Consider the following 57,671-nt stretch of genomic DNA (forward strand, 5'->3'; position numbering starts at 1 on the left):
CATCACACTATAAAAGAAAACCCCGTTTTTGACTCCTTTTGAGCAATTTCGGGGTTTGTTTCTTCTAATATAATACCTATTTTTATGAAAAACAATAGATTGAGGTATTATGAATATGCCTACCAAAACTGGATTTCCTCGCTTAATAATTAACTAAATATGATAAAATTTGAGAAGTGGCAACATATCAATTAAGTATTAAACAATTTTGCAAAAACAGGAAGCTAAAATTTCAAAAAAAAGACAATTACTTGACATCATAAAAAAAGGCTTCACTGAAGATTTCAGCAAAGCCTTTTTCATAATTAACAATTGTAATTTTTTAATAAGCATTAACGATTGCTTCTTTTTTCCAATTTTTAACTGAAGCAATTTTATTATTTGAGTAATCTACTTCACTTAGTGTTGCAAATCCTTTATCACTCGCATCAGTCCAGAAAAACCATTTTCCGACTTTTTTACCATTTTGATATTCTGCAATGGCTATTTTATTACCGTTTTCATCATATGAAACCCAAGTACCTTCCAGTTTCCCGTTTTTAAAGAAACCAACCTGTTGCACTTGACCATTTTCATAAAAATAAGTTGCTTTTACTTTTTTTCCAAATGGCTCTAAAACTGGTTTTGTATCTTGTGCAAAAATAACGCCTGTGAATAATACTGCTACTAAAATGATAAACTTTTTCATATCTCTATTTTTTTAATTATTTATTTACTATATATCAAAATTATGAACAATATTTACATTAAAAAAACATTTTGGTAACAATTTCATAACATAACTAAAAACTTAACATTAGAATTAAAAAAGAAGTTTTTTCTTATAAAAAATACCGTTTATTGGCAATATTTACCACCCAAAACGCATTAACCTGGAAAATAAAAAATAGTAGCCCGAAAAAAAAGGCTATATAATAAGTACAATTTGAATAAAATTAATAATTAGTCCTAAATTTGCAGCGCAATAAAAAGCAAAAAAATCTAAAAATTACAACATGTATAGAAGTCATAACTGTGGCGAATTAAACGCCTCACACATAAACTCAGAAGTAACACTTGCGGGTTGGGTTCAAAAATCTCGTGATAAAGGATTCATGAATTGGGTAGATTTAAGAGACCGTTATGGAATAACACAATTAATTTTTGACGAAAGTCGTACAGAAAAATCAGTTTTTGAATTAGCTAAGACTTTAGGGCGTGAATTTGTGATCCAAGTTAAAGGAACTGTAATTGAGCGTGAAGCTAAAAACAAAAATATTCCAACAGGAGATATTGAAATATTAGTATCCGAGTTAAATATATTGAACAGTGCTTTGACGCCACCTTTTACAATTGAAGACGAAACAGACGGAGGTGAAGACATTCGAATGAAATATCGTTACCTTGATATTAGAAGAAATCCAGTAAAAAATAGCTTGTTGTTCCGTCACAAAGTTGCGATGGAAGTACGTAAATATTTATCTGATTTGGAATTCTGCGAAGTAGAAACACCTTATTTGATTAAATCGACTCCGGAAGGAGCTCGTGATTTCGTGGTACCTAGCCGTATGAACGAAGGCCAGTTTTATGCTTTACCACAATCGCCACAAACCTTCAAACAATTGTTGATGGTAGGTGGAATGGATAAATATTTCCAGATTGTAAAATGTTTCCGCGATGAGGATTTGCGTGCCGACCGCCAGCCTGAGTTTACACAAATTGACTGCGAAATGGCATTTGTGGAACAGGAAGATGTTTTAAATATTTTTGAAGGATTGACACGTCATTTGTTAAAAGAATTAAAAGGAATTGAAGTAGATAAATTTCCACGTATGACTTACGAGCATGCGATGAAAACCTACGGAAATGATAAGCCGGATATTCGTTTTGGGATGGAGTTTGGTGAATTGAATGCCTTTGCTCAACACAAAGAATTTTCTGTTTTCAATACAGCCGAATTAGTTGTAGGTATAGCTGTTCCTGGAGCTGGCAACTATACCAGAAAAGAAATAGATGCATTAATTGACTGGGTAAAACGTCCTCAAGTGGGTGCCAGTGGAATGGTGTATGTAAAATACAACGAAGACGGTACTTTAAAATCGTCGGTGGATAAATTCTACGATCAGGAAGATTTGACTAATTGGGCAAAAGCAACCGGAGCTAAAGCTGGTGACATGATTTTTGTACTTTCAGGTCCTGCAAATAAAACAAGAGCACAATTAAGTGCTTTACGTATGGAGTTAGCTACTAGATTAGGATTGCGTAATCCTGAAGTTTTTGCTCCATTATGGGTTGTGGATTTCCCATTATTGGAGTTTGACGAAGAAAGTGGTCGTTATCATGCAATGCACCATCCGTTTACTTCTCCAAAGCCGGAAGATATTGCATTATTAGAAACAAATCCGGGAGAAGTTCGTGCCAATGCTTATGATATGGTGTTGAACGGAAACGAAATTGGAGGTGGTTCTATTCGTATTCACGATAAAGAAACACAACAATTGATGTTTAAATATTTAGGTTTCTCTGAAGAAGAAGCAAAAGCGCAATTCGGATTCCTAATGGATGCATTCCAGTTTGGAGCGCCACCACATGGAGGTTTGGCTTTTGGATTAGACAGATTAGTGGCTATTTTAGGTGGCCAGGAAACTATTCGTGATTTCATTGCGTTTCCTAAAAACAACTCTGGAAGAGACGTGATGATTGATGCTCCTTCGGCTATTGACACCGCTCAATTACAGGAGTTACACATACAATTAGATTTATAATAAAAGTCTTCCTAAAAGCCTTGAATACACTGTAAATCAATTATTTTAATAAAAATATTGCTATTAATCGTTTTCGTATACTTTTAAACATTACATTTGTGATATTATAAATTATTATTACAATTACAATGCGTACAGGTAAAGTTAAATTTTTCAATGAATCAAAAGGTTACGGATTCATTACAGACGAAGAAACAGGAAAAGACATTTTTGTTCATGCTTCAGGAATCAACGCGGAAGAATTACGCGAAGGTGACAGAGTGAGTTACGAAGAAGAAGAAGGAAGAAAAGGAAAAGTTGCTGCTAAAGTTGCAGTAATCTAAACAAAATAGTTTTTTGTTACGAATGCTTAAAAGCGTCCCGATTGTTTCGGGACGCTTTTTTTTTGTGCTAATTCTTAAAAATTTATAAAATTTTAAGAAATACATAATTAGCTTATTTATAATGATTAAAAACTACAAAAAAATCTCTAAAAAGCCATAACTAATTATTGTATTAAACTTGTGATTTATAACATTGACAACTATCTTTGTGACTTATTTTAGCGAAATTTTATTATTATGCAAACAGAACAATTCAATTATTTACCAATTTTAATGCAAGCATTACTTGCCATTGGCTTTGTAGTTGCAACTATCTTGATTTCAGGCAAACTTGGTCCTAAAAGAAAATCTGATATAAAAGATAAAAATTTTGAGTGTGGAATTGAGTCTATCGGGAATGCCCGTATTCCTTTTTCGGTAAAATATTTCCTTGTTGCTATTTTGTTTGTTTTGTTTGATGTTGAGGTGATTTTCCTTTATCCATGGGCTATTAATTTCAAAGAATTAGGCTTGGAAGGAATGTTCAAAATGTTAATTTTCATGGCTTTACTTTTAGTTGGTTTTTTCTATATCATCAAAAAGAAAGCTTTAGAATGGGAATAAATCTCCTAACCCCTAAAGGGGAAAAGAAGTTTGAAATTAAAAAATATTTTAAATATAAGTTGTGAACTCATAACTCATAACTCATAATTTTTATAAAATGAGTAATTCAAAAGTAAATATGGTTGCCCCTCCGGAAGGTGTTGTTGGAGAAGGTTTTTTTGCAACAAAATTGAATGATGTTGTAGGTTTGGCTCGTGCTAATTCACTTTGGCCTTTACCTTTTGCAACTTCTTGTTGTGGTATTGAATTTATGGCTACTATGGCCTCTCATTATGATTTAGCGCGTTTTGGTTCTGAACGTGTAAGTTTTTCTCCTCGCCAGGCTGATATGTTATTAGTAATGGGGACTATTTCTAAAAAAATGGCTCCTATTTTACGTCAGGTTTATGAGCAAATGTCAGAACCAAGATGGGTAATTGCTGTGGGAGCTTGTGCTTCATCAGGAGGTGTTTTTGATACCTATTCTGTACTACAGGGAATTGACAAAGTGATTCCGGTTGATGTTTATGTGCCTGGTTGTCCGCCAAGACCGGAACAAATTGTAGATGGTGTGATGAAATTGCAAGAATTGGTTAAATCAGAATCTGTAAGAAGAAGAAGTTCACCGGAGTACCAAGAATTATTAGCTTCTTATAATATCAAATAAAAATGGCATTAGAAAATACAGCTATTCAAGAAAAATTAACAGAAACCTTCACAGGCGATGTTTTTAATTTTCAACAGGAAAGAGATATTTTTTCTTTTGAAATCAATGCTAAAAACAACACAGCTATCATTTTATTCTTAAAAAACGATCCTGAATTACGTTTTCACTTTTTAACCGATTTGTGTGGAATTCATTATCCTGATAATCCGGTTGAAAAACAATTTGCTGTAGTTTATCATATGCACAATTGGTATGAAAACAAGCGAATCCGAATCAAAGCTTTTCTTAATGGTGAAAACCCGGAAATAAAAACAGTTTCTAATGTTTTCCTAACCGCTAACTGGATGGAAAGAGAAACCTATGATTTCTTTGGGGTAAACTTTATTGGACATCCACAATTGAAACGTATTTTGAATATGGATGAAATGGTTTCTTTTCCAATGCGTAAAGAATTTCCAATGGAAGACGGAGGAAGAACGGATAAAGACGACCGTTTCTTTGGTAGAACAGTAGATAATTGCTAAAAAAACAATATATAATTTTTCACATTCTATAAATGTCAGAACTATTATTACCACCAGAGCATCGCTATGCTAAAATTATAAAAGAGCGCCAAAATGAAGACGGGAGCGAGCTTTCTATCTTAAATTTAGGCCCTACTCACCCTGCTACTCACGGTATTTTTCAAAATATCCTGTTGATGGACGGAGAGCGTATTTTGGATGCTGAACCAACTATTGGTTACATTCACCGTGCGTTTGAAAAAATTGCCGAAAATCGCCCTTTCTATCAAATTACACCACTTACGGATCGTATGAATTATTGCTCCTCTCCTATTAATAATATGGGTTGGTGGATGACTTTGGAAAAATTGTTAAATATTGAAGTTCCTAAACGTGCGCAATATTTAAGAGTTATCGTAATGGAATTGGCACGTATTACCGATCACCTGATTTGTAATTCGATTTTAGGAGTTGATACAGGAGCTTATTCTGGTTTCCTATATGTTTTCCAATTCAGAGAAAAAGTATATGAAATCTACGAAGAAATATGTGGTGCCCGTTTGACTACTAACATGGGTAGAATAGGTGGTTTTGAAAGAGACTGGTCACCAAAAGCATTTGAATTATTAAATACATTTTTGGAAGAATTTCCGGTTGCCTGGAAAGAATTTGAAAACTTATTCGAAAGAAACAGAATTTTCATTGACAGAACGGTTAATGTAGGTGCAATTTCAGCTGAAAAAGCGATGGCTTACGGTTTTACAGGACCTAATTTACGTGCTGCTGGTGTTGACTATGATGTTCGTGTAGCACAACCATACAGCTCTTACGAAGATTTTGATTTCAAAATCCCGGTTGGAAAATCAGGAGATACTTATGACCGTTTTTGTGTTCGAAATGCAGAAGTTTGGGAGAGTTTAAGTATTATTCGTCAGGCATTAGATAAAATGCCGGAAGGAAATGAATACCATGCCGATGTGCCAGATTATTATTTGCCTCCTAAAGAGGATGTTTACCACAATATGGAATCTTTAATCTACCATTTCAAAATTGTGATGGGAGAAGTTCCGGTACCGGTTGCCGAAATTTACCATCCTGTAGAAGGAGGAAATGGAGAAATCGGGTTTTATTTGGTAACAGACGGAAGCAGAACACCATACAGACTTCACTTTAGAAGACCTTGTTTTATATACTACCAAGCTTATCCGGAAATGATCAAAGGAGCATTATTATCTGATGCTATTGTTATTTTATCCAGTTTAAATGTAATTGCCGGAGAATTAGACGCATAAATTATGGAACGCACACATCACAAACAAGAAATAAATATGACTGAAACTTTGATAACTCGCATTAATGAGTTAATCAGTCATTATCCTGCAGACAAGAAAAAGTCGGCTTTATTACCTGTGCTACATGAGGTTCAAGATGCACATGATAACTGGCTAAGTGTTGAATTGATGGATAAAGTAGCCGAGATTTTAGAAATTCTACCTATCGAAGTATATGAAGTAGCCACTTTTTACACCATGTTCAACCTAAAACCAATTGGGAAATACATGTTTGAATTTTGTCAAACTTCTTGCTGTTGTTTAAGAGGAACAGAAGATTTGATGGATTATACCTGTGAAAAATTAGGCGTAGGCATTGGCGAAACAACTCCTGATGGCTTATTTGAAGTTAGAGGTGTAGAATGCTTAGGTGCTTGTGGGTATGCTCCTATGATGCAGTTGGGTGATTTTTACAAAGAGCATTTGACAAAAGAAAAAATCGATCAGTTAATTGCTGATTGTCGAGATAACAAAATAATATTACACGATAAATAAGATGTCACAAAAAATATTATTAGACAAAATCAACGTTCCAGGAATTAAAACCTACGAAGTTTACCGTCAACACGGTGGATATGCTTCAGTAGAAAAAGCCCTGAAATCGATGACACCTGATGAAGTAGTGGAAGAAGTGAAGAAATCAGGACTTAGAGGTCGTGGTGGTGCAGGTTTCCCTGCCGGAATGAAATGGAGTTTTATCGATAAAAAATCAGGAAAACCAAGACATTTGGTTTGCAATGCCGACGAATCAGAACCGGGAACTTTCAAAGACCGTTATTTAATGGAATTCATTCCTCACTTATTGATTGAAGGGATGATTACTTCCAGTTTTGCTTTAGGAGCTAACCGTTCGTATATCTACATTCGCGGCGAATACATGTGGGTTTTTAAAATATTAGAAAGAGCCATTGCTGAAGCAAAAGCAGCTGGGTGGTTAGGGAAAAATATTTTAGGAACAGGTTATGACTTAGAATTACACATTCACTGTGGAGCTGGAGCATATATCTGTGGAGAAGAAACTGCTTTGATTGAATCTTTGGAAGGAAAAAGAGGAAATCCAAGAATTAAACCACCATTTCCTGCTGTTTCAGGACTTTGGGCTAACCCAACAGTGGTAAACAATGTTGAAACTATCGCAGCAGTGCCTTGGATTGTAAACAATTCAGGTGATGATTATGCTAAAATAGGTGTTGGTCGTTCTACAGGAACTAAATTAATTTCTGCTTCAGGAAATATTAAAAATCCTGGTGTTTACGAGATTGAGTTAGGTTTGTCAGTTGACGAATTCATGAATTCTGATGAATATTTGGGAGGAATGAGTTCAAACCGACCTTTGAAAGCCTTAGTTCCGGGAGGTTCTTCGGTGCCTATCTTACCAGCTGATTTAATTTTTAAAACAGCTAATGGTGAAGACCGTTTGATGACTTATGAATCTTTAAGTGACGGAGGTTTCGCAACGGGTTCGATGTTAGGTTCAGGAGGATTTATTGTGTATGATGATACCGCTTGTATTGTACGTAATACATGGAATTTCTCTCGTTTTTATCACCATGAATCTTGTGGACAATGTACACCTTGTCGTGAAGGAACAGGTTGGTTAGAAAAAGTTTTATGGCGTATTGAAAATGGTCAGGGACGTGAAGAAGACATTGATTTGTTATGGAGTATCCAAAGCAAGATTGAAGGAAACACCATCTGTCCTTTGGGAGATGCCGCATCATGGCCTGTAGCAGCAGCTATTCGTCATTTTAGAGAGGAATTTGAATACCATGTTCGTTTCCCGGAAAGAATTAAAAACAGAGATCATTTTGTAAACGAACCATTTGAGAAAGTAAGACATTTGGTAGCGAAACAAACAGTATAAAGTTGATAGTTGATAGTTGATAGCGATAAGCAGCAAACTAACAACACATAAACAACAACTATAAAAATATGAAAGTAACAATAGACGGTCAAGAAATTGAAGTAGCACCGGGAACCACAATCCTGCAGGCTGCCCGTATGATAGGTGGAGAATCAGTTCCACCAGCCATGTGCTATTATTCTAAACTGGAAAAAACGGGAGGTAAATGCCGTTGCTGCTTAGTAGAAGTTGCTAAAGGTAGCGATGCCGACCCAAGACCAATGCCTAAATTGATGGCATCCTGTGTAACCGGATGTATGGATGGGATGGAAGTGAATAGTAAAAATTCGGAGCGTGTACGTGAAGCGCGTCAATCAGTAACTGAATTTTTATTAATCAATCACCCATTAGATTGTCCTATTTGCGATCAGGCAGGAGAATGTGATTTACAGGATTTAAGTTTTGAACACGGTAAATCTAAAACCCGTTTTATCGAAGAAAAAAGAACTTTTGAGCCTGAAGATATAGGTCCGAATATTCAATTGCACATGAACCGTTGTATTTTGTGTCAGCGTTGTGTTGCAGTTGCTGATCAGTTAACTGATAATCGTGTTCATGGAGTTCTAGACCGTGGAGATCATGCTAATATTTCGACTTGTATTTCTAAAGCAATTGACAATGAGTTTTCAGGAAACATGATTGATGTATGTCCTGTGGGAGCTTTAACAGATAAAACATTCCGTTTTAAATCGAGAGTTTGGTTTAACAAACCTTTTAATGCGCACAGAGAATGTACTACACCTGGATGTTGTGGAAAAACAACCGTTTGGATGTTTGGAAATGAAATTCAGAGAGTTACCGGAAGAAAAGACCAATACCACGAAGTAGAAGGTTTTATATGTAATACTTGTCGTTTCGACAAAAAAGAAGTCTCTGACTGGGTGATTGAAGGACCAAGAAAATTTGATAAAGATTCGGTTATCAATCAAAACAACTATACCCGCGAAATGGACACTGTTCATATCGCTACTGAAGAAGGTATCTTGAAAGGAAGAGCCCAAGACCGTAAAAAAATCAGTATGACGGCCATTCCTTTAAACAAAGAAGAGCAAGAAGAATTTAACAATGGTAATCTATAAAAAATGGACAGTACAATTATTATAGAAAAAAGCATTATCATCTTAGTAGTCTTTGCCATTACCATGGTTATGGCTATGTATTCTACACTTGCTGAACGTAAAATTGCTGCCTGGTTGCAAGACCGTATTGGTCCTAACAGAGCCGGAAAAGGCGGAATTTTACAACCATTGGCAGATGGTATGAAATTATTTGCTAAAGAAGAATTTGAACCGAATACTCCTAATAGATTTTTATTCTACGTAGGGCCAGCAATCGCCATGAGTACGGCTTTAATGACCAGTGCTGTAATTCCATGGGGCGATCATTTTCATTTATTTGGAAGAGATATTATTTTGCAGGCTTCGGATATTGACAATGCGATGTTGTACATTTTTGCTATCCTTTCTATTGGTGTATACGGAATCATGATTGGAGGATGGGCATCAAATAACAAATTCTCTTTGATGGGTGCTGTTCGTGCAGGATCTCAAATGGTTTCTTACGAAATTGCCATGGGATTATCCATCATTGCTTTATTGATGATGACAGGTTCATTAAGTTTGAGAGAAATTAGCCTACAACAGGAAGGTTTACACTGGAATGTGTTTTACCAACCACTTTCTTTTCTAATCTTTTTGATTTGTTCTTTTGCAGAGACCAACAGAACGCCTTTTGACTTAGCGGAATGTGAAAGTGAATTAATTGGAGGTTATCACACAGAATATTCTTCAATGAAAATGGGATTTTACTTATTTGCTGAATATGCAAGTATGTTTATCTCATCAACCATTTTGGCTGTATTATTCTTTGGAGGTTATAATTACCCAGGAATGAGTTGGGCAGTTGAAAACTGGGGAGTTAATATTGCTAATGTAATTGGAATTGGAGTTTTATTTGCAAAAATCTGTTTCTTCATTTTCTTTTACATGTGGGTTCGATGGACAATTCCTAGATTCAGATACGATCAATTGATGCATTTGGGATGGAGAATCTTAATTCCGTTGTCTATTTTGAATATCATGATTACGGGAGTTGTAATTTTAAGACACGAATTACTAGCATTTCTGGGATTTTAATTAGCTAAGATGGCTAGCCCTGATTGAAGCGGCATCCTTTTATAAAGCGATAGCGAAATAAAAGATACAGCGGAAAGCAGGAAAAGCTTCAAATAAAAATAAAAAAGATGTCAATAGAAACCATATCCTTATCGGGAAGAAAAATGCAAGTCTCTAACAAAGAGATGAGCTTTTTAGAGCGTTTATATCTTGTTGCGATTGTAAAAGGATTAATTATTACACTAAAACACTTGTTTTCGAGAAAGGTTACGATTCAGTATCCGGAACAAGAAAGAACAAGAAGTACGGTTTATCGTGGTCAACACATGTTGAAGCGTGACGAACAAGGTCGTGAGAATTGTACGGCTTGTGGATTATGTGCTTTATCATGTCCGGCAGAAGCGATCACAATGAAAGCTGCGGAACGTAAAGCCAATGAAAAACATTTGTACCGTGAGGAAAAATACGCGGAGATTTATGAAATCAATATGTTGCGTTGTATTTTTTGCGGACTTTGTGAAGAGGCTTGTCCTAAAGATGCAATTTATTTGACTACTTCAAAAGTATTAGTTCCTTCAAGCTATGACAGAGAAGATTTTATTTTTGGAAAAGACAAATTAGTGATGCCTTTAGAAATGGCTATCAAGAATACTCAACTTAAAAATGCTAACTAAATGATACATATTCCTGATTTTGCTCACGCAACAACCATACAAATTGTATTTTGTGTACTAGCCTTTATCACGGTGATTACCGCTTTTTTAGCTATTTTTAGTAGAACTCCTATTCATAGTGCGCTTTATTTAGTGATTTGCTTTTTCTCTATAGCAGGGCATTATTTATTATTAAACGCACAGTTTTTGGCTATTGTTCATATAATAGTCTATTCTGGTGCAATTATGATTTTATTCTTATTCACACTGATGTTGATGAATTTGAATAAACAAAATGAAGTTCATAAACCTCGTATTACGAGACTTGGCGCGATTGTTTCTTTTTGCTTAATCTGCATTGTTTTGATTTTAGTATTTATTAATTCAAAACCTATCGAAGGTGAATACATTGCTACCGGTGAAGATTTCCAATCTATAAAAGTTTTAGGAAATGTGTTGTTGAATGAATACATGGTTCCTTTTGAATTTGCTTCTATCCTATTGTTAATAGCAATGATTGGAGTAGTATTATTGTCTAAAAAAGAAAAAACGGATAAATAAAATGACTAATATTTTAAATGAAATAGGCATTGAAAATTATATTTTCCTTTCTGTAATACTTTTTTGTATTGGAGTATTTGGAGTATTATACAGAAGAAATGCTATTATCGTATTTATGTCGATTGAGATCATGCTGAATGCTGTAAACTTATTGTTTGTAGCTTTTTCAACTTATCATCAGGATGCACAAGGACAAGTTTTTGTATTCTTCTCTATGGCCGTAGCTGCTGCGGAAGTTGCTGTAGGTCTGGCTATTCTGGTTTCGATTTTTAGAAATTTAGGTTCGATTGATATTAATAATTTAAAAAACTTAAAAGGATAAACGATAATGAATACGAATTTAGCTTTACTCTTATTATTAGCTCCTCTTTTAGGGTTTTTATTTAATATTTTCTTTGGAAAAAATATTGGCAAAACAGCTTCAGGTGTTGTAGGAACGCTTACTGTAGTTTTATCGTTTGCGCTTACACTTTGTTTCTTTTCAAAAATAAACATCGATCAACAACCTATTAACATTAAAGTATTTGATTGGATTCAGATTAGTAATTTCAGAGTAGATTTTGGTTTCCTTTTAGATCAATTATCTGTATTGTGGTTGCTTTTTGTTACAGGTATTGGTTCGCTGATTCACCTCTACTCTATCAGCTACATGCATGATGATGAAAATATGCATAAGTTTTTTGCTTATTTAAACTTGTTCATCTTCTTCATGATTACATTAGTCGTAGGAAGCAACTTATTAGTATTATTCATAGGTTGGGAAGGTGTTGGACTTTGTTCTTACCTGCTTATTGGATTTTGGCATAAAAATCAGGAATACAACGATGCTGCTAAAAAAGCTTTCATCATGAACCGTATTGGGGATTTAGGATTATTAATTGGTATATTTATCATCGGTTCTTTATTCTCGACTTTAGATTATACTACTTTAAAAACAGCCATTGCTTCTTCAAGTAATTTAGATTTATCTATGATTTCTTTGGCAGCATTTGCATTGTTTATTGGAGCTTGTGGTAAATCAGCTCAAATCCCATTGTATACTTGGTTGCCTGATGCAATGGCAGGACCTACTCCGGTTTCGGCATTGATTCACGCGGCGACAATGGTAACAGCAGGTATCTTTATGATTACCAGGTTGAATTTTATTTTTGATTTAGCGCCGGAAGTTCAAAACTTCATTGCGATTATTGGAGCGGTAACTTCATTAGTAGCTGCTACAATTGCTTTAGTACAAACGGATATCAAGAAAGTTTTAGCTTATTCAACAGTATCTCAATTGGGATTAATGTTCTTAGCATTAGGGTTTGGTGCTTATGAAGTAGCTGTATTCCACGTAATCACACATGCTTTCTTCAAAGCTTGTTTATTCTTGGGTTCTGGATCAGTAATACATGCTTTACACGGAGAACAAGACATGCGCAGAATGGGTGGTTTGAAAAAAGTGATGGGAATTACTTTTATTACCTTTTTAATTTCTTCTTTGGCTATTTCAGGAATTCCTCCGTTTTCAGGGTTTTTCTCCAAAGATGAAATCTTAATGACTGCTTATCAAAATGACATAGCTCTTTGGGTGATTGCTTCGCTAGCTTCGTTAATGACTGCTTTTTATATGTTCCGATTGTTGTATTTAACCTTCTTTAATGATTTTAGAGGAACAGAAAAACAAAAAAGTCATTTACATGAAAGTCCGACTTTAATAACTTTTCCATTGATTGTTTTGGCAATTTTAGCAGCGGTTGGAGGTTTAATTAGCATGCCTACGAATAGTTGGTTAAATGGCTACTTAGCACCTTTATTTTCAAAAGAAGCGCACGAAGCGCATCATTTTGGAACACAGGAATACACTTTAATGGGAATTGCTGTTTTGGGTGGATTAATCGGAATTGCAATTGCTTTCGTAAAATACATCAAGCAAAAACAAGTTCCTGCTGAAGATACTGAGATTACGGGTATTGCTAAAGTGCTTTACAATAAATATTATGTAGATGAGATTTACGACGCGATCTTTGTTAATAGTATCAATGTATTATCAAGATTCTTTAGAGATTATGTAGAAACTGGAATATCTGCATTTGTGTTTGGATTAGGAAAAGTAACCAATGAATTGAGTTACCAAGGAAAGAGATTTCAAACAGGAAGTATCGGTTTCTACCTGTTTGTATTTGTTTTGGGACTTTGCAGTATTGTAACTTATTTATTTTTAGCTCAATAATTTTTTATCATGAACGTATCACTACTATTAATTATACTTCTTGTTGGCGCATTTGCTACTTATTTTGCTGGCGATAAATTAGCTTCAAAAGTGGCTTTGTTATTCAGCTTAGTTGCTTTTGGATTTTCAATTGCCTTATTGAATGCTTATAATGCAGGTGAAAATATTAGTTTCTTTAAATTATGGATTAATAAACCTGATATAACTTTTACTTTATCGGCTGACGGTTTATCATTAATTATGTTATTGTTAACTACTGCTTTAACACCATTAATTATTTATTCCTCTTTTGGTAACGAATATAAAAATGCCAAATCATTTTATGCTTTGATATTGTTTATGTCGTTTGCAATGACTGGAACTTTCTTAGCTTCTGATGGACTTTTGTATTATATTTTCTGGGAATTATCGTTGATTCCTATTTATTTTATTGCTTTAATTTGGGGGAATGGAGATACCGAAGAACGTAAAAAGGCGGTGGTGAAATTCTTTATTTACACTCTTGCCGGTTCTTTATTTATGCTAATTGCATTTGTGTATTTGTACCTAATGACCGGAAGTTTCTTAGTTGAAAATTTGTATAAAGCTGGATTAAGCAGAACAGAACAATTCTGGATTTTCTGGGCTTTCTTCCTGGCTTATGCTATTAAAATTCCAATTATTCCATTTCATAGCTGGCAGGCTCAGGTGTATCAAAAAGCACCAACAGTGGGAACAATGTTACTTTCGGGTATCATGTTGAAAATGGGATTGTATAGTGTCATTCGTTGGCAAATTCCGACAACTCCAATTGCTTCAAAGACATACTTACCAATTCTTATTGGATTTGGAATCGCTGGTGTTATCTATGGTTCAATTGTAGCTTTACGCCAAAAAGATTTGAAAAAATTATTGGCTTATTCTTCATTAGCTCACGTAGGATTGATTGCTGCCGGTTGTTACACCTTAAATACTGATGGATTAAGAGGTGCTGTTTTACAAATGCTGGCTCACGGATTTGTAGTTGTTGGTTTGTTCTTTGCTGCTGAAATCATTTACAGAAGATTTGAAACAAGAACTATTGCTGATATGGGAGGAATTCGTTCTCAAGCTCCAAAATTTGCTTCATTATTTATGATTTTAGTTTTGGCTTCTGTAGCATTACCAACAACATTTAACTTTGTGGGTGAGTTCACGGTTCTATACAGTTTGTATCAAATTAATTTATGGTATGCTTTATTAGGAGGAACAACTATTATCTTAGGAGCTTATTATATGCTTAAAATGTACCAACAAGTTATGCTAGGAGAAACCAACGCAAAAGTATTCCCTGATGTGAGTTTGCATGAAACTGTCGTTTTAGTAATCATCATTGCCGTAATTTTCATTTTTGGCTTGTACCCAAAACCAATTAATGATTTGATTACTCCTTCATTAGATCAAATAATAAGAGTTTTATATAAAATACAATAGGTACCGACTATTTTTAATATCAGGTGTATATCCTGAATCACAAGAAAATATATGAATACATTAATAGCTATAATAGGGTTAGGTGTTTTAAGCCTTATATTTGAAATTTTTGAAGCTAGGAAAGCGATTGTTCCGGTTGTAGTGCTTGGATTATTGGCAATACTTGGATTAGACATATCCGAATATAATGCGCCGGTGGCTTTTTACTATAATAATATGATTGTTGTAGGGAAATATTCTGCTGCTTTTTCTGCATTGTTTATCATACTCACTATTTTTTTAGTGACTTTGGGTCATAAATTTTATGAAAATCGTCAGTCCAAACTTTCTGATTTCATTGCAATCAAAATTTTTATGCTTGCAGGTGCTGTTGCTATGGTTTCCTTCGGAAATTTAGCGATGTTCTTTTTGGGAATTGAAGTGTTATCTATTGCTCTTTATATTTTAGCTTCTAGTAATCGTACCAGTATCAAAAGTAATGAGGCAGGTTTAAAGTATTTCCTGATGGGATCTTTTGCTTCAGGGATTATTCTTTTTGGAATCTGTTTGATTTACGGAGCTATGGGAAGTTTTGATATTATTGAAATCAGTGAATTATCTCATTCAGCCGAATTGCCTATTTGGTTCCCTATTGGAATTGTATTATTGTTCATTGGTATGCTTTTCAAAATTGCTGCTGTACCTTTCCATTTCTGGGCACCGGATGTTTACGAAGGTTCCCCAGCTTTAACTACTGCTTTGATGAGTACTTTGGCTAAAGTGGTGGCTGTAGCTACTTTGTATAAATTGGTTAAAACGATGAATGCCGATATTTCTCCTGCGTTCCAGTTAGTGATTATTATTGTTTCTATGGCCTCTATGACTGTAGGTAACATTATGGCTTTACGCCAAATAAACGTAAAACGTATGTTAGCGTTTTCAGGTATTTCACACGCCGGATTTATGTTGATGACTTTGTTGAGCGCTGAAAAATCAGCAGGAACTTTGTTGTATTATACTTCGGCTTATGCATTAGCCGGAATTGCTGCTTTTACAGTGATTCTTTATGTTTGTAAAACAAGAGAGAATGAAGATATTACTAACTTTCATGGTTTAGGAAAAAACAATCCATTGATGGCTGCTGTTTTAACGGCTTCATTATTGTCAATGGCTGGAATTCCAATTTTTGGAGGATTCTTCGCTAAATTGTTTTTATTTACTCAAACAATCCAGGCAGGCTTCATTGCCTTGGTTATAGTAGCAGTAATTAATTCAATCATCAGTGTGGGGTATTATTTCAAATTAATCTTAGCCATGTACACCAAAGAACCTAATGAGGCAGCAATTCCAACTTCGAAAATTTATTATGTAGTAGCTATAATAGCAATTGCTTTAAATATTGCACTAGGTTTCTTCCCTTCTGTTGTTTTAGACTTGTTGTAATCAATCATTGAAAATATACTTTAAGCCATCAAGATTCGTTTTGATGGCTTTTTTATTTTTAAAAGATTCTATCTTCTTGAGTTCCTAATAAAAACTTAAAAATGAATAACTTCAAAACACAATTAGTAAATTTGTATATACAAATAAATTTAAGTAATGGAAAACAAGCTTAAAATACAAATCTGGTCTGACATCATGTGTCCATTTTGTTATATCGGGAAAAGAAGACTCGAAAATGCATTAGATCAGTTTGGACATAAAGATATTATAGAAATAGAATGGAAAAGCTTTCAATTAGATCCTTATTTTGTTGCTAGTGAAGACGATAATTTAGCTGATCATCTTGCAGATAAATATCAAAAAGATAGAGAATGGGCTAATGAAGCCTTAGCATCTACCACTCAGAACGCAGCCAGCGTAGGTTTAGAATTTCACTTTGAAAAGGCAATTATGGCCAATTCTTTAAATGCACATCGTTTATTGCATTTGGCTAAAAAACAACAATTAGGTTCTGAGCTAAAAGAATTACTTTTTAAGGCTTATTTTACCGATGGTAAAGATGTTAATGACGAAGAAACACTTCAAAAACTAGGACAGCAAGCTGGACTTGATTCTGAAAGTATCACTTTGGCTCTAAATTCAAATGCCTTTACTGATGAAGTACAGCAAGATATTTTGAGTGCCCAGCAAATAGGTATTCAAGGCGTTCCTTTTTTTGTTTTTGATAATAAATATGCGGTTTCAGGAGCGCAACATACAGAAACTTTCGTCAAAACTTTAGAAAAGGTATGGGAAGAAGGACAATTTGAGCCAAAAATTACTATCTTGAATACTGAAAGTGCCAACAGTTGTGGCATTGATGGTTGTAATTAAATCAATTAAAATGAGCGATAATAAAGCTATAAAAAATATTAGATGGGGCATCATAGGCTGTGGTGATGTGACCGAGAAGAAAAGTGGTCCAGCCTACCAAAAAACGGAAGGTTTTGAGATTGTTGCCGTGATGCGACGTGATGCCGATAAAGCAGCCGATTATGCTAAAAGACATGGTATTAAAAAACATTATTCGGATGCAGATGAATTAATTAATGATCCGGAAGTGGATGCAGTCTATATTGCTACGCCTCCTGATTCACACAAATTATATGGATTGAAAGTGGCTAAGGCGGGTAAAATTTGTTGTATAGAAAAACCATTGGCTCCAAGTTACGAGGATAGTAAAGCAATTTACGAAGCATTTGAATCTAAAAACATTCCACTATTTACAGCTTATTACCGACGATCTTTGCCAAGATTTAGGCAAATTAAAAAATGGTTAGATGCAAATAGTATTGGTCATATCCGACATATTAACTGGCATTTGAGTAAACCGGCTTCGGATCAGGATTTATCCGGATTGTACAATTGGCGCACCGATGCTAACGTAGCTAAAGGGGGATACTTTGATGATTTAGCCAGTCACGGCTTGGATTTATTTAATTATCTTTTAGGTGATATTAAAGATGTTTCTGGTATCAGTATCAACCAACAAAATTTATATTCAGCCAAGGATGCTTTAGTTGCCTGTTGGCTACATGAAGATGGTATAACTGGCACCGGTAGCTGGAATTTTGGTTGCGCAACAAGAGAAGATAAAGTAATTATTTATGGAAGTCATGGAACCATCGAATTTTCAATTTTCGATGAAAATCCCGTAATACTCTCCAACGAGAATGGAATATTGCCGTTATTTATAGAACATCCTGAAAATGTTCAACTACATCATGTTCAGGATATGAAAGAACAGCTAATAGGCACTGGAACTCATCCATCGAATGGAAAAACTGCAACGCATACCAGCTGGATAATGGATCGTATCATCGGCAACGTATAAAACAAAAAAAGTCCCTAACCACAGGGACTTTCTTTTTTTAACTACACAAACTAATTAATTACTAACAAATAGCAAATTCTAACCGAATAATATGATAACATATTTCGTGCCAAAAATTATTTTTAGACCTATTTTATTTAAAACTACAAAGATTTTTTTGTTTTTACAGAGAATGGAACCGACATAAGAGTAGCCGAATCATCTAAAACCAAAATTTCATACTTTTCTATCTTCGTTTTAGATTCTTCTACTAAATAATAAACTCCTTCTCTAAAATTATTAAAATCATAGCTCCTAACTAACTTCCCATCAGCAATCACATTTTCGGAATAAATTAACGTTTCATCAGCATCATAAATACTAAGCCTTACTTGGTCTTTATCCTCTAAACCAAAAGAAATCATTTTTTCTTGTCTAAATTTATTATGTAATGAAATAGTAACTGCAACTGCATACACATTCATAGCCAATAAGACTATTCCTAATACTAAACTAATTTTAAAAATCTTTTTCATAATACCATGTTTTTAGATTTATAATTATTTCATAGTATAAAGTTAGAATAAGCCCAGCTATCAAAAAGATAGTACATTTTCCAATTAATATGTTATTTTACCCTTTGTCGAAAAATCAAAAACAAATACAGTTAATATTACATATTTTTTAGTTAAATTAGTACAACTTAACCAACTCTAACTAAAATGAAACCGAATGCACCAACACTCAAAATAATCGAGCCTTCATTTGGAAGTTCGTTTACATTGACCAAATACAACATTAATTACAATTCCAATTTTTGGCATTATCATCCGGAAATTGAGTTAATATTTGTAAACGGTGGAACAGGTAAACGCCAAGTAGGAAGTCATATCTCGTATTACAATAACGGCGATTTAACTTTAATTGGTAGCAATTTGCCACATTGCGGATTTACCGATGAACTTACCGGAAATAAAAACGAAATTGTTATCCAAATGAAACCCGAGTTTCTGGGAGAAAATTTCTTTGATATTCCTGAAATGCGAAACATTAAAAACTTGTTTAGCCAAGCAAAATCAGGGATAACTTTTGGCGGAAAAACCAAAAGGAAAATTGGAAAAAAAATCGGAAAAATGGAAGAACAAACTCCATTTGAAAGACTACTTAGTATTATAGAAATCTTAAACGAACTTGAATTAGCCACTGAAGATGCGACCGTATTAAACGCTGAAGGTTTCAGAATGGAAATGCAGGTTCAGGACAACGAAAGAATTAATTTAATATTTAACTATGTAAAAGATAATTTTAAAGAACACATAAGTCTGGAAGATATTGCCGAAAAAGTAAGCATGACTGTACCTTCATTTTGTCGTTACTTTAAAAAAATAACCCATAAAACTTTTACTAAATTCGTAAATGATTACCGATTAGTTCATGCCTGTAAATTACTGGCCGAAAAACCCATCAGTATCACCGAGATTGCTTTTGAAAGTGGTTTTAATAACTTTAGTCATTTCAACAAATCTTTTAAAGAATTCACCGGAAAAAACGCTTCAGATTATCGTCATGAATTAAAGTCGGTTTTTGAATGAAACATAAAAAAAGGCTCCCAAAGGAACCTTCTTCACTACTAACCAATCTTAATTATTTAACGGCAACCGTTTTATAAACTACTGAATAAGGATCTGACATGATAGTTGCAGTTTCATTAACTACAAGTATTTCATATTTCTCCACTTTTGTTTTAGACTCTGCAACCAGGTAATATACCCCGTCAGCCAAAGGATTTAAATCATAAGTCTTCACAATTTTCTCTGAAGATTTCAACGGATTTAAATTTAAAGTATAAACGTTCTCAGTATGCAACAATTTATCATTTGAATCATACATTGAAACTTCAGCTTTATTCACATCATTCAGTGCAAAAGTTACCATCTTTTTAGAACTGATTCTTTCGGCTTTAGCCGTTTTATGACCAGTTGCATGTGTATTCATAGCTAATAAAACAACTACTAATACGAAACTAAGTTTTAAAATCTTTTTCATAACTAGAAATTTTAGATTTATATTTCTTTTAATGGTTCAAAGATAGTATGCCAGCATAGAATTAAACTACAGTAGCTTTTCATATTTCTATGCTAAATTACCTTTAACGAAAACGTTTTAGTCAAAAAAAGATAATTTCAAACATAAAAAGGTTAATATAGCATAGTTTTTCTACAAAAACTACACTTTATTATCTTTTCAAAAAAAACAAAATAAGAGGAGAAACATTAAAAAAATTAACTTCCGAATTCCATCAGCAAAAAACTCTATTGCGTAATTTTGTACCATGTATGCTTTAGTCGATTGTAATAATTTCTATGCGTCCTGCGAACGTGTTTTCCAACCGGAACTCAACGGCAAACCCATTGCGGTTTTATCTAACAACGATGGCTGTGTTATTTCCAGAAGTTATGAAGCTAAAGAAGAAGGAGTTCCAATGGGCGCACCGGCATTCCAAATTAAAGACTTGATAAAAGAAAAGAACATTAAAATCTTTTCTTCCAATTATCCACTCTATGGCGATTTAAGCCGTCGTGTAATGGCAATACTAAATCAATTTACGCCTAATATAGAAATTTACAGTATCGACGAAGCTTTCCTGAATTTTGACGGACTCAACGTTAAAAATTACCATAATTATGGACTGCAAATGAAACAACGCGTTCAAAAATGGCTTGGAATTCCGATTTGCGTTGGCTTTGCAGAAACTAAAGCCTTATCGAAAGTTGCTAATAAAATTGCCAAAAAATTTCAAGAAAGAACAAAGGGTGTTTATATCATTGATTCAGAAGAAAAACGCATTAAAGCCTTAAAATGGACTAAAATTGAAGATGTTTGGGGCATTGGATACCGAATAACCAAAAAGGCCAAAATGCGCAACATCAATACGGCTTTTGACTTTATTCAGCCACAACACGAAGCCTGGATAAAAAATACCATGGGCGTAACAGGTCTACGTTTAAAAGCCGAACTGGAAGGAAAATCAGTTTTAGATTTAGAGCCTATCGTGGAGCAAAAGAAAAGCATTGCCATTACCCGAAGTTTCCCCAAACAAATCGCTGATTTTGATTTATTAAGGGAACGAATCACTACTTTTGCCTCAGTTTGTGCCGAAAAATTACGCAAACAAAAATCCTGTTGTCACACCATAATCGTAATGCTCGTAGTGGATAAACACTCTGTAATTAGCGCACAATATTACTTCAACAAAGCCATAACACTACCATACGCGTCCAATTCGACATTAACTATTGCCAACGTTGCTGTAGATTTATTCAAACAATTACATCAGGGAAATGAAGGTTTAAAATTCAAAAAAGCAGGAGTGATTGTTAGCGAAATCATTAGTGAAAACCAGAAACAATTTCAATTGTTTGAAGAAGAAAACCCAAAGCATTTAGCACTAATGAAAACGATGGATCGTCTCAACGCTAAAATTGGCGATACCAAAGTGAAACTGGCCAGCCAAAACCTGAAACTCACCTGGGATATGAACCAGAATCATTTATCACACAAATACACCACTAATTTCAAAGAGATTCTCGAAATACGATGTCTATAAAGAAAAACCAAAAACTCAGCTTTTACAAACCGGATTTTGAAAGCGAATTGCGAATTCCTTTCATTCCTGATGGTGTTTCGGCAGGATTTCCTTCGCCGGCAGCTGATTTCATGGAGAATAATATCGATTTGAATAAAGAGTTAAGCGAAAATCCTCTGGCTACCTTTTATATTAAAGTAAAAGGCAATTCGATGATTGATGCCGGTATCGAAGATAAAGATGTTTTAGTTGTGGATCGTAGCATTGAACCGCAGGACAACAAAATTGCCATTTGCTATATTGATGGTGAATTTACCGTAAAACGCATCAAACTGGAAAAAGACTGCCTCTACCTGATGCCCGAAAACAGTAGTTACACTCCGATAAAAGTCACCGAAGAAAACCAACTCATCATTTGGGGAATTGTGACTTATGTGATAAAAAAAATGTGAATCTTTGCTGGTTTAACCGTAAAGACATCAAGGATTAGTTTCTTCTAATTTTATTTCGTTCGATAACCACGACCAAGTTGTTGCTTTTTAAGCACTATAATTTTTGATCCTTTTTTAATTAAACAACCCTAAAATAAATGCTTGCAAAATACGTTTTACATTCTTGTTTAAAAAAAATAGAAAAGAAAATGAAAAAATTATTTTTTGCAGCTATGGCTGTTTTAGCATTTGGTTTTGCCAATGCACAATCGCAGGTTTCTAAAGGAAGTTGGTTAATTGAAGCAAACACTGGTTTTGGCGAGAAAGTTGGAAACACTTCAATCGGTTTATGGTCAGAAGACGGGCAAACAGACTATAACATTGGTGCTGAAGCAGGATATTTTGTTGATGATAAATTAGCCTTAAAATTTGGATTAGGATTTGGAGAAACTTCTTTTTACGATGATGCTTTTGGCGAATATTACTCTGCAAGTAGCTTTGCTTACAAATTAGGATTGAAGTATTATGCCGCAGGTAAATTCCCTTTAGAAATTTCTTATAACGGAGTGAATTATGAAGATTTCGATGAAAACCCTTCCTATTTAGGTTTACAGGGAGGTTATGCTATTTTCTTAAACAAAAACGTTTCAATCGAGCCGGGGATTCGTTATAATGTATCATTAAACGATGATTTTTATGATGATGTTTTTCAATTAAACATCGGATTTGCATTGCACTTCTAATATAAAATTAGTTTTCAATATAAAAACCTTCTGCTAAGAGAAGGTTTTTTTACACTTTGTCTCGTCCTGAAATAAGTTTACATATTTATACTTAATCCTAAAAAGACTTATATCGACAATTTTAAAATTTAGGAGGTGCAGGCAAAGGAACAAATCCGGTTTCTCCGGCAATCTTAGGAAAAGCCTGTTGGATCCATCGTTCTTTAGCTTCTTCAATCATTGCCTTGTCGGTAGCTACAAAATTCCAATAAATAAAACGTTCTTCAGGAAAAGCTTCGCCTCCAAAAATATAAACGCTTGTATTTTCTCCCATTTCAAATTCACAGAGCGTACTTTCTTTGGCAACTAAAATTTGTTTTGGCTCAAAAACAGTGTCTTCGCTTTTAATGCTTCCTTCGAGGATATACAGCGCACTTTCTCCAAATAAATCCTTGCCAATATTCACTTTCTGAGCCTTTGTATTCTTAATTTCAATAAAATATAACGGACTGTAAGCAGGCACCCCTGATTTTCTCCCGAAAGCTTCTCCGGCAATCAATTTAAACGAAAGACCATTTTCTGTCCAATGCGGAATTTCATTCTCTTCTATATGTACAAAAGAAGGTTCCATTTTTTCCAATTCTTTTGGCAACGCCACCCAGATTTGAAAACCATGAAGCATTTTCTCTGAACTACGCAAATATTCAGGGGTTCTTTCAGAATGGACAATACCTTTCCCGGCAGTCATCCAGTTTACGGCTCCCGGTTTTATTTCAATCTCACTCCCCAGACTGTCGCGGTGCATGATACTTCCTTCAAAAAGATAAGTCAACGTGGAAAGCCCAATATGCGGATGCGGTCCTACATCCAGATTCTGATAATTCGATAAATGTGTCGGTCCCATGTGATCGAGAAAGACAAACGGCCCGACAGCCCTTTTTTGACGAAACGGCAGCAAACGACCTACAAGAAAATTACCGATATCGGCTGCACGTTCTTCGATTATTTGTTCAATATTTGACATAATTAAATAATTTTTCCATCTTTAAATAAAACTTCAAAAAATCCGGGAACAGTTTCCTCACGATTCCAATCACGCTGTAATTCACAAAGCAGTTGGTTTACCGAAATGAGTTGGCTACCTGCCTGTTCTATTCTTCGCAATGCAATGGTATGCGCTTCAGATGAAGTCCCACCTACAGCATCAGCAACAGGATAAACCTCAAAACCTTCTCTTAAAGCATCAAGGGCGGGGAACGTTAAACAGGCTTCTGTCCAAAGTGCCGCCATGATTAGTTTTTTCCTTCCTGTAGCCTTGACAGCTTCATAAAATTCTTTATCTTCCCAAGCATTAATACTGGTGCGGTCGTAAGACACCGTATCAGCTAAAACTTCTTTTAAAGGAGCAATCGTATCCTGATTTCTACCCGTTTGAACATTTACAGTTGATAGAATTACAGGTATATTAAACACTTTTGCCGTTTTGGCCAAACGTACAATTTGCTCCACTAAATGGGTTTGATCCATCGATTTGATTGAGGATACCTGAATGGGTTGATAGTCAATAATAATAAGTGCTGCATTTTCAGGACTTAGCAAATGATCATTTTTGGGGTCTCGAATGGGTGATATACTGCTCATAGTAATGGTGTAAGGTTAAATTGATTAATTATAAGAAATTGAATCCGTGAAAACCAGCATCAACAATGCGTTTCCATTCAGCATGTCTTTTGATGTAGGCAAACACTAACGGACAAAGCGGGATGAGTTTGTAATTATTATCCTCAATATAAGCCAATGTTTTCTCAATTACAGCAGTAGCTGCACCTTTCCCTTCCAATTCAGGTCCAACTTCGGTATGGATTAAAGAGATAACATTGGAGTGTTCTTTGTAAACAATAAAGGCTTTATGTCCTTCAACAGTAATTTCAAACTGCTGTTCTGCAACATTTTTGACAAGAGGAATATTTTCGAATTCTGGTTTCATACTTAGATTATTAAACGGTTATTTGATAAAAACGACAAGCTAATTGGTGCTTATCCTCATATATCTTATTTTTTGTTTAACAAATTTACGATTCTCAAAAAGGAAACATCTTAATCTATATTAAGAAGGTAAAACAAATCACATTTGATCGTAATCCAACTAAACCACTCTGCACTGAAGGTGCAGAGGTTTGCTTTACGAGGGACTGAAAGTCCCTCGTTTTATTTCATTCGAGAATGAAATTTGAATTATCGTCACTATCTTTTTTTCTATGATGTTCTAAATATTCATTTACCATCTCATCTGTAATATTTCCTGTACTCCAAACTCCATAACCGCTTGCCCAAAAATGTTGCCCCCAATATTTTGCTCGAAGTTCTGGAAATTCCATCTGAAGCTTTCTTGAAGTTCGTCCTTTTAAATTTTTCAAAATAGTGCTAACATTCTGCTTTGGAGCATATTCTATATGCATATGAACATGATCTGAACTGACAACTCCTTTCAAAATTTCAATCCCTTCTGCTTCACATATCTGTATCAAAAGTTCACGACAGCACTTTTGGACATCTCCTTTCAAAACTTTAAAACGATATTTCGTAACCCAAACAATGTGACAGGTTAATCTGCTTACCGTGTGCGAACCTTTTCTTAAATCTGTACTCATAAACTAAAGATAAAGATTTTTTCGCATTACTAAAGTACTGCAATAAATTGCAGGGTTTTAAACCCGAATCTGAGACCAATAAAAAATGCGGAGTCAAACGAATTCGACTCCACATTTTCACATTTAAAACTATTATTTTCTTTTACCAGAACTTCACGTATAAAGCAGCGATAATTAATAATGTAATAATGATTAATACTGTTGTTTGAGGTTTTACCTTGAACATTTCAGTATCCAATTCAAAAGCTTTAGGATTTACTTTTGGCCCTGCAAAACTGATTCCAATCATCAGTAACATCGTAAACATGAACGATAATCCCATACAGATGTGGAATGGAATTTCATACAATCCTTTTCCGTTTGAATAAGCCGTGTATAAGAAAGTTTCGTTTCCAAATAATGCTGGTGCATATTCATTAAACAATACTGACAATAAGAATCCTGCTAACACCCCAACAATTGCAGCTGTTCCTGTTGTTCTCTTCCAGAACATACCTAAAAAGAACATCGCAAATACTCCTGGACTAATGAATCCTGTATATTTTTGGATATAGGTAAATCCTCCTACTCCACCAATTCCTAGTACGTCATTCCAAGTAAATAATACTGCCAAAACCATTGAAGCAAAAACAGCATAACGACCAATGTTTACCTGAGCTCTGTCTGAAGCTCCTTTTTGAATGTATTTTTTATGAACATCTAAAGTATAGATTGTAGAAATACTGTTTACTTTACCTGCCAATGAAGCTACAATTGCAGCAGTCAAAGCCGCAACTGATAATCCTTTTAATCCTGTAGGCAAGAAAGTCAACATCGCCGAGTAAGCTCCGTCTTTTCCTCCTACTAATTGTGGTAAATGACCTCCTTGGTATAAAACATAAGCTGCAATACCTGGCAACATTACAATTACAGGCATTAATAATTTTAATAAACCTGCAAACAAAATACCTGTACGAGCAGTTGTTAAATCAGCTCCAAGCGCTCTTTGTGTAATGTATTGGTTACATCCCCAGTAGTTCAGGTTGATAATCCAGATACCAGCTAAATAAGATAGCATACCCGGGAAAGTAAGGTATTTGTCAATTTCTAACTGTGTAGATGTAGCCGTAGGTCTAGGAATAATCATTTTGAAATGCTCCGGAGCTTCCTGCATCAATACGTTGAAACCCGCAATAGCATCTTTACCAACTCCAAAATATTCTCCTACGGTTGTTAAAGCGATATAAGAAGTAACCAAACCTCCAATAATCAATACTGCCACCTGAATAACGTCAGTATAAGCAACTACTTTCATACCTCCAAGAGAGATAATCAAAGCAAAAATTGCTAATCCTAACATGATTGCGTGAAGGTATTCACCTCCTGCTAATCCGTTAATAGCTACAGCCCCTAAGTATAAAATAGAAGTCAAGTTTACAAAAACATACAAGAACAACCAGAAAACCGCCATGATCAAAGCCGTGGTTTCGTTGTAACGAGTTGTTAAGAATTGCGGCATGGTATAAATCTTGTTTTTCAAATAAACAGGAATAAACCAAATTGCAATAATAATCAAAGCGATAGCAGCTACCCATTCGTAAGCAGCAACTGCAATACCTAAGAAGAATCCTTCCCCACTCATTCCGATAAACTGCTCAGCTGAAATGTTAGAAGCAATAAGCGAAGCTCCAATAGCCCACCAGGTTAAAGTTCCTTCGGCTAAGAAATACGCCTTAGCATCGTGTTCGTTTTTTTCGCGCTTGCGGTAGATGATATATCCGTAAATGGATACTATTAAAAAGTAGATTATAAATACTGCATAATCTGCAAATTCGAGACTTGAGCTCATAAATTATTATTTAAAATTATTAATTGGTAAACTATTTATTCCAGAAAATTTTAGCTTCTTATTTTTTGTTCCCATTTCCAGGCACTTTCCATCGCTTCTTCTAGTGTAGATTGAGTTTTCCAACCCAATACATCATTAGCTTTGTCAGTATTGGCATAAGCCTCAGTAACATCTCCATCTCTTCTTTCTACAATACGATAGGCTAATTTTTGTCCACTAACTTTTTCAAAAGCATTGATTACCTCTAAAACAGAACTTCCTACCCCTGTTCCAAGGTTAAAAGTTTCTACTTTATCCTGATTCTTTTTATTCAATAAACGTTGTAAAGCTATAACGTGTGCTTTAGCCAAATCCACTACATGAATGTAATCACGAATACAAGTCCCGTCCGGAGTTGGATAATCATTTCCATAAACCAATAATTCTTTACGCAACCCAATTCCTGTTTGTGTAATAAATGGCACTAAATTTTGTGGAATTCCTAGAGGCAATTCACCAATTTCGGCTGAAGGATGCGCCCCAATTGGGTTAAAATAGCGCAATAAAATAGCGTTAATCCCACTTACTTTAGCTACATCGGTAATAATTTCTTCTCCAATTTGTTTAGTGTTTCCATAAGGAGACATAGCTGGTTGTACTTCTGAACCTTCATTGATAGGCATTGTCTTGGCCTGACCATAAACCGTACAAGAAGAGCTGAAAATAAAATTAGCATTTTCCTTTTTCTCCAATTCCTGCAATATATATACAAGGGCACTAATGTTGTTCTCGTAATACAACAATGGATTCCCTACGCTTTCGCCAACTGCTTTTGAAGCTGCAAAATGAATTACTCCATTTACATCAGCATGTTTTTTGAAAAAATCCTGAACAGCTCCTTTTTCTCTTAAATCCAGTTTTTCAAAAAGTGGTTTTTTACCCGTAATCGCTTCAATTCCTTGCAAAACATCTTCAGATGAATTGGATAAATTATCAACCACAACCACCTCAAAACCTTCATTTTGCAATTCGACTACCGTATGCGAACCTATGAAACCTAAACCTCCCGTTACTAGTATTTTCATATAATTAAATTTTTATTTTTCAGTTCTACAAGATAAGATTATTTATTTTGTTTGTAATGCACCTCTGATAAATTTCGCAACATTTCGGCACTTTTCTCCGGAGTAATATCTCTTTGAGATTCTCCCATCATTTCATAACCTACCATGAATTTTTTCACGGAAGCCGAACGCAACAATGGTGGATAGAAATGCATGTGAAATTGCCATTCCGGATGTTCTTCACCATCTGTTGGAGCCTGATGAATTCCAGATGAATAAGGGAAAGATGTTTCGAAAAGATTATCATACTTTGTTGTTAGTTTTTTCAAAACTTCAGCAAAAGCAGCAACCTCATCCTCTGTAAAATCAGTGATTTTAGTAATATGACGTTTACTGATAATCATCGTTTCAAAAGGCCAAATAGCCCAGAAAGGAACAATCGCAGCAAAATGATCGTTTTCTACTACAATGCGCTCTTTTACTTTCAGCTCTTCGTTTAGATAATCCTGCAACAAATTAGTTCCATTTTTATCAAAATAAGCTTTTAAATTATCCTGTGTTTTTTGAACCTGCGTTGGCAAAGAAGACTGCGCCCAGATTTGTCCGTGTGGATGCGGGTTACTACATCCCATTACGCTTCCTTTATTTTCAAAAATCTGAACGTGATTGATATAATCTACACTTCCTAAAGTAGTGTATTCTTTTTGCCAGGTATGAATAATATTTACAATACCATCCACATCCATTTCCGGCAAAGTCAAATCATGTCTTGGCGAAAAGCAAACTACCCTTGAAATTCCTCTTTCCGGTTGTGCTTTAAAAAAACTTCCTTCGGCATTTCCGACAAAAGCTATTGCTTCCTGTTTTAAAGCAGCAAAGTCATTTTCGAAAACAAAACTGCTTTCGTAAGGCGGATTTACTTCGCCATTAGCACGAACATTACCAGCGCATAAATAACATTCCGGATCATACTGAGGCAATGCAACCGTATTTATAGCTTCTTTTTGTCCCTGCCAAGGTCTTTTAGCGCGGTGTGGTGAAACTAAAACCCATTCGTTAATCAAAGGGTTATATCTTCTATGCGGATCTTCATTAATATCAAACTGTCTCATAGTATTATTTAGTGTATAGTGATGTTCCGTTACTTACTTTCACGTCGTAAATTTTCAATTCGATTCCGAAAGCTTCGGTATATAATTTTGAGAATTTATCTTTAATTTCCTGTTCGTGTCCTTTTTTAACTAAGTTGATGGTACAACCTCCAAAACCACCTCCCATTAATCGGGAACCGATAACTGCAGCTTCTTCTTTGGCTAAATCAACTAATAAATCCAACTCTTCGCAGCTTACCTCGTAGTCTTTAGACAAACCATCGTGAGTAGCAAACATCAATTCGCCCAAGAATTCAATTTTTCCGTTATCCAAAGCCTCACAAGCCTGAATCACACGGTTGATTTCTTTTACAACAAAAAGAGAACGTCTATAAACGTCATGACTCATTTTGTCTTTCAAGTCAATAATGGTTTGCTCGGTACAATCTCTAAAACTTTTTATTTCAGGAAAATTCGCTTTTACAATAGCAATTCCTTCTTCACATTGCTGTCTTCTTTCGTTGTAAGCCGAAGTCATTAGCGAATGTTTCACATTTGAATCAAACAAAATCAACGAATAATCAGCAAAGTTGGCATCGTGATACGTATATTCTAAAGTACGGCAATCAATCTTGATCACTTTGTCTTCCTGTCCCATAACGCTGGAAAACTGATCCATAATTCCGCATTTGATTCCCACCCAATGTTCTGATTTTTGACCTAACAAAGCAATATCAATAGGTTTGATATTCAAATTAAACAAATCGTTCATCCCGAATAAGAAACCACATTCTAAAGCCGCAGACGAAGACAATCCGGAACCAACAGGAATATTACTGCTAAACACACAGTTTACCCCTTCAAACTGGAATCCGTTAATTTTTAATTGATTGATAATTCCTCTGATGTAGTTCGTCCATTCGTTTTTATCCAAACTTACCTCAGCCGTAACATCAATTTCAAACTCGTCATTCAGGTCTAAAGCTACTACTCTGGAAGTATTGGTATTGTTTTTTGCAAAAGCAAAGCAAATAATCTTATCGATAGCCGCGGGCAAAACATAACCGTCGTTATAATCAATATGTTCTCCAATAATATTAATCCTTCCCGGAGAAAGCACTATTTTATCTGGCTCATTACCAAAGATTTCTTTAAAAGAAGCCGCCGTTTTGTTAATTAAAATATCATTCATTAGTTAAAAATTGGTATAGTGTTACTATTATTTTGATAAAACCTCATTACAGAGCTTCAAATTTATAAGTAGTTTTTTGAGTGTAAATATCTCCTTTTTTCAAAACCGAACTTGGAAAATTAGCATGATTTGGAGCGTCAGGGAAATTTTGAGTTTCAAAACAAATTCCACTTAAAGCATGATAGCTTGCATTTTCTTTTCCTTTTAAATCAGGACCACAATTTCCGCCCACATAAATATGAACTCCCGGCTGATCGGTATAAACGTCCATTTTTAAATTCGTTTTTGGACTAAACAGAGTCGCTTTTACTTCATCATTGTTTTCAACTACAAAAGTATTATCGATATTTTGAGGACATTTTTTGGCTGTTCTGTAATCAAAAACCGTATTAGCCACCTCCAGAATATTCCCGGTTGGGATACAATCTTCTCTGGTTTCTACCACTTTTTGTGCATGTACCACCAAATCCTGATCAGCAACATCCGATTGATGTCCGTCCAAATTGAAATAACTGTGGTGCGTTAAGTTGATAACTGTATCTTCGGTAGTTGTTGCTTTGTAATCCAGAATCAATTCGTTTTCTTCCGTCAAAGTGTAGGTCAAACTTACTGATAATTCGCCCGGATAATTTTCTTCTCCGGCAGCACTAACATAACTTAAGGTAATTGATGGGTTTTCGCCAGTCGTAACTAATTCTACTGTCCAGTTTTTTTGACTAAAGTTGTCAATTCCACCGTGTAAAGAATTAACACCATTGTTAATGGCTAATTGATACGATTTTCCGTTTAATTCAAATTTTCCTTCACTAATTCTACCTGCATAACGCCCTACAGTAGCTCCTATATAAGGCTTACCATCTAATTGAAAAGACTTTTCATATCCTTCAACAGTATCAAACCCTAAAACCACATCAATTAATTGATTATTTTTGGCGGGTATTTTTAAGGAAGTCAATGTAGCTCCAAAAGGGATTACTTTTGCTACTGCTCCTTTTGAATTAGTTAATTCGTAAAATTCAGCAGAATTATTTTCAGATATAGACATAAATATGGTTTATTTTTATTAATTGGTTGAGAACGCAAAAATAGAAATAAACCACATATAAACTATACCACTACCTACCAGTTTTTAAAATATAGCCACTAGATAAAAAACGAAGCATAAATAAAATCCAATATTCTTTCGAATTTCAGATACTCTATTCATGCTTCGATACTTAAAAAAATTAAAGAACCTAGATATATAAATCGATAAATATTTATTTTTATATTGTTTGGTTTATTGTGTTTTTTATTCGAATTCTAATCATCGCAATTAATGCTTTTGAGTCCCAGGTTGCACAAGATTTATACCGCTGGCACTTCTTGGCACAGCCAAAGGTAAACGAATCCATTTTTCATTTAGCCAAATTTTTCCTTCAAGATTATAACTCCAAGCAACACTCATGGTATTCTCATCTATCAAATTATATTTAATAGGTGAATCTTTTCCACTTAAACGAGGGTGTAGCACATTCTCTATGATGTGCTCCACTAAAGTACTGTCTGACTCTATTTCGTAAGATCCATATTGTACGATTATTGTTTCATTGGGCAAAGTTGCAAACGTATAATAAGTACCATCAGCATTAATTACTTTGTAGTCCCCTGTTAGTATTCTTATTGATTCCCCATTTGTCAGTTTTCTTTCGTCTATTAAGCGCCAAATACCCACAATTGATTTTGAAATAGGAATATGATTTTGTTCTGTCTGTGCTGATAATTTTACAGAAAAAACAACAATTAATAATACAAGAATGTGCTTCATAATAAGTTTTTTTGGTTATTCTAATAAAATTAAATAGAACAGTTGTAGCAATTTCCAAACAAAGCCACTAAAAAAAGCATAAATGAAATGTTCCATTTATGCTTTTATTACAAATTCTTATTTAAGATTAATTACTTGGCATTCCATCCGTTTTCATCCCTTGTAAAATTAAAGCATTCATCATATATAGAAAATCACTTCCGTCATCCTCATGTGCACCATTGACACCATAAGGCCAAAAATGGGTATTATCTCCTTTTACTACTGCTGTAGGATCATTTGTCATCATCTGCAAAATTTCATTAGCTCTAGTACCATCCCATGTTCCACCAGTCATTAATTCCCAATATTTAGTATGCGTTCCAACTCCTACTGAATGAGCCATTTCATGCATGGCTGTTCCTGCTTTTTGATAACCTACATTGGAACCCATGTTAATCCATCCTGCAAAATTGGCATCTGCTGTCGGAGTGCCCGGAGAATAATTTACGGTAACATGTTTCACTATAGATGTAAAATTATTATAATAAGTTGTAGCCAAATCAAAAGCTGCTTTTATTCTGGTAACAGTAGCTGCATCTGCTCCATTTTGGTTAAACGAATAAGTAAAATTACCTTTTCTAATAGTACTTATTGCAAACTCTTGACCATACAAAGTCTTTTGGGAAGTAATTGCATAAGGTCTAACATAATATATTGTTTCAGGTGTTAATCCTGTAATACGTTGCTTAAACTTACTTTCAATACTTGTCCTTTTTATTTTACTATTAGCAACTGTAGGTTCTCTCGAAGTACCGTAAACCACACCAATTTCTTGAATCGTTAAATCACCATGTTCTTTTAACTCTACATCCAAAAATATATCTTGAGCACCAGCTACTTTAACTCTTCCAAAGACCAATAGAGGAGAAGCTATATCTGTCGTTTTAAAAGAAACCTGATTACCATAAGCAATACCTTTTTTATTTACTGCATATGCACGTGCATAATAAACTGTCTCACCATCCAAGTTTTTAAGACTACTTTTAAAGTCACCCGAACCCATTACTAAATTCGCTTTACTTTTTGAATCTTCATATTCAGGATCTATTTGTTTACTGTAACATATACCTCTTTCGGTAACACTTGTACCGCCATTATTTTCAATTTTACCCCAGATAACGGCCTCGGTTGACAAAATACTTTCGGCTTCATTTGTAGATATTGTTGCTAAAACCCCCAGATTATTATTATTTTCTTCTGATACTGGATCCACTGAAGAACTTCCTGAAGAGCAAGCACAAACTACTAGAAATAATAACAATAATACATTAATACCTTTTTTCATAATGTTAATTTTTAATTTATAAATTCCATTTATCCATCCATTTCAAAACAGGCCTTTTATCTTCAAACTCTATTGGAAGCCATACATAAGTCCCATCTATAGGTTTTTTAGGATTCCAACGATCAGCCATAAAAATGAATTGTTCATTTTTACCTTGTATAGGCAAGATATATGTTCCTTGAGATTTAAAGGTCAATAATGCTCCCTCTCCTACGCACGGATTCCCCATAGCTTCCCAAGGTCCCCATATTGATTTTGATCTAAAAGAACGAGCTGCATTAGGATCCCAGCCTGTACATCCCGAAGTAATCATATAATATACACCTCCTGTTTTAAAAATAGTTGGAGCCTCATTATGACCACCTGGTTCTAGTCTAACCCATTTTCCGGTAAAACCTAAATAATCATTCGTTAATTCAGCAATATGAAGTGTCAAATTTTCTTCAGAAGAATAGATCAAATAAGCTTTTTGATCATCATCAACATAAACCGTCATATCTCTTGACATCTGCCCATTTACATAATCTTTACGAACAAACATTCCATTTTTTATTTGACTCATCCATTCAGGAGTCCACCACTTTAACTGACTTTCGTCAACATTTGCGGTTTTATATTGGTCTTCAAAATTCAACGGCCAAACCCCTTTATTAGGACGATAAGATTTTAAAAACTTGAATGGCCCTTTAGGGGTATCACTAACAGCTACAGCAGCTTTTGCAGCTTCATAACCTTTTCCCTTCAACTCCAGATGAAACCACATGATATACTTTCCTGTTTTTTCATTAAAAACAACTTTAGGACGTTCAATAACACATCCTTTTGTAATTTCAGAATTCAAATCGGTTTCAACTTTTAGGACAATCCCTTCATTTCTCCAATGGTATAAATCAGTTGAAGAATAACAACGAACACCCATTAAAGCAGTATTACCTTGACTTCCGGATGTTTTATGTTCACCATACCAATAATAGACGCCTTTCTTAAATAAAATTCCTCCACCATGCGCATTTATATGTATTCCATCAGTATCTAACCATTCCTTTCCCGGAATAAAAACTTTGTTCTGACTAAAAACTGCAGCAGTTGTCAGACTAAAAAAGAATATTACTAAACAAACTTGTTTCATTTGACTATCTTTTTTGGTAAACTCTTACGTAATCGATAATATATTTAGAAGGAAAACTTTCCGAATTGAAACTTCCACCCTGATCTCCACCTACAGCCAAATTGAGTAATAAATAATGAGGTTGTCTAAAAGGTAAAATCATTTGATTTTTCCCTTGCATTGTATCGCTAATAATTGTTTCATTCAAAAGCTGATTATCGACATACAATCTGATAAAATTAGCATCCCAATCCATTCTCCATATATGAAATTTATCCGCCCAATTGTCCTTTTTAAAATCACTTAATAATTGAGAAAAACTATCCCATTCAGTATCCACCTTATCTGATTTCCAAGCTACATTAGCCAAAATTTTCCCTTTATAATATTCCATAATGTCAATTTCTCCATTTGCAGGCCAGTTTCCTTTTACTCCTAATGTCCAAAATGCCGGCCACATTCCTTTACCAACAGGTATTTTCGCCCTCATTTCAAATCGTCCATATTTCCAAGAATGTTTACCACGTGTAATTAAACAGGAAGATGTAACTTTTATAGAATCTCTTTTTTTGTTCCAATCCTTGTGACTTTTAGAAATAAAATCAGGATTAACTTTGTGCTCTTTTTTTGCTTCAATAATTAAAAACCCATTTTGACAATAAGCATTTTCTTTTTGATACCATTGTTCTTCGTGGTTTCGAACAAAACCGGTTTCATAATTCCAGTTATTCTCATTGGGAGAGCCATTAACTGAAAACTCATCGCTCCAAACTAACTTATATCCTGAATATATTTGAGGTTGTTTTTCTAAAGAAAAAAAACAATAAACAGCAATTATTACTATCCCTAATCCTAAAAAATTTAACAATGACGACTTCATATCCCAAACTTTATCATATTAATCTACTTTATTACCACTAAAGAAGCACTCAACTACAGCAGTATGTTTTAAAATTCCAAAACAGACATACCACTTAAAATAAATTACGAACTTAATTGCCAACTCATTACAACTTTATCTTTTAAAACCTTGTGCTTTCATAATTTATCTAACATATTAATATGTGATAAATAATCATTACTCCATTTTATTGATCCCACTTATTAACTTCAGAAAAACCAACATTAAAAAAGTGTGTTTTTTCATTTGACATTTAAAATGATAATAACAAAAATCATAAGCCTCATAAAAACACTATTTATAAATGATATTATTTCGATTAAACATTGAATTTACAGCAGCTACCCAACATATAAAAAAGGAAATATTTACTAAAAAAATAGCCTAAATCTTGTTAAAACAAAATATTACTAAAAATAAATCCAACACACTAATTATGCCTATAGTACAATTAAAAAAAGTAATACTAAAAAAACAATTGATTTTATCTATATCAATCCCCTACATTCTAATCAAATACAATAAAAGCTGTTGACTAAAATAGCATAAAGCTTCTCGTAGAAATGACATTAATGATCTTTGTTTTATTTATCAAAGATGTTTCCAAAAACATTACCCTTAAATTTTTGAATATCACTTCTACGATTAGCTCTTTGCTATACAATCAATTACAAATCAGATCGTAACAATATAATATTATCCATAAAAAGAATTGGACTACCACCTCCACCTGCGTTTGCCGTTTTCTTGTAACCCATTCTAATTATTACTGATTTAGGTGTAGTAACCGTAAATACCAAACTATGTGTCTTCCAAACATTAAGTGCTGTTGAATAAGAATCATAGATAGGCAAACCATCCATTTCATACCCCATCAAACTAGATGCCCCAGTAGCAGTTTGAGAAACCAAAGAATTCCAAACCAAAGTGTACTTCCCTATTGGTAATGTTATTACTTGTTGTGCATATAATTCAACAGGAGATGGCAACCAATGCTCTTTAACAGCTAAAAGCCCACTTCCCCCAGTCTGAGTTATTTGAGGAGTAGTTCCAAATACATTACCCGCTGTATTATAAGTAGAATTATACAATACTGGAGCTAATTTTTTATATTCAATTGGCTTATTTGATGCTACACCATTTGTAGTAAGATTAGTCCCTGGTGGAGTATTTGTTGACCAACCCGGAACCGCATAAATACCATCAACAACTCCAACAAATGCTGCTGTAGGCCCCAAAGGATTTGTTTCGAAACCAGCATTAACAACATATAGACTTGTTACATCTACCTGGGGAGCAAATAAACTTTCAGGTGTAAAGAAACTGTCTATTGCCCCTTCCTCTGGTAGATAAACTGTTTTATATTTAACATTAGTACCCGCTTTAAAATCTGAAATTTTAAAATCACTTTGGTTTATAGGCATTATTAATTCCTTCTCTGAATCGTCTGTTGCAGTATACTTTAGAATAGAATAAGATGATTTAGCTGTTAAATCATTTAAAGCTGCAAGGTTTCCATCTAGATTAACTCCACTATTAATACCTACAGCTATATTTCTATTCATAATAGCTGCAGTTAAAGAGGCCTCATAGCGTTCACCATAAACATTACCAATGACATAAACTGGAACAGATTTATTTCCTAATTTATCGTAGGTACGTACTTCAAAATTGTATATATTTTCATCAAGATCATTAATAACAACATCTAACTCATCAATTCCTGATGTTCTGGTGATGGGCACTACTACTGAATCTTTGTGTGTATTCCAAAAAACACGTACTTCACTTACCTTAGGGTCAGAAATGATTAGTCCTTTTATATTTACTCTATTTCTTCCTCCATAAACATGTAACGAATCAATTTTTCCTGTATAGGATACTTCACCATCTTTGATAAAATCTTTATAGGTATCATCAATACTACTACAAGACCATAATCCTGCTGTTATAAGCAACAAGATTATGGATGGGAAAATATATTTTTCTATTTTGTTCATAACAATAGTTTTTGACATTAAACATTAATTAGCTCCATAAACCTGAATTTCAGCAATAGCCATAGATCCAATACCTCCCCAGTTTTTAAGAGATTTTATTCTCAAATATCGAATAGGAGGTGCTGTTGCATCAAAATCCCAACTGAATCCTGCTGCGGCAATATTGTAATCTTCAGACGTTTGCTCTCCAAATGGGAGACCTGAAGGTTTCACAGCATTGTAGGTTCCTAATTTTATCCAAGATTCATCTAGATTTCCATCTGGATTAGGACTTGCTGAACCCCAAATCTCAAATTCTTTCAAATTCCCTGTATAATAAAAGGTTCTTCCATTATAATATTCAGGGTAATCCCAAATTACAATACGACTCATCCTTTTGAGGACACCGGTATCAATAGTCACGACATGCTGTCCCGCTACCGCACCTTGTGTTAAAAAACATCTTGGCCAATCCCATTGATTACCATCCCACATTCCTGAAGGTACAGCTGAAGTATGTGATGGAGTATCTCCAGGTAAAGGAAAATGTTTATACCCTGATTTAGGAATGGTAAACTCTTCTAATGGAGTTAAATTAGCAAATATGGTATCAGTTGTATTTAACCATCTATCCCTAACGGTAATCGCAAATTCCTGCTCAACTGGCTGAAAACCTCTCACTGTTCTATTAATGAGATCAGTAGAAGTATAAATACTTCGAGGATTAACAACCCAATCTCCCTTAATATCTTTTTGCATTACAAGAATAGAAAGATTTGCACGTGTTAAATTATTACCTGTAACATAAATACCACCAAAAGCAGCACCAGTTTGAAGACTTCTGTACACATCCCAGATTGGCGATTCTAAAGGTTTAATTTTTACAACAACTGGTTTAGATGCAGTTTCACTTCTATTCACAGCATACACTTTTACATCATGTTCTTCTGTATCGGCAAAACCATCAACTGTAAGCGTATTATTATAATAGGAAGATTTTACTTCCATTTTACGTCCAGAAGCAAGTGTATATTCAGCTTTGATATATAATAAATCCTGATCCGAAGGCAAAGTATAGGTTAATTTAGCTTTACCTGGTAAATTTTCAACAGTTACATTCTCAACTTGTCCGGGTGGTGTTGAGTTATGTTCTAAAGGCTCTAAATTATTTTGTTCGCAACTAACAACTAACAGCGTTATCATTGTTGCAAAAATGCTTCTATGTACTATTTTCCAATTCATAATTATCTATTTAATATTACCAACCTAAATTTTGAACTAAGTTTGGATTTTGAATTAATGCACTTTCTGGTATTGGCCAAAAATAATCTCGTGGAGCAACAAACTGTTGATTGGTCACAGTCAATTCCTGATAATAAGAAGTTTGATCAGTACCTTTAATATTCCATCCTGTAATTGGCGCATTTAAATTTTGAGCAGCTAACTTCCATCTTTTTAAATCCCAAAAACGATGTCCTTCAAATGCTAATTCAATTAATCGCTCCTGACGAATAATATCTCTAAGACCTGCTTGAGTAGAAGGTTTTGAGGGCATTGAAGAAAAATTAGCCCATGAATCCACTACACCTGCTAATCCGGCTCTTTCTCTTATACGGTCTAAATAATCATAAACCGTTGCAGAAGGCCCTTCAGATTCATTTAAAGCTTCAGCATACATTAAATATAAATCAGCTAGACGAAATTCCGGCCAGGCATAGCCTTTATAAAATGAACCTCCAGTAGTATAAGTAATTTGATTCCAATCTACTAATTTCTTCACAAAATATCCGGTAACATTCATATGAAATGAGTGTGAAGCTCCTGCTGGTTCCCCAAACTTAGCTTTTAATGACCAAACATTTCCAGCAGTATTATCGACATCTGATTTAGAAGGGCTATCATATTTGTACCAAACCCCTCCATCAAAACCTAAATCTGCATAAAAACGAGGCTCTCTGTCAAAATTAATTCTGGCAGTAACAACACCTTCTTTGATATGAAAGCGTTCTGCATTTGTAGCTGCTCTCAACTGAACATCATTTGAAAAATTTAAAGTCTTATCTTCATTAATTGGCACGCCATTTTTAGTATAAAACATTCTGGCAATTTTTAATGGAGGAGACATGATTTTTCTGGCGTCATTATGGTTATGTGCAGGATCTAAAGGAGGCATGGCTAACCTCTGGATATCGGAAGTCTGACTATTCGAATTACCCCAAATTATTTCCGAATTCCATCTTTCACAAACTGCCTGACGAATACTCATTTGAGTCATTGTTTCGGCTGAAAGAGTAAATGGAGATTGTGGAAAAACATATAAACTTTTACCGTTTGCTTCGGCTGACTCAATAGCCGCTAGAGCTGCATCAGACGCTAATTTCCATTTATTTACATCATAAGTAGCGTTAAATAATGGAGTCCCATCCTTATTCACTAAAGTTGCAAAATCATTATTTCCATTAAACAATGGACTGGCTGCCATAAGCAACAATTTAGCTTTTACACTTAAAGCAATCGTCTTTGTAATTCTACCCGCTTCAGTTGTTGGAACTATATCATTGTCCTCAGGCAATTTTGCAGTAGCTGTATCTAACAAATCTGCTATATATGAAACGCATACATCTACAGGCTCTCTTCTTACATTAATCTCATTCTCTGGCGCATCGATTGGAATATTAGTTCTCATAAGCGGAATTGGCCCATACATTCTTAGTAAATAAAAATGATAATATGCTTTCAAAAACTCCACTTCTCCTATCCATCTCTGTCTCTCTGTAGCGGTAATATCAGGAACTTTTGATTCATCTGTAAGATTTTCTAAGAAGATATTACAATGACGTATCCCTATAAACAATTTGTAATTATCCCCAGGTCCTCCTCCGGAATAATTTCCATCCCATACGTTGAAATAAGGATTTGCTCTTCTTTGACTGCCTCTTGCAATTTCAAATACATCACTGGCAATAGATGTTTTATAAGGAATCCACATTTCGTCACCTCCAAGAAAACCTGGATTATGGTAAATACTTCCATCTTTAGGAAGATAGGAATAACAAGTAAACAAATATTTCTCTGCTTCATTTCTTAATTTAAAAGCATTTTCAATAGTTGCAACATTATCTGGTATAACATCTAGGAAATCACTTGAACATGCACTTACGGACAATAAGGCAATAAATGATGATGCTACTGGAACAATAGATTTTTTCAATCTATATAGTATGGTTTTATTTTCTTTCATGATTAATATTTTTTATGCCTTTATCATTTTTCACATATTACAAATCAAGTAATATTCCAAAATTGTAAGTTACCTGGATAGGATATCCTAACCCATTTCCTCCCATTTCAGGATCCCACAACTTAAAACTACTGAAAACCACCGGGTTCATAGTATTAGCATACATTCTCAAACTAGAAATTTTAAATTTTTCTAAAAACGTCTTAGGAACATTATAACCTAACTCAATACTTTTAAGCCTTAAAAATGCCCCATTTCTCATCCACCAGGTAGAAGTTTGATTGTTATTTTCTATAAAGGTATCACTCAACCTTGGCCAAAAAGCATATAAATCTTGATTATCTTCTGACCAGTGGTCTTCGGCAATTACTTTCAACAATCCGTTTTGAGCTCCACCATTAATAACAAAAGGAGAGATATTTTGTGAATTAATAAAGAATGATGAACGAGCAGAACCTTGGAAAAACAAGCTAAAATCTAAATTTTTATATCCTAATGTTCCTCCAAAACCATAAATAATTTCTGGAGAAGTTGGATGGCCAATAGGCACTCTATCAAGTGAAGAAATGACTCCATCTCCATTCACATCTTTGTATTTGATATCTCCTCCACCATAAACCCCAAACTGTCTTGGTGAGTTAGCCGCTTCCTGATCATCAACAAATAATCTTTCAGCAATGTATCCATAAGTTTGAGAAATTGAATTTCCTTTTCGATACAAATAACTTAATTCGGGCGGATAATAATTTTCATCATATTTTAAAATTTTACTGGTTGAATATGTTAGATTCCCTCTTAAATTTGTAAACCAATTATTACCAAAGTGCTTATTGTAGTCAATGGACATATCCATACCTTTACTCTCAGCCGAACCAAAATTGGTCGCAGGTGTTACAGAAAGGCCTAAAGTAGAACCGATATTTGAACGGGTTTGTAAAATATTAGAACGGGTTTGTTTAAATGCATCAATAACTATATTAATAGAATTGAACAACTTCAAATCCATACCTATATTGATTTGTTTGGAACGTTCCCAACTAATCTTATCGTTAGCATATCTTGAAATAGAAATACCATCACGGTAATAACCATTTAAATCTCCAAAACTGGCTCCGTAAGTTCCATTATTCAAACTAACATTAGACAAATAAAAGAATCTATCATTTACATTTCCTATCTGATCATTACCAACCCATCCATAACTGGCTCTGAATTTTAAATTACTTATTACATCAACTAAGGGCTCGAAAAATTTCTCATTGGAAACTACATATCCTACAGCTAAGGAAGGAAAGAAACCATATCTATTGTTTTTAGCAAAACGCTCTGAACCATTATATCCAAAGTTAAACTCCGCTAAATACCTTCTATCATAACCATAAGTAAAACGACCTGAAAGACCAAAGTTTCTACTTGGCAAAGATGCTTGGAGACTTCCTGGATTCCCTGACTCAACATTTTGAAGGATATTAATTAACATACCACCCACATCATGCTTGTCATTAAAAGTTCTGTTATAATTAATCGATGTTTGAAGATAAATTTCTGAGCTTAGGTTTTTAGTACCTTCACTATAATTTAAATATTCTGTCCCAGGGGTTCCTATAGAACCTTCTCCTCCAGGATTCAACAAGTTTAAGGTTATGTCGTCATTATCAGGATTAATAGTTGCATTATAGAAAAAGGGATTGTACTGTCTTGAAAGACTATAAAATGAATATCTTCTAATATAGGTCATCGCTCTTGCATTTAATCCCTGAGTAATCGATTTAAGATCCTGCTTCAATTCTAACTGAGTTTGAATTGTAGAAGCTTTACTCACTTGATAGCCTCTTACCATTTCGGCGTATGGATTCGTTAACAGAGTAGTACTTCCATAACCAGCAACTGCACCACCAAATAAAGGATGCTCTATATAAGGTAATAAACTTGAAGGATAAACAGCTGGAAAGGCTACCGGATTAGACCAAATAGCTCTATTAAACAATGCCGTTCCTCCACCAACAGGACCTGTATAATCATCAAACTGACTATAAAATCTAATAATACCTTCAGTAGTTGGAGTCAACTTAATATTTACATTAGATCTAAAAGAATAATTTCTTAATTTAATATTATTATTAAAATTATTTAAACCATCCACTTTCAAAACTCCATTATCAATATTATAAGTACTAGCAACATAATATTGCGTTTTGTCACTACCTCCACTTACACTTAAATTATATCCTTGATTGAATGTATAATCTTTTATCAATTGATCAATCCAGTTATTGTTAGGATATAAAATAGGATCAGCACCTGCAGCCGTTCTGTCTATCTTTATCTGCGAATATGGCAAGACGCCTATTGGATTTCGGGTCAAGACAGCTTCATTTGCCAAATTCATATAAGTGATATTATCAGCAAAATTGAAATTTCGAGTATTAGTTGAAAGCTTATTCTCTTGTCGAAATCTAAGTTTTAACTTTCCTGCTTTACCCGATTTAGTAGTAATCAACACTACTCCATTAGCACCACGAGCTCCATAAATAGCTGCGGCTGATGCATCCTTTAATACAGAAAAATTCTCTATATCATCAGGTTGTAAACGCGCCATATCCGTAGTAGTAGATTCAACTCCATCAATCAATATTAATGGATTAACTTTTCCGGATCCGAAAGACCCTAAACCACGGATAAAGAAATCTGAATTATCTGCTCCCGGTTCACCACTTCTTTGATAGGCAATCATACCTGATACTCTACCCGCCATCATTGTTGTAAGGTTACTAGTAGGTCCTTTTATTTCACCTACTGGTATAGATGTTATCGCACTTACTAAACTTGTTTTCTTTTGAGTTCCGTAACCCACAACCACAACTTCATCTAATCCCTCTGAACTAGGTTTTAACTGCACTTTAAATTCTGAACGGGTCCCTATTTGTAATTCAACCGTTTGATACCCTACAGAACTTACAACCAAAACTTTTGAATCTGCAGCTAACTTCAAAGTAAATTTACCATCAAAATCTGTAATTGTTCCTATCTTAGAATCAAGAATAGAAACTGTAGCACCTGGTAGTGGCATACCATTTTCGTCATTAATCTGACCACTAATCGTTTTTTGTTGTTGTACTGTTTTAAGTCCCTTGTCACTCACATAATCTAAAGTATATGCCTGCACTTGATAAAAAGATGCTAACACACAAAAAAGAGTCAGCTTTTTTCTTAAATCAAACCCATATACACGATCAGGAGCTTTTTTCATCCTAATAAAATTTGTCATGTTTCGTTGTAATTTTTGGTAAGTTATTAATTAGTTAGTTGAACATATTGTAACACAAAAAACTCTATCTAAAGTCAATTTAAACTATTCTTAAGAAAAGATTTGTAAGTGTTAACAAATAATTCACATTACAAATCTATCTGAACAAAGAGACACTAGAGGGGGGAATTTCAACATTAAAAAGGGGACAAATCAGTAAAATCAACAAAAAGAAGCATACCATATTAAAACAACAAAAAAAATAGACAAAAAAAACACATGTTACAATAATTACCCCAATATACTACTACAACCACAACGCATAATTAACGGATCTTTATTTAAAAAAGACATTTTAATAACCGAATAGAACAAATAAAATTTAACTCTATTTTAATATAAGTATTTTAAGAAAACTGGTTAATATAAAAAAGCATAAATAGAAATTCAAAAACCCAAAAAAAAAGCAACAAAACTATTCTAAATCTAACCCCAACTATACAAAACAATTCTTTTATCAATTTAATAAAAAAGCCCGACACAAAGTCGAGCTTATCAAAATCTAAAATTAAAATATCGGAACTAAGCACTTAAAAAACCCTATACACAAAGTATGATTTTTCCGAATTAATCTACAAATCGAACCATTTCAGATGCTGCTAACAGAAAAGCCCCAACACCAAAATCAGCTGTTGAATTTTTATCCACCACTTGACCCGGAATAGCTTTTTCGCCAATTGGTTGTACGTAACCCAAAGCACCATTATCCTGAAGTGCAAAATGAGTTAAATAATTCCATGATTTTTGGACCACAGGCAAATACGTAGCTTTGTCTAAAAAGCCATTATTGATACCCCATAAAAAGCCATAAGTATAGAAAGCTGTTCCACTAGTCTCCGGCCCAGGAGCATGTTCCGGATCTAACAGACTACGAGTCCAATAACCTTCTTTTTGTTGGGCTGCAGCCAATGACTTAGCCATATCTTTAAAACGATTGATATATTCCTCTCTGTATTTTGATTTTTTCGGCAAATCCTGAATAATCTTAGCATATCCCGCAAAAATCCAGCCATCACCGCGTGCCCAAAAATCTTTCTTACCATTCACACTTTTATGTTTAGGATATACATATTTAGCATCTCGGAAATACAACTTTGCCTCATCGTCATACATAATACTATTAGCATAAGTCAAATATTGATGTAATTTTTCTAAATACAACTCATTTCCTGTAACCTTATACAGCTTTGTCATTACCGGCATAACCATATACAAACCATCTACCCACCACCAATAATCATTTGCAGAAGTACTCATCTCGTACTCCATTACTTCGCGAGCACGGGCAATTTTATAAGCATCCTTTTTTCCTGTGAAATTGTATAAATCAATATAGGTTTGAAAACAAATTTGCCAATCGCCAAACAACACATGCTTGTCATTTTCGCCATAATTATATTTCCATTCCGATTTATCTGTAGATTTAGCCCCCATCCACTGGTTTTTTTCCGCCCAGGCTAAGGAATAATCCAAATACTTTTTGTTTTTAGTCACTTTGTATGCTTCCATATTTCCTGTATGATAGGCCGCTATATTCCAAAATGCATTTCCTAAATCAGGATGGGTATTTCGCCAATGAGTATTTACTTTATCAATTAATGCAATTACTTGCTTTTTTGATTCACTGATTCCTGTTTCCTGCTTCACGGCACCACTTTTACAACTAACAAACACCAAACTAAAAAGTGAGAGTAGAATAAAAAATGAGTTTTTAAAATTTATCATTTTAATTTATTTAGTTAAAGATTAATAATTAATTAGACGCATGATCAATAGGAATACTCATTCCTGACCAAATTTTCTTTTGTGTCCAGGACTCATAATTATCAGTCCAAAAAGAATCTGTCACTGGCAAACCAAGCACTAAAAATGCCTCCGAACATAAATACAAACTTCCGGTTGAAATATAACCTTCACCAATATTAGGCTGATGCCCATACAAACCTATCTGAAGCCAACCCTTATTATCAAAAGTACCAGGAGCACTTATCTGACGTTGAATCATAGCATACAAAGCCGAACGCACCTGAGAAGGTTTTATTTCTTTAGGCAATTCTTTCCAAAGAGCAATTTGAGACAATAACTGGAAAGCCCCAAAACGATATGCTAACGACCTTCCTATAGGCGGATAAGTTCCATCGGGAGAAATCATACGTTCCTGGATTGCAGCATAACGTCTGGCTCTGTCAAGTTCTTTCTTAAAAGCCTCTTTATATGCAACCTCTTTTTCTACTAATGTTTTATAAACATCTAGCTGCATCGGATGAATCACGAAACTATTGTAATAATCCCAATGAAAGTCTGGACCATCACCATATGTTCCATCTCCTAAATACCATTTCTTATGCTCCTCCAAACCATAATTTAATCTTTCACTATCTACATCTCTATCAAATTTGAATATTGCAGCTTCAACTGTACTAGCAAAAAGCAACCAATTGCTATGATATGGCTTTATTATTCTAGAAGATTTAAGTGATTTAATCACATTAGCCTTAGTGACTTCATCTAGTGGCTCCCAAAGTTGTTTTGGTGCACGTAACAAAGCCTGGGCAAAAAATGCAGCATCTACTAAAGGCTGTCTGTCAACTACAAAATTCATAAAATCAGGGGAATTGGGATCGGTTGCATTATGGATACACTTTTGAGCCAAAGCTATATACTTAGCTCTCAATTGTCCTTCAGGTGTAGCATCTGCCCCTAACTCTAACCAAGGCGCCATTCCAGATAATAGACGCCCAAAAGCCTCCAGATAAGTAACATGTTTTCTATCATCCCAAGCTCCGGGAGATCTTTCTACAGGCATTTGTTGTTTCAGTTGATTATTACTTAGAGCCACCAATAGAGGGTCACCTATTTTTACTAACGAAGCAACAAAAAAAGCACGAACTTCTTTTGGAGAAGTTTTTTCTATTTTTTTATTCTGGGCATTTAAATGATTGACTACTAGAAAAACAAAGAAAAACAAAGAAATACTTTTTTTCATATAATTAATTATAACATTTTATTTTAAAAATTGGTCTCGAGTAACTATTATACAGACTTCCAAAAACTTTCATTAAGCATATATTTATTATCCTTTACGTTCTGATACTTTTTCTTAAACTCAGAAGGGTTCATATCATAAAATTGCTGAAATTGTTTCCTGAAATATTTTATATCACCAAAACCAGCCATCGAAGCAGCCTGGCTAATTTGCAAATCTGTTGTAATCAACAATGTTGCTACTTTTCTTAATCGAACATTTCGGGTAAATTCAGCTAATGATTTACCCGTAATTTTTTTGATTTTTTTATAAACAAGAGAATGACTCATACCTATTTCAGTTGCCAAATCTTTCACATTAAAATTCTCAACATCCAAATTAGCATCAATAATTTCAACAATTCTATCGATCAGTTTCTTATCTTCATCAGACAATTTAAGACTTGTAACATTTTTTGTAACCGAATTAAGTAAATAATGCTGTTCACTTTCACGTCTAATCAATATCCCGTTAATTCTAGCTAATAAATACTCGTTATCAAAAGGCTTAGTTATATAATCATCAGCTCCTACTTCGGCTCCTTTTAGTTTTACATCTTCAGCTGTTCCTCCAGTCAAAAGTATTACTGGAATATGCTTTAACTCTTCATCTTCCTTGATATGCTTACAAAAAGCTACACCACTCATCTCTGCCATTACTACATCAGAAATAATTAAATCAGGCTCTACTTTCCTAATAATCAACAAAGCTGCTTCTGCATTTTCTGCTGCGGTCACGCGATATTTTGGTGATAAAATTTGTTTCAAATAATTCCTTATCTGCGGATTATCATCAACTATTAAAATACTTTTAGTTTCTTTAGTTAAATCAGTATCTATTTCAATTTCTTCATCAATATCAGCCAATACATTTTCCTGAATTTCTTTATCCTGCAAAGCTTCCTCTAAAAACAGCGTTCTATCACTTAAATCTTCTCTTATTTCAACATCTCCAAAATGCTGTTTTCCTAATCGCAATCTGATTTCGAATACCGCACCTCCTTTTTCATTATCATAACACTCCACAGAACCATAATGCTGTTTAATAAATTGCTTTACTAAATAAAGTCCAATACCAAATCCTTTACGACTATTTTTAATATTTCTATTAGACTGGTAAAACAAATTGAAAATTTTCTCTTTATCAATATCAGTAACCCCTTCTCCATTATCCACAACATTAATGACAACTTCTTTTTCTGCACAACGAATATTAACCTCAACAGCACCATTCTCTTTCTCTGTAAATTTTAAAGCATTTGAAATTAAATTAAATATTGCCATTTCAATTTTTTCCCTATCTACATAGATATACAATTTCTCCTCCGAAATACTAAAACTATAATCTATATTTTTGGTTTTGGCGTGGTGAACAAAACAACTAAAAACTTCTTTCCCTAATTCTACGATATCAACTTTAGCTATTTTTAATTTCCCTGTCTCGGTTTCTGTTTTTCTAAAAAGCAACAATTGATCCACCAAACTCAATAGTCTTCGGGAATTACTATATATCATCTCTATAGCACTCGGATCTATTTGCTGTTTATCTCCATAGATAATATCCTTTAATGGATTAATAATCATTGTTAAAGGAGACCGAAATTCATGAGAAATATTAGTGAAAAAAGTTATTTTTTTCTCATTCAATTCTTTTTCATGCATAGCTAAATCTTGAGACAGCTTTACCTCATATTTTAACTGAGCTTGCTTACGTTGGTATTTATCAACAATATAAATTCCAAAAGCAACAGCCAAAACATAAATAAAATAAGCATACCAGCTCCGATACCAAGGAGGTAGAATAGTAATTGGTAACGAAATGTATTCTGAATTCCAAATTCCTTCTGCATTAGTAGATTTGATTTTTAAAACATAATTCCCTTCTGTCAATCTAGAATAATTAGCAGTTCTAATATGATCAACATAATGCCATTGATTATCCCAACCTTCTAAAAAATACGCATATGATATTTTTTCTGGCAAACTATACTCTAAGGCTGCAAATTCAATATTTAACATTGATTCGTCATAGGGTAATCTTAATTTTTCTAAACCATAACCGGTCAACCCTGATTCACTGTATACTTTATTGTTAACTTTAATATTACTAATAATCAATTTAGGAAATGCATGAATTATACTATTTACCTTAGTATCAATAATATTAAAACCTTTTATTCCACCAAATACAATTTCTCCTGTAGAAAGTTTGAGCCCGGCATTATAATTAAATTGATTACTCTGAAGCCCATCTGCATCATAATAAGTGGTAATTTTTTCACTAGTTTGATTGTACACAAAAACGCCATTGTAAGTACTGCACCAATAAAGCCCTTGATTATCTCTAACAATATTCAAAACTGAATTATTTGGAAGCCCGTTTGTCTGAGTCAAAAAACGCATTTGTAGCGTTTTTGGATTAAAAACCATCAAACCGGCTCCTTCAGTACCTACAAGAATTTTCGAATCTGACACAGGCACAATTGAACGAACAGGATATTTAACTTCGATAGTTTGACTACTTAATGTTTTGGGATTAAGACGAATTAATTGTGTAAAATTACCTAACCAAATATCCCCAAACTTATCTTCTGACATGGAAATAATTCCGCTAATTTTAGCATCCACAAAATCAAACTGATCGATAGCATCATTATAACGATACAAACCGTGCTCATCAGGTGATCCTGCCCACAAAACACCATTACTACTTTTAAAAAGTACCCAAATGTTTTTTTGATATATATTATATATATGATTTAAAGGATAATAGGTTTTAAAAGTATGACTTTGCGCATTAAAAAGACAGACTCCTCCACCATAAGTACTAAACCAAGTCCCTTTTTTATCTTTTATAATCGACGTAACAAAATTATTAGTTAAAGAGTTTGGAACCGTAGCATTATAACTATAATTGGTAAAGACATTGTTCTTTCTATCCCATAAACTAGCACCTCCTCCATCAGTACCTACCCAGAGATGATCACTATCCTCTTCACAAAATGATAAAATAAAATTACTAGGAAGTGTATTTGTTGACTTTGAGTTTCTGGAAACAGTCACAAAAGGAGTTTTTTTAATTTCCAATCGGTTTACCCCACCCCTTAGAGTCCCTATCCAAATCCGATTATCATTATCTAAACACAAAGAAGAAATTGCATTACTATTTAAATCACCTTCTTTAAAAGAGCTACTTAAAAAAGAAAAAGAATCTAATGTATAATTATACCTAATAATGCCGTTACCGTTTGAAGCTATCCAAAGTTCTCCAGTATCAGGCTTATATATCATATCAGTAATAGGATTATGAAGTTCCGGATTATAATAATAACGAAAGTTCTTATCGACAATATTATATTTTAACAAACCTGCATCAATAACTACCCAAATATTCGAATATCGATCATAAAAAACACTATTTCCACTTAATACATCAGCAAAAACAACTACTAACTTAGTTGATTTTGAATCCATTTTTACAATCCCAACTCCCTGTACAAAACCCCATAACCTCCCAGATGTATCAAAATCAATACCCTGAACATGATAATCCCATTGTAATTTACCTTTCACGTAAAGTGGGATTTCAACAACTTTAGAACTTTTTGAAGAACAATAAAGCAATCCGCTACCAGCCGTAGCGATATACATTGTATTTTTAGAATCTTTTATCTCATTTATTGCAATTTTAATCGGCTCTATTTTTTTCGATATTCGATTAAAATAATATCTTGTACTAAATTGATTCGTTAAATAATTATACACACTGATACCGCCTTTTGTACCTACCCATATCTCGTTTTCAGTCCCGCAAATACTAACCACCCTGTTATTTAACAGAGATTTTTCATCATTTGGTTCATTTCTAAAATTTAAAAAATTATAACCATCATATCTACTTATCCCATCATAGGTACCAAACCACATTAACCCTCTCTTATCTTTATATACTGCTGTTACAGCATTATTAGCTAATCCATTTTCGATTCCCAAATAGCTAATACTGTATTTTTTCGCAATAGTATTTGGAACAACTGCCTGCAACTTTGCAGAAAAACAGAGTAAAAATGTAATCAATAAAAGAGTTTGGTTTTTAAATGTAAACATGTAATGGTCCTCTGGTTAAATAGTAAAATTAAGTTTTTTGAAAGAACTTATGTATATACAATTCTAAAAGTAGAAAAAACCTATGAAAAATATCATAGGTTTTTCAAAATAAAAAAACAAATCAACCACTATTAGTTCACTATTGAAATAACATAAGAATAACTATATTTTTTATCTAATAATCGATATTTATCATGAGGTAAAGAACCCCAGCTATCATCACCTCCCACTCCTCTTTGTTTATAATCTAGGTGCAAATAAACGGATTCATTAGAATCTAAATTTAAATCTGAAGGATGACGTTGCGATTTACGCTTTCCAGGATCCAAATCTTCTGTTGGTATATTTAATGCACTAAATCCAATAGACTGTTCCCCTGTGATTTTCAATCCCTGTCCTTTATCATTTTTCAATGTTAGCCATCTTACATCTGTTTTATAACCTGATTCTTGAGGACGAATGTAATTTCTTGTATATTGATTAATCACTTTATCTGAATATACCCCCATGAAAGAAGCGGTGTTTCTATCAGAGTAATTTTCCCAAGGTCCTCTTCCATAATAACTTAAATTTTCATAGCTTCCATTTAATTTCATACGCATCCCAAAACGAGGCAATTCAGGCAATTCTTTTCCATTTATATCAACAGAAGCTGTAACTTTAACAGAACCATTATTTTGAATTAGATAATCTACAGTATATGGAACTTCCACCTTAGCTAATTTGTACACCACTTTAACCAACACTCCTTCTGAAGATTTTTTATCAAGATTAACACTTACAACAGTTGGATTCTTATGTGCTTCCCTCCATACAACTAATTTATTTTGCATACCGCTTCCAAAATCATTATCTGTTGGCGCACGCCAGAAATAAGGCGTTGGAAAACCCGAAATTATAGTTGACGGATCATTTTTCAATCCATACTTTACCAATTCGCCATTTTTCAAATCAAATTCGCCCATTATACTTTCATTTTCAAAAGAAAGCACATCACCTTTCACATTATACTTGAATTTAGATGGACTTTTTGAGGCCAAAACATTATTTTTAAAATAATTTCCTTGACCAATAGCAAATTGTTCTCTGGCAAATTCATGACCTTTAGCAACTAAAGGTGTATCGTATTTTGAAACTGCAAATACATTTAAGAAATATTCCGCACCAGCGTCGACAGCTCCATAGTTGATTTTTATTTCTTTGGACTCTTCTGGATTTATATCTAAATTGAATTCACCAGAATTAACTTTTAAACCATTTTTTATCAACTCCCATTTAAAAGTATAATTAGACAGATTGGTAAAATTGAAATAATTTTTCACCAATAAATCCGTATCATTTTTAAGTTGAAATTTAATATCCTGATACATTTTTTTTACTTCAAACAAACCAGGATGTGGAATTCTGTTAGCAGACACCAAACCATTAGCACAGAAATTTTCGTCATTTTGCAATGTAGCTCCGCCCAAATCACCTCCATAAGCCCAAAACTCAACTCCTTTTTCGTTTTTGGTTTTGATACCCTGATCTACCCAATCCCAGATAAAACCACCCTGCATATGCTTACTTGCATGAATAATATCCCAATATTCCTGAAAATTACCACTACTGTTTCCCATAGCATGTGAGTACTCACACATAATATATGGACGATCCTTTTGAGCGTTTGCATATGCTTTCATACTCTTAACACTAGGATACATTGGACACACGATGTCAGTATTTTTATTCTCCCCTGCTTGCTCAAACTGAACTGGACGTGAAGAATCAACCTGTTTCAACCAATTATATGCATCATAAAAAACAGGACCATTACCACATTCATTCCCTAAAGACCAAATAATAATAGAAGGATGATTTTTGTCAAACGCAAACATTCTTTTAATACGATCCAAATGTGCCGGAGCCCATTCCGGTAAATAAGCAGGATGTTTTTTCTGATCAAACCAACTTTGCCACTCAGCTCCCATACCATGAGTTTCAATATTAGCCTCATCAACTACATAAAACCCATATTCATCACATAAATCATAAAACTGCGTATCATGTGGATAATGACACATTCTAATCGAATTGATATTGTATTGCTTCATTAACTGAAGATCTTTTATCATCAAATCTTTATTAGGAACATGCCCATTTACATCATCATGTTCATGTATATTAACTCCTTTTACAAGAACAGCTTTTCCATTTACTAACAACTGAGCATTCTTAATTTCTACCTTTCTGAATCCTGTTTTCTTAGAAATAACTTCTAAAACATTTCCTTTACTATCGCGCAAAGTAATTGTATAACGATATAAATTAGGAGTTTCTGCATTCCATTGTTTTACGTTTTCAATTGTTTTTGTAAAATTGATTGCACCATCTTTTATTGTAGTTTTTTTACTTTCTGAAAAAATCATTTTTCCTTCATTGTCAAACAAATCTAATTTCACAACAGGATTCGTAATTTTAGTATTTGCAAAAGATTTCAAAGTAATATCGACATTGAAAATTCCATTTTTATATTGACTATCTAAATCGCTCTTTACAAAATAATCCCAAACAGTCGTTTTAGGCATTGCCTGCAAATACACATCACGCTCAATTCCGCTCAACCGCCAAAAATCCTGATCTTCTAAATAACTTCCATCATGCCAACGAAAAACCTGAACAGCAATCAAATTATTTCCCTTCTTTAAAAATGAAGTAATATTAAATTCGGCAGGAGTTTTAGAAGCCTTTGTCATCCCCAGCTCTTTTCCATTCAAAAATACTTTGGCATAACCAGTAATAGAGCCAAAATGAAGTATAATTTCTTTATCTTTCCAGGAATCAGCAACAATAAAAGTACGTCGGTAACTTGCTACAGGATTATAATCTCCTCCAATAAACGGAGGATTTTTTGGAAATGGATAAGTAATATTAGTATAAATAGGAATATCATAACCTTGCATTTCCCAGTTTGAAGGAACTTTTATTACATTCCATTTCGAATCATCTAAATTTTCAGAATAATAATCCAATGGCCTTTGTGCCGGATTTTTAACAATATTAAACTTCCAATCCCCATTCAAACTTTGATACAACAATGACTTTCTAGGATCATTACCCTTTAGTTCAGCCTCATTGCTATACAAAAGGAAGGAACTTCTCCCTTCAATTTTTCCTCTGTCCAAAAGCTGAGGATTCTCCCAATCGTTATTTTGTGCAAAATTAATTTGTGCCCCTAAAAAAAATGCAAGAGCTAAAAAGACATTCTTCATCTAACTATTTTTGATTATCTAAATTTTCATACATAAATGAACCCGTAAATTGTTATTCCAAATTAGCCCTATAAACTAATTAATATACACACTAAACCACCGAATTATAAACCAATAAATAAGACGACTAGGCTAATAAGGAATAACAAAATCTGAAATACAAATTTAGACAAGCACATAAAAGAGATAAGGGGGTAATACAATACAATAACGGGGGTATTTCAACATAAACTACTCAAAAAAAGCATTTCAATTAATAATTTTCCTAAAAAACAATTAAAATAGAAATCCCAGAACTTATAGAATATTACACAAAAAGAACCTTAGAACAAATAAATTAATTAGTTCTAAAGTAATAAACGAAGCGATAAAAAAGGTAAAAAAACAAACGAAACATTTGAATACGATTTTACAAACTAACCCAGATGTAAACATGCTTCTGCAGAATCTTTTAATGCGAAAATAAAAGCTTTCAGAAGTCAATTTAGAGGAGTCAGAAAAATTGATTTTTTTCTATTCAGATTATCCAATCTTTTTGCTTAGTCCCCAACTTTTGAACTTGATCCCTTTTGAACTTGATCCAAAATATCACATAAACAAAAAAGCCCCTTCTTTCGAAGAGGCTTTGTACCCGGAGCCGGAGTCGAACCGGCACGGTTTCCCACAGGTGTTTGAGACCAGCGCGTCTACCAATTCCGCCATCCGGGCTTAGCAGACAAGAATAATAATCAATTATTCTAACGCAATAAAGAAAGTTGATCGAAGACCAAATGTCTTTTCTTTAACACGGTGCAAATGTAGAAAATATTATTTAAGTTCCGAATAAAATTTCTGAAAAATTTACTTTCACAGTCAAATTAATTTTCTAATTTTGCAGCTCGATAAAACAACATATACTAACACACTCCATCCGAGACACTTACATATACTCTAAACTTTCACAAAAAGAAAAAACAGGACTATATCAAGTATATCGGAATAAAAACAACAAATTAAATGTCACAAAGAGAACCAGAAGCTAAAATTTTTGCTTGTTCAAAAAGTGTCTATCTAGCTGAAAAAATTTCCGAAGCATACGGAATTCCGCTAGGGAAAGTTTCTTTATCACATTATAGTGATGGCGAATTTCAACCTTCATTTGAAGAATCAATTAGAGGTTTACGTGTTTTTCTAATTTGCTCTACATTCCCTGATTCAGAGAATTTAATGGAGTTGTTATTGATGATTGACGCTGCAAAACGTGCTTCAGCAAGACACATTACTGCTGTTATGCCATACTTTGGTTGGGCAAGACAAGACAGAAAAGACAAACCAAGGGTTCCAATTGGAGCAAAATTGATTGCTAAAATGTTAGAAGCAGCCGGAGCAACAAGGATCATGACTATGGATTTACACGCTGATCAAATCCAAGGATTCTTTGAAAAACCAGTTGATCACCTTTTTGCATCAACAATATTCCTTCCTTATGTAGAAAGCTTAAAGTTAGAGAACCTAACTATTGCTTCTCCTGATATGGGAGGTTCTAAAAGAGCTTATGCTTATTCTAAATTCTTAGAGTCAGACGTTGTTATTTGCTACAAACAAAGAAAACAAGCTAACGTTATCGACACCATGGAATTAATTGGCGAAGTTAAAGGTCGCAATGTAATCTTAGTTGATGACATGATTGACACAGGAGGAACTTTAGCAAAAGCTGCCGATTTAATGATCGAAAGAGGAGCTTTAAGTGTTAGAGCTATCTGTACTCACGCAATTCTTTCCGGATCAGCATACGAAAGAATTGAAGAATCAAAATTAAGCGAATTAATCGTTACCGATTCTATTCCTTTAAAGAGGGAATCTAAAAAAATCAAAGTGGTAAGTTGCGCTCCACTTTTTGCAGAAGTAATGCACATGGTACAAAACAACAATTCCATCAGCGGAAAGTTTATCATGTAGTCATTGCGAGGTACGAAGCAATCTCACTATAAAATGCACTGAAATATAGTGCTCAAAAAAAAGAGTTTAATTAATAACTATATAAATATTTAAAATGAAATCGATTACAATTAAAGGATCAGAAAGAGAAAGCGTGGGCAAAGTTGCTACTAAAGCCTTACGTAATGCTGGAGCGGTTCCTTGCGTGTTATACGGAGGAGATCAACCAGTTCATTTTTCAGCAGAAGAAAAAGCATTCAAAAACTTGGTTTACACTCCAAACGCTCACACAGTTGTGATTGACCTTGGAAACGGAAAGTCTTTCAATGCTATCTTACAAGATATCCAGGTTCACCCTATATCTGACAAGATTTTACACATTGACTTCTTTCAATTATTTGACAACAGAGAAGTTACAATTGAAGTTCCTGTAAAAATCACTGGTAACTCTAAAGGGGTTATGGCAGGTGGAGATTTACGTGTAAGCAACCGTAAATTAAAAGTAAAAGCTTTACCAGCTAATCTTCCTGATTATGTGGTAGCCGATATCACTCCTCTTGACATGGGTAACAAGTTATATGTAACTAAAGTACCTTCTGAAAACTTCAAAATCATGCACCCAGACAACACAGTTATCTGTCAAGTGAAGATGTCTCGTGCGGCTATGAAAGCAGCTCAAGAAGCAGCAAAAGCAGCAAAAGCACCAGCAAAAGGAAAGAAAAAATAATTTTTTTTTCAATCATACCAAAAGCATCAGTTTCTCAACTGGTGCTTTTTTTTTGGACAGAAGCGAAACATAAGGCATTCCAGCCAGCAAAGTTCCCGCTCCCGATAGCTAT

The 57,671-nt window shown here is 34.1% G+C and carries 48 protein-coding genes and 1 tRNA gene; 24 read left to right on the forward strand and 25 right to left on the reverse strand.

Annotated features, from left to right (window positions below):
• Positions 1 to 322: 322 nt before the first annotated feature.
• On the reverse strand, positions 323 to 688 hold the full coding sequence (locus AAEO59_RS05795) for a toxin-antitoxin system YwqK family antitoxin (RefSeq protein ID WP_341699793.1): 366 nt from the start codon (positions 686 to 688) through the stop codon (positions 323 to 325).
• A gap of 307 nt (positions 689 to 995) precedes the next feature.
• Between AAEO59_RS05795 and aspS the strand changes: the two genes are divergently transcribed.
• The 18 genes from aspS to AAEO59_RS05885 all read left to right on the forward strand — a co-directional run bounded on the left by aspS (position 996) and on the right by AAEO59_RS05885 (position 18,340).
• Complete coding sequence (gene aspS / locus AAEO59_RS05800; protein WP_341699794.1) at positions 996 to 2,744, forward strand: aspartate--tRNA ligase; 1,749 nt, start codon at positions 996 to 998, stop codon at positions 2,742 to 2,744.
• A gap of 128 nt (positions 2,745 to 2,872) precedes the next feature.
• Positions 2,873 to 3,067 carry a cold-shock protein gene (locus AAEO59_RS05805; protein ID WP_341699795.1) on the forward strand — a complete coding sequence of 65 codons (195 nt, stop codon included), beginning with the start codon at positions 2,873 to 2,875 and terminating at the stop codon, positions 3,065 to 3,067.
• A gap of 237 nt (positions 3,068 to 3,304) precedes the next feature.
• Positions 3,305 to 3,670 (forward strand): NADH-quinone oxidoreductase subunit A, encoded by a 366-nt coding sequence (locus AAEO59_RS05810; RefSeq protein ID WP_341699796.1) that lies wholly within the window; start codon positions 3,305 to 3,307, stop codon positions 3,668 to 3,670.
• A 97-nt stretch (positions 3,671 to 3,767) separates the two neighbouring features.
• On the forward strand, positions 3,768 to 4,316 hold the full coding sequence (locus AAEO59_RS05815) for an NADH-quinone oxidoreductase subunit B (protein ID WP_341699797.1): 549 nt from the start codon (positions 3,768 to 3,770) through the stop codon (positions 4,314 to 4,316).
• A 2-nt stretch (positions 4,317 to 4,318) separates the two neighbouring features.
• Complete coding sequence (locus AAEO59_RS05820; RefSeq protein WP_341699798.1) at positions 4,319 to 4,840, forward strand: NADH-quinone oxidoreductase subunit C; 522 nt, start codon at positions 4,319 to 4,321, stop codon at positions 4,838 to 4,840.
• A 32-nt stretch (positions 4,841 to 4,872) separates the two neighbouring features.
• Entirely contained in the window at positions 4,873 to 6,111 is a 1,239-nt protein-coding gene (locus AAEO59_RS05825) for an NADH-quinone oxidoreductase subunit D (RefSeq protein WP_341699799.1), read from the forward strand.
• A gap of 3 nt (positions 6,112 to 6,114) precedes the next feature.
• Positions 6,115 to 6,645 carry a complex I 24 kDa subunit family protein gene (locus AAEO59_RS05830; protein ID WP_341699800.1) on the forward strand — a complete coding sequence of 177 codons (531 nt, stop codon included), beginning with the start codon at positions 6,115 to 6,117 and terminating at the stop codon, positions 6,643 to 6,645.
• 1 nt (position 6,646) lies between these two features.
• Complete coding sequence (nuoF, locus tag AAEO59_RS05835; RefSeq protein ID WP_341699801.1) at positions 6,647 to 8,014, forward strand: NADH-quinone oxidoreductase subunit NuoF; 1,368 nt, start codon at positions 6,647 to 6,649, stop codon at positions 8,012 to 8,014.
• Between the two features lie 68 nt (positions 8,015 to 8,082).
• Positions 8,083 to 9,132, forward strand: coding sequence for a 2Fe-2S iron-sulfur cluster-binding protein (locus AAEO59_RS05840; protein WP_341699802.1), 1,050 nt, complete (start codon positions 8,083 to 8,085; stop codon positions 9,130 to 9,132).
• A gap of 3 nt (positions 9,133 to 9,135) precedes the next feature.
• The gene (gene nuoH, locus AAEO59_RS05845; RefSeq protein WP_341699803.1) at positions 9,136 to 10,188 is read left to right on the forward strand and encodes an NADH-quinone oxidoreductase subunit NuoH; all 1,053 of its coding nucleotides are present in this window, start codon (positions 9,136 to 9,138) and stop codon (positions 10,186 to 10,188) included.
• Between the two features lie 107 nt (positions 10,189 to 10,295).
• Entirely contained in the window at positions 10,296 to 10,841 is a 546-nt protein-coding gene (locus AAEO59_RS05850; protein WP_341699804.1) for a NuoI/complex I 23 kDa subunit family protein, read from the forward strand.
• Positions 10,842 to 11,381, forward strand: coding sequence for an NADH-quinone oxidoreductase subunit J family protein (locus AAEO59_RS05855; protein WP_341699805.1), 540 nt, complete (start codon positions 10,842 to 10,844; stop codon positions 11,379 to 11,381).
• Between the two features lies 1 nt (position 11,382).
• On the forward strand, positions 11,383 to 11,703 hold the full coding sequence (nuoK, locus tag AAEO59_RS05860; protein ID WP_026712543.1) for an NADH-quinone oxidoreductase subunit NuoK: 321 nt from the start codon (positions 11,383 to 11,385) through the stop codon (positions 11,701 to 11,703).
• Positions 11,704 to 11,709: 6 nt separating this feature from the next.
• Positions 11,710 to 13,593, forward strand: a complete 1,884-nt coding sequence (gene nuoL / locus AAEO59_RS05865) for an NADH-quinone oxidoreductase subunit L (RefSeq protein ID WP_341699806.1) — start codon at positions 11,710 to 11,712, stop codon at positions 13,591 to 13,593.
• A 9-nt stretch (positions 13,594 to 13,602) separates the two neighbouring features.
• Positions 13,603 to 15,045, forward strand: coding sequence for a complex I subunit 4 family protein (locus AAEO59_RS05870; protein WP_341699807.1), 1,443 nt, complete (start codon positions 13,603 to 13,605; stop codon positions 15,043 to 15,045).
• 51 nt (positions 15,046 to 15,096) lie between these two features.
• The gene (locus AAEO59_RS05875) at positions 15,097 to 16,467 is read left to right on the forward strand and encodes an NADH-quinone oxidoreductase subunit N (protein WP_341699808.1); all 1,371 of its coding nucleotides are present in this window, start codon (positions 15,097 to 15,099) and stop codon (positions 16,465 to 16,467) included.
• A 156-nt stretch (positions 16,468 to 16,623) separates the two neighbouring features.
• Entirely contained in the window at positions 16,624 to 17,340 is a 717-nt protein-coding gene (locus tag AAEO59_RS05880; RefSeq protein WP_341699809.1) for a DsbA family oxidoreductase, read from the forward strand.
• 10 nt (positions 17,341 to 17,350) lie between these two features.
• Positions 17,351 to 18,340: a Gfo/Idh/MocA family protein gene (locus tag AAEO59_RS05885; RefSeq protein ID WP_341699810.1), complete on the forward strand. Its 990-nt coding sequence runs from the start codon at positions 17,351 to 17,353 to the stop codon at positions 18,338 to 18,340.
• Positions 18,341 to 18,483: 143 nt separating this feature from the next.
• Here the strand turns inward: AAEO59_RS05885 and AAEO59_RS05890 are convergent, their stop codons facing one another.
• Positions 18,484 to 18,855, reverse strand: a complete 372-nt coding sequence (locus AAEO59_RS05890; protein WP_341699811.1) for a hypothetical protein — start codon at positions 18,853 to 18,855, stop codon at positions 18,484 to 18,486.
• A 186-nt stretch (positions 18,856 to 19,041) separates the two neighbouring features.
• Here AAEO59_RS05890 and AAEO59_RS05895 point away from each other — a divergent pair, with 186 nt between their 5' ends.
• Complete coding sequence (locus AAEO59_RS05895) at positions 19,042 to 19,911, forward strand: AraC family transcriptional regulator (protein WP_341699812.1); 870 nt, start codon at positions 19,042 to 19,044, stop codon at positions 19,909 to 19,911.
• A 52-nt stretch (positions 19,912 to 19,963) separates the two neighbouring features.
• Here the strand turns inward: AAEO59_RS05895 and AAEO59_RS05900 are convergent, their stop codons facing one another.
• The gene (locus AAEO59_RS05900) at positions 19,964 to 20,365 is read right to left on the reverse strand and encodes a hypothetical protein (protein ID WP_341699813.1); all 402 of its coding nucleotides are present in this window, start codon (positions 20,363 to 20,365) and stop codon (positions 19,964 to 19,966) included.
• 286 nt (positions 20,366 to 20,651) lie between these two features.
• On the opposite strand from AAEO59_RS05900, the gene AAEO59_RS05905 reads away from it, so the two are divergent.
• The 3 genes from AAEO59_RS05905 to AAEO59_RS05915 all read left to right on the forward strand — a co-directional run bounded on the left by AAEO59_RS05905 (position 20,652) and on the right by AAEO59_RS05915 (position 23,079).
• On the forward strand, positions 20,652 to 21,926 hold the full coding sequence (locus tag AAEO59_RS05905) for a Y-family DNA polymerase (RefSeq protein WP_341699814.1): 1,275 nt from the start codon (positions 20,652 to 20,654) through the stop codon (positions 21,924 to 21,926).
• Entirely contained in the window at positions 21,917 to 22,357 is a 441-nt protein-coding gene (locus AAEO59_RS05910) for a LexA family protein (RefSeq protein ID WP_341699815.1), read from the forward strand. Before AAEO59_RS05905 ends, AAEO59_RS05910 begins: the two co-directional genes overlap by 10 nt.
• A gap of 188 nt (positions 22,358 to 22,545) precedes the next feature.
• Positions 22,546 to 23,079 carry a hypothetical protein gene (locus AAEO59_RS05915; protein ID WP_341699816.1) on the forward strand — a complete coding sequence of 178 codons (534 nt, stop codon included), beginning with the start codon at positions 22,546 to 22,548 and terminating at the stop codon, positions 23,077 to 23,079.
• Positions 23,080 to 23,200: 121 nt separating this feature from the next.
• Here the strand turns inward: AAEO59_RS05915 and AAEO59_RS05920 are convergent, their stop codons facing one another.
• The 22 genes from AAEO59_RS05920 to AAEO59_RS06025 form a co-directional block, all read right to left on the reverse strand.
• A complete protein-coding gene (locus tag AAEO59_RS05920) occupies positions 23,201 to 24,082 on the reverse strand; it encodes a pirin family protein (RefSeq protein WP_341699817.1) in 882 nt (293 codons plus the stop codon).
• A 2-nt stretch (positions 24,083 to 24,084) separates the two neighbouring features.
• Positions 24,085 to 24,699, reverse strand: coding sequence for a hydrolase (locus tag AAEO59_RS05925; RefSeq protein ID WP_341699818.1), 615 nt, complete (start codon positions 24,697 to 24,699; stop codon positions 24,085 to 24,087).
• A gap of 28 nt (positions 24,700 to 24,727) precedes the next feature.
• Positions 24,728 to 25,045: a GNAT family N-acetyltransferase gene (locus AAEO59_RS05930; protein ID WP_341699819.1), complete on the reverse strand. Its 318-nt coding sequence runs from the start codon at positions 25,043 to 25,045 to the stop codon at positions 24,728 to 24,730.
• A 226-nt stretch (positions 25,046 to 25,271) separates the two neighbouring features.
• Positions 25,272 to 25,709, reverse strand: coding sequence for an IS200/IS605 family transposase (gene tnpA / locus AAEO59_RS05935; RefSeq protein WP_341699820.1), 438 nt, complete (start codon positions 25,707 to 25,709; stop codon positions 25,272 to 25,274).
• Positions 25,710 to 25,851: 142 nt separating this feature from the next.
• On the reverse strand, positions 25,852 to 27,537 hold the full coding sequence (locus AAEO59_RS05940) for a sodium/sugar symporter (protein ID WP_341699821.1): 1,686 nt from the start codon (positions 27,535 to 27,537) through the stop codon (positions 25,852 to 25,854).
• A 50-nt stretch (positions 27,538 to 27,587) separates the two neighbouring features.
• Positions 27,588 to 28,601: a UDP-glucose 4-epimerase GalE gene (gene galE, locus AAEO59_RS05945; RefSeq protein WP_341699822.1), complete on the reverse strand. Its 1,014-nt coding sequence runs from the start codon at positions 28,599 to 28,601 to the stop codon at positions 27,588 to 27,590.
• Positions 28,602 to 28,639: 38 nt separating this feature from the next.
• Positions 28,640 to 29,692: a UDP-glucose--hexose-1-phosphate uridylyltransferase gene (locus tag AAEO59_RS05950; RefSeq protein ID WP_341699823.1), complete on the reverse strand. Its 1,053-nt coding sequence runs from the start codon at positions 29,690 to 29,692 to the stop codon at positions 28,640 to 28,642.
• Between the two features lie 4 nt (positions 29,693 to 29,696).
• Entirely contained in the window at positions 29,697 to 30,863 is a 1,167-nt protein-coding gene (gene galK / locus AAEO59_RS05955; RefSeq protein WP_066328311.1) for a galactokinase, read from the reverse strand.
• 46 nt (positions 30,864 to 30,909) lie between these two features.
• Positions 30,910 to 31,908: an aldose epimerase family protein gene (locus AAEO59_RS05960; protein ID WP_341699824.1), complete on the reverse strand. Its 999-nt coding sequence runs from the start codon at positions 31,906 to 31,908 to the stop codon at positions 30,910 to 30,912.
• A gap of 270 nt (positions 31,909 to 32,178) precedes the next feature.
• The gene (locus tag AAEO59_RS05965) at positions 32,179 to 32,670 is read right to left on the reverse strand and encodes a DUF4488 domain-containing protein (protein ID WP_341699825.1); all 492 of its coding nucleotides are present in this window, start codon (positions 32,668 to 32,670) and stop codon (positions 32,179 to 32,181) included.
• A gap of 127 nt (positions 32,671 to 32,797) precedes the next feature.
• A complete protein-coding gene (locus tag AAEO59_RS05970) occupies positions 32,798 to 33,997 on the reverse strand; it encodes a hypothetical protein (RefSeq protein ID WP_341699826.1) in 1,200 nt (399 codons plus the stop codon).
• Positions 33,998 to 34,013: 16 nt separating this feature from the next.
• Entirely contained in the window at positions 34,014 to 35,126 is a 1,113-nt protein-coding gene (locus AAEO59_RS05975) for a glycoside hydrolase family 43 protein (RefSeq protein ID WP_341699827.1), read from the reverse strand.
• A 4-nt stretch (positions 35,127 to 35,130) separates the two neighbouring features.
• Positions 35,131 to 35,985, reverse strand: coding sequence for a glycoside hydrolase family 16 protein (locus AAEO59_RS05980; protein WP_341699828.1), 855 nt, complete (start codon positions 35,983 to 35,985; stop codon positions 35,131 to 35,133).
• A 689-nt stretch (positions 35,986 to 36,674) separates the two neighbouring features.
• On the reverse strand, positions 36,675 to 38,006 hold the full coding sequence (locus AAEO59_RS05985) for a DUF4998 domain-containing protein (protein ID WP_341699829.1): 1,332 nt from the start codon (positions 38,004 to 38,006) through the stop codon (positions 36,675 to 36,677).
• A gap of 24 nt (positions 38,007 to 38,030) precedes the next feature.
• The gene (locus tag AAEO59_RS05990) at positions 38,031 to 39,227 is read right to left on the reverse strand and encodes a DUF4959 domain-containing protein (protein ID WP_341699830.1); all 1,197 of its coding nucleotides are present in this window, start codon (positions 39,225 to 39,227) and stop codon (positions 38,031 to 38,033) included.
• 16 nt (positions 39,228 to 39,243) lie between these two features.
• On the reverse strand, positions 39,244 to 41,226 hold the full coding sequence (locus AAEO59_RS05995) for a RagB/SusD family nutrient uptake outer membrane protein (protein WP_341699831.1): 1,983 nt from the start codon (positions 41,224 to 41,226) through the stop codon (positions 39,244 to 39,246).
• Positions 41,227 to 41,263: 37 nt separating this feature from the next.
• On the reverse strand, positions 41,264 to 44,476 hold the full coding sequence (locus AAEO59_RS06000; protein WP_341699832.1) for a SusC/RagA family TonB-linked outer membrane protein: 3,213 nt from the start codon (positions 44,474 to 44,476) through the stop codon (positions 41,264 to 41,266).
• Between the two features lie 624 nt (positions 44,477 to 45,100).
• Positions 45,101 to 46,258, reverse strand: coding sequence for a glycoside hydrolase family 88/105 protein (locus AAEO59_RS06005; protein WP_341699833.1), 1,158 nt, complete (start codon positions 46,256 to 46,258; stop codon positions 45,101 to 45,103).
• 28 nt (positions 46,259 to 46,286) lie between these two features.
• Positions 46,287 to 47,519 carry a DUF2264 domain-containing protein gene (locus tag AAEO59_RS06010; protein ID WP_341699834.1) on the reverse strand — a complete coding sequence of 411 codons (1,233 nt, stop codon included), beginning with the start codon at positions 47,517 to 47,519 and terminating at the stop codon, positions 46,287 to 46,289.
• Between the two features lie 47 nt (positions 47,520 to 47,566).
• Entirely contained in the window at positions 47,567 to 51,664 is a 4,098-nt protein-coding gene (locus AAEO59_RS06015) for a hybrid sensor histidine kinase/response regulator transcription factor (RefSeq protein WP_341699835.1), read from the reverse strand.
• A gap of 131 nt (positions 51,665 to 51,795) precedes the next feature.
• Positions 51,796 to 54,915, reverse strand: a complete 3,120-nt coding sequence (locus AAEO59_RS06020) for a glycoside hydrolase family 2 TIM barrel-domain containing protein (RefSeq protein WP_341699836.1) — start codon at positions 54,913 to 54,915, stop codon at positions 51,796 to 51,798.
• A 628-nt stretch (positions 54,916 to 55,543) separates the two neighbouring features.
• Positions 55,544 to 55,623 (reverse strand) — tRNA-Leu (locus AAEO59_RS06025).
• 288 nt (positions 55,624 to 55,911) lie between these two features.
• On the opposite strand from AAEO59_RS06025, the gene AAEO59_RS06030 reads away from it, so the two are divergent.
• Positions 55,912 to 56,853: a ribose-phosphate pyrophosphokinase gene (locus AAEO59_RS06030; RefSeq protein ID WP_055095040.1), complete on the forward strand. Its 942-nt coding sequence runs from the start codon at positions 55,912 to 55,914 to the stop codon at positions 56,851 to 56,853.
• Between the two features lie 94 nt (positions 56,854 to 56,947).
• The gene (locus AAEO59_RS06035; protein ID WP_341699837.1) at positions 56,948 to 57,559 is read left to right on the forward strand and encodes a 50S ribosomal protein L25/general stress protein Ctc; all 612 of its coding nucleotides are present in this window, start codon (positions 56,948 to 56,950) and stop codon (positions 57,557 to 57,559) included.
• Positions 57,560 to 57,671: the final 112 nt, after the last annotated feature.

It is taken from the genome of Flavobacterium flavipallidum, from assembly GCF_038289905.1.
GTDB classification, from domain to species: domain Bacteria; phylum Bacteroidota; class Bacteroidia; order Flavobacteriales; family Flavobacteriaceae; genus Flavobacterium; species Flavobacterium flavipallidum.

What these genes read in the sequence shown, in the direction of transcription:
- AAEO59_RS05795 (WP_341699793.1), bottom strand. Translation starts at nt 688, where the DNA reads ATGAAAAAGTTTATCATTTTAGTAGCAGTATTATTCACAGGCGTTATT.
- aspS (WP_341699794.1), top strand. Translation starts at nt 996, where the DNA reads ATGTATAGAAGTCATAACTGTGGCGAATTAAACGCCTCACACATAAAC.
- AAEO59_RS05805 (WP_341699795.1), top strand. Translation starts at nt 2,873, where the DNA reads ATGCGTACAGGTAAAGTTAAATTTTTCAATGAATCAAAAGGTTACGGA.
- AAEO59_RS05810 (WP_341699796.1), top strand. Translation starts at nt 3,305, where the DNA reads ATGCAAACAGAACAATTCAATTATTTACCAATTTTAATGCAAGCATTA.
- AAEO59_RS05815 (WP_341699797.1), top strand. Translation starts at nt 3,768, where the DNA reads ATGAGTAATTCAAAAGTAAATATGGTTGCCCCTCCGGAAGGTGTTGTT.
- AAEO59_RS05820 (WP_341699798.1), top strand. Translation starts at nt 4,319, where the DNA reads ATGGCATTAGAAAATACAGCTATTCAAGAAAAATTAACAGAAACCTTC.
- AAEO59_RS05825 (WP_341699799.1), top strand. Translation starts at nt 4,873, where the DNA reads ATGTCAGAACTATTATTACCACCAGAGCATCGCTATGCTAAAATTATA.
- AAEO59_RS05830 (WP_341699800.1), top strand. Translation starts at nt 6,115, where the DNA reads ATGGAACGCACACATCACAAACAAGAAATAAATATGACTGAAACTTTG.
- nuoF (WP_341699801.1), top strand. Translation starts at nt 6,647, where the DNA reads ATGTCACAAAAAATATTATTAGACAAAATCAACGTTCCAGGAATTAAA.
- AAEO59_RS05840 (WP_341699802.1), top strand. Translation starts at nt 8,083, where the DNA reads ATGAAAGTAACAATAGACGGTCAAGAAATTGAAGTAGCACCGGGAACC.
- nuoH (WP_341699803.1), top strand. Translation starts at nt 9,136, where the DNA reads ATGGACAGTACAATTATTATAGAAAAAAGCATTATCATCTTAGTAGTC.
- AAEO59_RS05850 (WP_341699804.1), top strand. Translation starts at nt 10,296, where the DNA reads ATGTCAATAGAAACCATATCCTTATCGGGAAGAAAAATGCAAGTCTCT.
- AAEO59_RS05855 (WP_341699805.1), top strand. Translation starts at nt 10,842, where the DNA reads ATGATACATATTCCTGATTTTGCTCACGCAACAACCATACAAATTGTA.
- nuoK (WP_026712543.1), top strand. Translation starts at nt 11,383, where the DNA reads ATGACTAATATTTTAAATGAAATAGGCATTGAAAATTATATTTTCCTT.
- nuoL (WP_341699806.1), top strand. Translation starts at nt 11,710, where the DNA reads ATGAATACGAATTTAGCTTTACTCTTATTATTAGCTCCTCTTTTAGGG.
- AAEO59_RS05870 (WP_341699807.1), top strand. Translation starts at nt 13,603, where the DNA reads ATGAACGTATCACTACTATTAATTATACTTCTTGTTGGCGCATTTGCT.
- AAEO59_RS05875 (WP_341699808.1), top strand. Translation starts at nt 15,097, where the DNA reads ATGAATACATTAATAGCTATAATAGGGTTAGGTGTTTTAAGCCTTATA.
- AAEO59_RS05880 (WP_341699809.1), top strand. Translation starts at nt 16,624, where the DNA reads ATGGAAAACAAGCTTAAAATACAAATCTGGTCTGACATCATGTGTCCA.
- AAEO59_RS05885 (WP_341699810.1), top strand. Translation starts at nt 17,351, where the DNA reads ATGAGCGATAATAAAGCTATAAAAAATATTAGATGGGGCATCATAGGC.
- AAEO59_RS05890 (WP_341699811.1), bottom strand. Translation starts at nt 18,855, where the DNA reads ATGAAAAAGATTTTTAAAATTAGTTTAGTATTAGGAATAGTCTTATTG.
- AAEO59_RS05895 (WP_341699812.1), top strand. Translation starts at nt 19,042, where the DNA reads ATGAAACCGAATGCACCAACACTCAAAATAATCGAGCCTTCATTTGGA.
- AAEO59_RS05900 (WP_341699813.1), bottom strand. Translation starts at nt 20,365, where the DNA reads ATGAAAAAGATTTTAAAACTTAGTTTCGTATTAGTAGTTGTTTTATTA.
- AAEO59_RS05905 (WP_341699814.1), top strand. Translation starts at nt 20,652, where the DNA reads ATGTATGCTTTAGTCGATTGTAATAATTTCTATGCGTCCTGCGAACGT.
- AAEO59_RS05910 (WP_341699815.1), top strand. Translation starts at nt 21,917, where the DNA reads ATGTCTATAAAGAAAAACCAAAAACTCAGCTTTTACAAACCGGATTTT.
- AAEO59_RS05915 (WP_341699816.1), top strand. Translation starts at nt 22,546, where the DNA reads ATGAAAAAATTATTTTTTGCAGCTATGGCTGTTTTAGCATTTGGTTTT.
- AAEO59_RS05920 (WP_341699817.1), bottom strand. Translation starts at nt 24,082, where the DNA reads ATGTCAAATATTGAACAAATAATCGAAGAACGTGCAGCCGATATCGGT.
- AAEO59_RS05925 (WP_341699818.1), bottom strand. Translation starts at nt 24,699, where the DNA reads ATGAGCAGTATATCACCCATTCGAGACCCCAAAAATGATCATTTGCTA.
- AAEO59_RS05930 (WP_341699819.1), bottom strand. Translation starts at nt 25,045, where the DNA reads ATGAAACCAGAATTCGAAAATATTCCTCTTGTCAAAAATGTTGCAGAA.
- tnpA (WP_341699820.1), bottom strand. Translation starts at nt 25,709, where the DNA reads ATGAGTACAGATTTAAGAAAAGGTTCGCACACGGTAAGCAGATTAACC.
- AAEO59_RS05940 (WP_341699821.1), bottom strand. Translation starts at nt 27,537, where the DNA reads ATGAGCTCAAGTCTCGAATTTGCAGATTATGCAGTATTTATAATCTAC.
- galE (WP_341699822.1), bottom strand. Translation starts at nt 28,601, where the DNA reads ATGAAAATACTAGTAACGGGAGGTTTAGGTTTCATAGGTTCGCATACG.
- AAEO59_RS05950 (WP_341699823.1), bottom strand. Translation starts at nt 29,692, where the DNA reads ATGAGACAGTTTGATATTAATGAAGATCCGCATAGAAGATATAACCCT.
- galK (WP_066328311.1), bottom strand. Translation starts at nt 30,863, where the DNA reads ATGAATGATATTTTAATTAACAAAACGGCGGCTTCTTTTAAAGAAATC.
- AAEO59_RS05960 (WP_341699824.1), bottom strand. Translation starts at nt 31,908, where the DNA reads ATGTCTATATCTGAAAATAATTCTGCTGAATTTTACGAATTAACTAAT.
- AAEO59_RS05965 (WP_341699825.1), bottom strand. Translation starts at nt 32,670, where the DNA reads ATGAAGCACATTCTTGTATTATTAATTGTTGTTTTTTCTGTAAAATTA.
- AAEO59_RS05970 (WP_341699826.1), bottom strand. Translation starts at nt 33,997, where the DNA reads ATGAAAAAAGGTATTAATGTATTATTGTTATTATTTCTAGTAGTTTGT.
- AAEO59_RS05975 (WP_341699827.1), bottom strand. Translation starts at nt 35,126, where the DNA reads ATGAAACAAGTTTGTTTAGTAATATTCTTTTTTAGTCTGACAACTGCT.
- AAEO59_RS05980 (WP_341699828.1), bottom strand. Translation starts at nt 35,985, where the DNA reads ATGAAGTCGTCATTGTTAAATTTTTTAGGATTAGGGATAGTAATAATT.
- AAEO59_RS05985 (WP_341699829.1), bottom strand. Translation starts at nt 38,006, where the DNA reads ATGAACAAAATAGAAAAATATATTTTCCCATCCATAATCTTGTTGCTT.
- AAEO59_RS05990 (WP_341699830.1), bottom strand. Translation starts at nt 39,227, where the DNA reads ATGAATTGGAAAATAGTACATAGAAGCATTTTTGCAACAATGATAACG.
- AAEO59_RS05995 (WP_341699831.1), bottom strand. Translation starts at nt 41,226, where the DNA reads ATGAAAGAAAATAAAACCATACTATATAGATTGAAAAAATCTATTGTT.
- AAEO59_RS06000 (WP_341699832.1), bottom strand. Translation starts at nt 44,476, where the DNA reads ATGAAAAAAGCTCCTGATCGTGTATATGGGTTTGATTTAAGAAAAAAG.
- AAEO59_RS06005 (WP_341699833.1), bottom strand. Translation starts at nt 46,258, where the DNA reads ATGATAAATTTTAAAAACTCATTTTTTATTCTACTCTCACTTTTTAGT.
- AAEO59_RS06010 (WP_341699834.1), bottom strand. Translation starts at nt 47,519, where the DNA reads ATGAAAAAAAGTATTTCTTTGTTTTTCTTTGTTTTTCTAGTAGTCAAT.
- AAEO59_RS06015 (WP_341699835.1), bottom strand. Translation starts at nt 51,664, where the DNA reads ATGTTTACATTTAAAAACCAAACTCTTTTATTGATTACATTTTTACTC.
- AAEO59_RS06020 (WP_341699836.1), bottom strand. Translation starts at nt 54,915, where the DNA reads ATGAAGAATGTCTTTTTAGCTCTTGCATTTTTTTTAGGGGCACAAATT.
- AAEO59_RS06030 (WP_055095040.1), top strand. Translation starts at nt 55,912, where the DNA reads ATGTCACAAAGAGAACCAGAAGCTAAAATTTTTGCTTGTTCAAAAAGT.
- AAEO59_RS06035 (WP_341699837.1), top strand. Translation starts at nt 56,948, where the DNA reads ATGAAATCGATTACAATTAAAGGATCAGAAAGAGAAAGCGTGGGCAAA.